Raw genomic sequence first — 56,692 nt, forward strand, 5'->3', positions numbered from 1 at the left:
GATGCCTTCAACCTGTCCTACGAGGATGTGGGCAGCCAGGTGGCGGCGGCGCTGCAGGCCGAGAAGCTGATCATCTTCACCGAGCACCCGGGCGTACTGGACGAGGACGGCCAGCTGATCCGCGAGCTCAACGTGCGCCAGGCCTGCGACCGCCTGTCGGCTGTGTCCGAAACCAGCTGGGACCAGGACCTGCTGCGGGCCGCCTGCGACGCCTGCGTCAAGGGCGTCCGGCGCTCCCACATCATCAGCTATACCCAGGACGGTGCTCTGTTGGAGGAACTCTTCACCCGCGACGGCTCCGGCACCCTGGTCAGTGACGACAACTACGAGCAGATTCGCCGGGCCCGGGTGGAGGACATCGGCGGCATCGTGGAGCTGATCCAGCCGCTGGAGGAGCAGGGCATCCTGGTACGCCGATCCCGGGAGCTGCTGGAGACCGAGATCGACTGTTTCGTGGTGGCTGAAAGGGACGGCACCGTGGTGGGTTGCGCCGCCCTCTATGCCTACCCCCAGGAAAAGGCCGGCGAGCTGTCCTGCTTTGCGGTGGATCCCAATTACCGGCGCGCCGGTCGCGGCGACGAGATTCTCGCCATGATCGAAGCCAGGGCCCGAGGCCTGGGGCTGGAGCAGCTGTTCGTGCTCACCACCCAGACCGAGCACTGGTTCCGCGAGCGGGGTTTCCAGACCTCCAGCGTGCAGGCCCTGCCAGGGCCCAAACTGGCCACCTACAATACCCAGCGCAACTCAAAGGTGTTCGTCAAACCGTTGGCCTAGGGCCACCAGGGCGGCGCTGCGGCGCTCGGCCGGCTGCTTCGCCAGGGCCCGCACCGCCCGGTGGAAACGGCCAAAATCGTGGTCATGGTCCCGCAGCAGCTGGCGGAATCCCGGTACGTACTGGTGGTATTGCCGAAATAGCGCAAGGTGGGCGTTGCTGAGCGCCTCCAGCGCCGCCCCGAAGGGACCCGGCACCGGCCAGCTCCGGGCCAGGGCCAGGTAGTCTTCCCTCAGCTGGTCCAGCAGCGCCTGTTTGCGGGCCCGCAGTTCAGCAACGGGCAAGTCGGCCTGCTGCTGATAGAGGGCCCTGAGTTTCGGCAGGGCCGATTCCACCAGAGCCAGGGTCTGTTCCCGGTACTCCAGTCGCGCCATTGCCTTGGCAAAGTCCTCGGGTTCGCCCCTGATTTGCAGCCACAGGCGCAAACCTTCCAGTTCCACAGCGGTGGCGTAGGACTCGTTAAAGGCGGTATCGCCCCCCACATAGACCACCTGGTGGCTGAGCTCATGGATGATCAGTGCCGCCATGCGGTCGGGCGGCAGTGTCGTGAAGCCGGTGTGCAGCGGATCGTCGAACCAGCCCAGGGTAGAGTAGGCCGACACGCCGGCCAGCAGGGTGTCGTAACCGAGGGCTTCGAACCGGCGCTGCTCGGCCCGGGCAAGCTGGAGGTCGAAGTAGCCCCGGTAGGACTGGCAGCCCACCACCGGGTAGCACCACTGGTGGGGCTGGAGGGAAAACTCCGGCACCGCCACCAGATTCACCACCACATGGGGGCGCTCCAGCGCCACGAACTCCCGGAAGCTGCCCGCCACCGGCAGCGCCAGGTGCTCCCGGGCGAATTCCCGCACCTCGACGGCGGTGATCAGGGCCTGTCTCAGCTCGTCATCGGTGGCCGGATCCCTTACCACGGCAGGGATCGGCCGGGCGTCCATCAGAAGGGTCATCTGGCCGCCGGCGGCCTGGGTATAATAACGGATACCAGAGCACCCCGAGACGGTGATAATCAGTAGCGAAATAAGGTAGATCTGACTAAGCTGTTTCATGATTATGTGTACCAGAGCACATTTTTTTGACCCGGTGTCCCGGGACAGCGTAACCAATCAACCAGCCGGGACACTAGCGGGCACGGGGTAAACCCGCCTGTTTCCGACAAGGACGCCGGCACCACCAGAATCAGGTAGTAAATGGATCCCAAGGAACGTCGAGCCAGTCTGCGCCAGCCCATCAAGCTTGCGGCGCAGCTCGTCATGGCAGCAGATCAGGCCTGGCCCTGCCAGATCGCCGATTTTTGCGCCGAAGGCCTGTTCTTGCGCTATTCCGCCGACACCGCACGCAAGCTCGAGCAAAGGCTGGCCCGCACCGGCCAGGACGAGTTCCAGGTGCGGTTCCGCAGCCCGGATGGCCGCACACGCCATGAGCTGGACGTGCGTATTGCGCGGCGTCTGGACAACGCCATGGGGGTGATGTTCACCCGTTCCAATCCGGCCGCGGTTAACGCCATGCTGATCCAGTGTGGTGCCGACCGGGGACAGGAGCGATCCGCCCTGAAGGCCCCCAGCGACCGGGTCCAGTTCGTGCTGCACCAGTGCGCAAAGACCGTGGTCCAGCACATCGAACCGCTGATGGATGCCTGTTTCACCCGCATGGTGGCGGATCTGCAGGAGGCCGCCCAGCGGGCCGGCAGTGACCAGCAGGCCAACGATCTGATGGATACCGCGGGCCAGGTACCTGCCCGGCAGCGGGCGATCTGGAACCAGATGATTCAGGCCCTGGAGTCGCCACTCAAGCCGGCCCGCAAGGGCGCCCCCGGTGCCGAGCTGTCGCTGGTGGACAAGGGCGAGTTTGAAGACTGGCTCACCATCAAGGTGATGGTGACCAAGGCCGATACCCTCTACCGTCACGACCTGCTGCAGCTGAAAATGCGCTTCGACAAGCTGGCGGTCAGCAACGCCACCGGCCACCAGAACCCATTGGGCCCGGCGCTGGTCTGCGAGGCCTTCCACCTGGGCCTGCAGCAGCTCAAGGCCGGCCGCCAGGCCGAAAAGATCTGCCTGCGGGCGTTTGAGGTCACGGTACTGCAGGAACTGGGCTCCCTTTACAACGCACTGAACGAGATCCTGATCCGCCATGGTGTGCTGCCGGACCTGGACCTGAGCAAATACCTTAGCGAAAAGACCCCCAGCCCCGAGACCCCGAAAGCCAACAGCCGCAATGGCAAAGCAGCTGCCGGCCCCAGCGCCGGCGGGCGCAGTGGCGGGCCGCAAAGCGCCACCGCCGCGCCGGCTGACGACCCTTTCTCCCCGGCACCGGAGCCGGCCCCGGCCCGGCGGGCCCAGGGCCTGGCGGCGGGGCAGGCCAGCGCCAGTACCTCGGCCGGTTTCCGCAATTATTCCCGGGCCGCGCAGTCGGCGTTTGCCACTGTCCGCAATCTGATCGGTACCCTGTCCGCCAGCCGCCTGGCGGCTGGTGACAAAGAGCCCGTGGTGTTCAGCCCCCACGCCCGCCCGCTTTCAGCCGGTGAATTCCAGCGCGAGCTGCAGCAGTTGCAGGTCCAGGTGCCTGAGGCCGGCGCTGAGCCTGCGCCCCTGCGGGAACGGGTTGTGGAAAAGGTCAAGGCCGGTGGCGAGGTGGCGCTGGACGAAGAACAACAGGGCACCCTGGATGTGGTGGACCGTTTCTTCCGCAGCGTGGTGGAAAGCCCCAAGCTCAGTGAATCCGCCCAGCAGCAACTCCGCCAGCTGGAAGTGCCGGTGCTCAAGGTGGTACTGCGGGACCGGGCCTTCTTCGATGACCAGAGCAGCCCGGTGCGCGGTGTGATGAACCGCCTCGCCCAGCTTGGCGTCAAGGGCGGTCGCACCAATCCGGTGATCCAGCGCCGGATCGACGAACTGGTGCAGCGCATCACCACCGAGTTCGAACAGGACACCCGGGTTTTCGAAACCGCGGTGACGGAGCTGGACAGCCTGATCGATCGTCAGAACCTGGTTTACCGGCGCAATGTGGAGCGGGTCACCGCCGCCGCCGAGGGCTCGCAGAAAGTGGCCGAGTCCAAGACCGCGGTGGCCGAGGCCCTGGACCAGCGCCTGGCCGGTCGCAAGGTGCCCCGGGTGGTGGTCAGCCTGCTCAACGGCGGCTGGCGCGACCTGCTGTCGCTGACCTGGATCCGCCAGGGTCCGGAGAGCCCGCTGTGGCAGGACTACCTGTCGGTGGTCGATTCTCTGCTGGCGCTGGGTGACGACCCCACGTCCGCCATCAATCTGCCGGAACTGCTGCGGGTCATCCAGGACGGCCTGGCCTCCATCTCCAGCAATCACATGCCATCCTCCCAGATCCGCGATGAACTCAAGCAGTTTCTGGTGCGCAAACCGGATGCGCAGGTGGATTTGGTGGACATACCGGCGCCGCCCAAGCCGGAGGTCGCCGAGCAGAAGGAGAGCAAGCAGGCGGAGCGGGAACGCAGGAGTCTGCAGCGCTGGATCAACCGGGCCCAGAAACTGCGCACCGGGGACTGGATGTGTGATCAGGAGAAGCCGGACCAGCCCCAGTACATCCGGGTGGTCTGGATTGCCCGCGGCTTCAGCCGTTTCGTGTTCGTCAACCACCAGGGCATGCGGGTGGTGGAGCTGGAACTGGAGGCTTTGGCCCGCCAGATGCAGAAGGGCCTGATCGTGCAGGACACCCAGTACGACCGACCGCTGGTGGATGAGAGCATCGACCGCATGGTGAAGAAGGTCTACGACCAGCTGTCCTGGGCCTCCACCCACGACGAACTCACCGGCCTGCTGGCGCGGCGTGAATTCGAGCGCATGCTGGAGCAGCAGCTGGCCCGGCACGAGGATGAACGCTTCCTGGTGCGGCTGGACCTGCGTCAGTTCCGCCTGCTCAATGACACCGCCGGCTACAGCGCCGGCGACGACACCCTCAAACAGGTGGCCGGGATCCTGCAGGCGGAAGTGGGTGAGGGCATGCCGCTGGCCCGGCTCGGGGGTAATGAATTCGGCTTCCTGGTGCCCGCCGAGGAGGGCGAAGCGGTCACCGAACGCATCATCAAGGCCGTGGAGGCGCTGAAACCCACCTTCGCCGGCAAACAGTACCAGTTGTCCGCCAGTGCCGGCGTGGCGGCCGCGCTGCCGGCCCTGGCGACCGCCGAACGCTGGCTGCGGGCCGCGGAGGAGGCCTGCAAGCTGGCCAAGAAGCGGGGCAACGGCCAGCTCTCCTATTACAGTCTGGATGCCCAGGGTCATGCCCTGCAGGAGCAGATTGCCGCCAAGGTGGCCGGGCTGGGTAATCTGGATGAAGAGCGCATGTTGCTGCGCTGCCAGAAGATCATTCCGCTGCATCCTGACGCCGCCATGACCACCCAGTACGAAGTGTTGATCAGCATGTACGACGACAGCGGCAACCTGATTACCGCGGCTGAATTCGTGCGCATGGCCGAGCGCTACAATCGGATGCAGGCGGTGGACCGCTGGGTGGTGGGCCATATGCTGGACTGGCTGCGGGAATCCTCACCGGGCCAGGCCCATGTCGGCGGTATCTGTATAAACCTGTCGGGTTATTCCCTCAACGACGAATCCCTGCTGGAGTTCATCTACGACAAGCTCAGCCAGAAGGACGCCCCCATCGAGCGGCTCTGGTTCGAGATCACCGAGGCCGCCGCCATCAACAACCTGCAGGGGGTGGCCGAATTCATCGAGGAGATGAAGGAGCTGGGCTGCCGCTTCTGTCTGGGCAACTTCGGCAGCGGCCCCACCTCCTACCAGTACATGCGCAGCCTGCCGGTGGATCTGGTCAAGCTGGACGGCGCCTTTGTGCAGCAGGTGGCCAAGAGCGAAACCGATCACGCCATGGTGCGCTCCATGGTGGAAATGGCACACTACATGAAGCGTGAGGTGATCGCGTCCCAGGTGGAATCCCGGGAGGCGCTGGAAGCCTTGCGCCTGCTCGGGGTGGATTACGCCCAGGGCTATGTCATCGAGAAGCCGCGGTTGCTCAGCAGCCTGACCTGATCCACGCTGACCACTGGTAGCCTATGTCCCGACGCCATCCCATCATTGCCGTGACCGGCTCTTCCGGAGCCGGCACCACCACCACCGGACGCAGTTTCAGCCGCATCTTTGCCAGCGAGGGAATCCAGGCCGCCATGGTCAGTGGCGACAGCTTCCATCGCTACAACCGGGAGCAGATGACCCGCCTGGCGGCCAAGGGCCAGTTCGGCGAGCGCAACCATTTTGCCCTGGCCGCCAACCACATCGACAAGCTGGAAGCCCTGTTCTACGACTACGGCCACACCGGCAGCGGCCAGTTCCGCCGCTATGTCCACGACGAAGACAAGGACCTGATCGATGCCGGTCACAAGCCCGGCACCTTCACCTCCTGGGCAGCGCTGCCCTCGGACACCGACCTGCTGTTCTATGAGGGCCTGCACGGAGGTGTCACCAGTGAGTCCTACAACATCGCCCAGTACGTGGACCTGCTGATCGGTGTGGTGCCCATCGTCAACCTGGAGTGGATCCAGAAGATCAACCGGGATACCCACCAGCGCGGCTACTCCCAGGACGCGGTGGTGAAGACCATCATCAACCGCATGGACGACTACGTGCACGATATCGTGCCGCAGTTCTCCCAGACCCACGTCAACTTCCAGCGCATCCCGCTGGTGGACACCTCCAACCCCTTTGTGGTGCGGGACGTGCCCACCGAGGACGAGAGCCTGGTGGTGATCCGTTTCCGGGAGCTCTCTTCGGTGGATTTTCCCTACCTCTTGCGGATGATCGACGGCAGCCGGGTTTCACGCTACGACACCTTGGTGATTCCGGGTACCAAGCTCTCCCTGGCCATGGACCTGATCATGAGGCCCATGGTCCTCGACCTCATGGCCCACAAACCCTTCGCCTAGAAAGCCCCTGTGGCGGCCAGGGCCGGCGTTGCGCGGTGCTCGCAAACTCGCCTACCAGTGAGGTATGTCTCCTTTGCTGCGCTCCGTGCGCCTTGGCCCTGACCACCACAGGGGCTTTCTTTATCTCCTTACTCTCTTTCTAGGCGGTTAGGCGGTTAGGCGGTCAGGCGGTCAGGCGGCCAGTCCGGTAGTCCTGCAGGGCCTGCTCGATTTCCTCGCGGGTGTTCATCACGAAGGGGCCGTACTGGACGATGGGCTCGCCGATGGGCTTGCCGGCGATCAGCAGCAGGCGGGCGCCCCCGGCGCCGGCCCGCAGCTCGACCCGGTCTCCCTCCCCAAGCTCACTGGCGGCGCTGCGCTGCAGTGGCTGGTCCGCCAGGCTGGCCTCGCCCTCGTACAGGTACACCAGGCCACAGAGTTCGGCGGCCACCGGCAGCGTGATTTCCGCGTCCGGTGCCAGGTGGATGTCGGCGTAGAGCGGGCGGGTGGCACCACCCAGCTCCGCACCGAGGTGCTCCACACCGGCCAGGGTCAGCCGGCCGGCAATCAGCTTGATGGTGGCGCCGGGCTGCGGGATGACCGGAATGGCGTCCGGCTGGATGTCGCGATAGCCGGCATCGGTCATCTTGTCCCGGGCGGGCAGGTTGAGCCAGAGCTGGAAACCCCGCATGACGCCGGCCTCCTGCTGGGGCATCTCCGAGTGGATGATGCCGCGGCCGGCGGTCATCCACTGTACGCCGCCGTTCTTGAGGTTGCCCCGGTTGCCCAGGTGATCCTCGTGCAGCATGTGGCCTTCGATCATGTAGGTCACCGTCTCGAAGCCACGGTGCGGGTGGGACGGAAACCCCGCGATGTAATCGGCTGCCCGGTCGGAGCCGAATTCGTCCAGCATCAGGAAGGGGTCCAGGCGGACCGCCTGGGTCTGGCCGATGGAACGCTTGATGCGGACGCCGGCGCCGTCGGAGGTCTCGACGGCGGCGATGGTGCGCTTCAGCTTACGTGTGGTCATGTCTCAACTCCTTCTGGCAACCGGTTCAGGCAGTCAGGGCTTCGATGCTGTTGGTGGCCCTGTCCAGGGCCTCATGCTTGCGATCATCGCCCATGTTGAGGCCTTCGGCGTAGACAAAGTGTAGGTCGGTGATGCCGAGGAAGCCCAGGAAGGTCCGGATGAACGGGGTCTGGGTGTCCATGGCGGTGCCCTCGTAGAGTCCGCCCCTGGCGGCCAGCACGTACACTGGCCGGTCCTTCAGCAGGCCAACCGGGCCCTTGTCGGTGTAGCGGAAGCTGACCCCGGCGCGGGCAATGTGGTCGAAGTAGGCCTTCAGTGCCGAGGGAACGCCGAAATTGTACATGGGCACACCCAGCACGATGGCGTCGGCCTGCTGCACTTCCGCCAGCAGGGTGTCGGCGTAGTCCAGTACGGCTTTCTGTTCGGCGGTGCGGTCCTCCGGCTTGGACAGGAGCGCGGCGAAGCGGTCCGCATCCAGGTGGGGTACCGGATCGGCGGCCAGGTCCCGGCGGGTGACGGTGGCGTCCGGATGCTGCGCCTTGAGGCTGGCCAGGGTCTTGCTCACCAGCTGGCTGGACTGGCCGTTCTGACCAAAAATACTGGCGGTAATAACGAGGATATTTTTCATGGTGGTGTTCTCCAAAGCCTGTGAATTCAGGGTATGGAGACATTTAACGCCCACCGACGCCAGGATGAAAACGGAGAATTCTGGAGGGAGAGATCAAAAAAACTGAACGACCGGCAGGTGGGGGTGCCTGCCGGCCTTCAAGGGCTTATTCCACGTTGCGGGAATAGAAGATTTCCAGCATTTCGCGCTTGAGGCGTTCCTCGATGGAGCTTGCTTCGGCCGGATCCAGTTCCTCGGCGTTGACGCCGAACACGTAGTTGTCCAGGTTGAAGTTCTTCAGCATCATCTTGGTGTGGAACATGTTTTCCTGATACACGTTGACGTCGATCATCTGGTACGCCGCCTGGGTGTCATCGGTCAGGTAGTTCTGGATCGAGTTGATGTCGTGGTCGATGTAGTGCTTGGTGCCGTCCACGTCCCGGGTGAAGCCGCGTACCCGATAGTCCACCGTCACCACATCGGAATCGAAGCTGTGGATCAGGTAGTTGAGGACTTTCAGGGGCGAGATCAGGCCGCAGGTGGACACGTCGATGTCCGCCCGGAAGGTGCTGATGCCCTCGTGCGGGTGGCTCTCCGGGTAGGTGTGGACGGTGACGTGGCTCTTGTCCAGGTGCGCCACGATGGCGTCCGGCAGCGGGCCCGGCGACTCTTCGTTGTCCGGTGAGCCGGTGGACAGCTCGTGCTCGGCGATCAGCATGGTCACCGACGCGCCGTGGGGCTCATAGTCCTGACGGGCGATGTTGAGGATGTTGGCGCCGATGATCTTGACGACATCCGACAGGATCTGGGTCAGGCGCTCGGCGTTGTACATCTCGTCGATGTAGTCGATGTAGGCACGACGCTGCTCTTCGGTCTGCGCGTAACAGATGTCGTAGATGTTGAAGCTCAACGATTTGGTCAGGTTGTTGAAACCGTGGAGTTGAAGTTTGGATTCCATGCTCAGACCCCCGCTCTGGAGATGAATGACGATGGCCGTGCCTGAGTCTGCACGCCATCGCGTAATTGCCACTGAGGCGGCCACCGGTGCCTGACCTGATTGATCACCTTTTGCGCAGACCGGCGGAAAGGTTGCGTATTATGCACACCCATACCCCCAATGAATAGGGCGTTGCCCCAGATTTTAGCAGGCCTGTCCGGCATCACCCCGAGCGCCGCCATGACGGCGCCGGCCCTGAATCAGGCGGGGTGGATTTCGTGGCTGTGAGTGATCTCGACGCCGGCCTTTTCCAGCATGATGGATGCCGAGCAGTATTTCTCCGCCGACAGGCTGACGGCCCGCTTGACCTGGCTTTCCTTCAGGTCATGGCCGGTGACAATAAAGTGCAGGTTGATGCGGGTGAACACCGCCGGTACCGCGTCGGCCCGCTCGGCCTGCAGCTCCGCCCGGCAGGCGGTGACCTCCTGGCGGGACTTGCGCAGGATGCTCATGACGTCAAAGGAGGCGCAGCCACCCAGGCCCATGAGTATCATCTCCATCGGCCGCGGTCCCAGGTTCTGGCCGCCGTGGTCCGGTGGGCCGTCCATCTGGACACTGTGGCCGGTGCCGCTGGTGGCCTTGAAACTGGCTTCGCCAGCCCATTCAATCGTTGCCTTCATCCGGGGAACTCCGTCGATTAACTAGCGCCGATGCTAGCATAATGGTGGTTTCGCCTGCACCGCGCCGTGGCGCGGCAAATGGTGGTTTATGTTCTATACTCTGTCGTGGTTGCCGAACTAAGGTCATCTTGTTATAAGTTGCGGCGCCAAAAAAAGAACACCGGTCCATCCTCGCGGTGAGCCGGGCATGAACCCGCAGGGATAGCCGGGTCAGCACAACAACAGCGGGAATCGCCAGTCTAAGGAGGCACAACACGCGTCATGGCTACCATCGTCAAGCCGGTTGAGCAGAAAACCAAGCATCTCGATTATTTCCTGTCGCAATGTCATCGTCGTCGCTACCCGGCCAAGAGCACCATCATCTACGCTGGCGATAAAAGCGACTCTCTCTTCTACATCGTCAAGGGTTCCGTCACCGTTATCATCGAGGATGACGACGGCCGCGAGATGATCATGGCCTACCTCAACGCCGGCGATTTCTTCGGTGAGATGGGTCTGTTCGACAACATGGACTCCCGCAGCGCCTGGGTAAAGGCCAAGACCGAGTGCGAAGTGGCGGAGATCAGCTACACCAAGTTCCGCGAGATCGCCCAGCAGGACCCCCGGGTGCTCTATTTCATCGGCGAGCAGATGGCCACCCGGCTACGCCAGACCACCCGCAAGGTGGGCGACCTGGCCTTCCTGGACGTGACCGGTCGGGTGGCCCGCACCCTGCTGGACCTGTGCAAGGAGCCGGACGCCATGACCCACCCGGACGGCATGCAGATCAAGATCACCCGCCAGGAAATCGGCCGCATCGTGGGCTGCTCCCGCGAGATGGTGGGGCGGGTCCTCAAGACCCTGGAGGATCAGGGTCTCGTGCAGGTGAAGGGCAAGACCATGGTGGTCTACGGCACCCGCTGACCCGGAAGCGCCCGCTGCGGCGAAGGGCGGTGTTGCGCGGGGCGTCAGGCTGACAAAGCCGGCGCCCTGGTTGCCATAGGCTGGCAGTCAAGGATGTACTGCCAGGTCTCCTCCCGGTTGGTTTCGTTGACCAGCTCGTGACGCCCTCCTTCGAACAGCCGCTCCCGCCCCGCAATGCCGGCGGCGCGTATGGCCGCCACGTGCCGGATCACACCCCGGCCCATTTCCCCCACCGGATCCGCGCTACCCGCCATCACGTGCACCGGCAGCTCCCGGCGCCAGCGTTTCGGATCAATGCCGAGCATGCCATCGAGAAAATCGTACCAGAGCCCGGTGGTACAGCCGAACCCGCAATGGGGGTCGGCCAGGTAGCGGTCCACTTGGTCGGGGTCACGGCTGAGCCAGTCGTGGCTGGTGCGGTTGGGCCGGAAGGTCCGATTGAAGGCGCCAAACGTCAGGCTGTCGATCAGGGGGCTGAGGTGGCGCCGGCCCTTGAGCATCCGGATGGCCGCCACCAGCAGCTTCGAGGCCCCGAGCCGGGCCCGGGGTATCCGGTTGGTGGCGCTCAGCAGCAGGCTGTCCAGGCACTCCCCGTGGCGCTGGGCATAGGCCTGGGCGATGAACGAGCCCATGCTGTGACCCATCAGGGCCAGCGGCAGGCCGGGCAGTTCCGCGCGAGCGTGACCAACCACCCGATGCAGGTCTGCCACTACCCGGGCCCAGCCGCCCCGGTCGGCGAAATGGCCGCGTTCCGATTCGTCACAGTACGGGCCATGGCCCCGATGGTCGGCGGCGTAGACCGCAATGCCCCTGGCATTGAGCCAGAGTGCCAGGTCCTGGTAGCGGGCGCCGTGTTCCGCCATGCCATGGGCGATCACCAGGATCGACTCCGGCTCCGCCGGCAGCCACTGGCGCAGGGCGATCCGATGGCCATCCTCGCTGGCCAGAAAGGTTTCCGTGTAAGGCATAAGACTCCCCGCGGATTTTTGCCGCCCAGTCTATCGCCAAACCCTTGAAAGGAATGAGATCCCTGTTCGGTTTCGGTGCCGCAAGCGGGTCCTAGTGGCTGGGCTGCAGCACCCAGCTGTTGCGGGTCAGGGCCTCGGCGCCGGTTTCGGTGACCCGCACGGTCTCACTGAAACCGATGCCCCAGTGACCGGGAATGCGCAGGCACAGGGGCAGGTGGAACACCATGTTGGGCTCGAACAGTGCCTGCTGGCCACGGGCGATGAAGCCGCTACCCTCCACCCAGGACGGCGGGAACTGGGCGCCCACGGTGTAGCCAAAAACACCGGAGAAGAAAACGTCATCCACCAGTGGCGCCAATGCCGCCTCACCGGCCCGGGCGGCCTGGTCAAAACTGTTGCCTGGCGTCATGGCGCCGGTTACGGCGTTGAAAACATAGTGGCCAATATCGGCTACCCGCCGCATCCGTTCGGGAGGCGACTCACTGCCGGCCACCAGGGTATGCATCAGTGGCGCGGTGTAGCGCTCGTAGGCCGCTCCCAGTTCGATGAACACCGGCTCCCCGGCGGCGATGGGAAAACGCCGGTGATTGGTGTGGATGATGCTGCTGCGCCGGCCCGCCACCACGATCGGCTGCATGCTCATGAATTCGGTGCCGGCCGCCAGCATGGCCGCTGACGCGGCAGCGGCCACGTCGTTGTCGGTAACCCCGGGCTGGACCGCGGCCCGGGCGGCGGCTATACCGGCCTCGGTAATGCGGGCGCTGCGCTCCAGGCAGGCGATCTCCAGGTCGGACTTGACCCGCTTGACCGGTGCCAGCAGACCCGAGGCGTCCAGCAGTTCCACCCGCCCCAGCTTCCGCTTGAGTCCCTCCACGATCCCGTGGCGCAGGCCGGCCCCCCAGGCGTCAATGCCGATACGGCTGCCCGCCGCCGCCAGGGCGTCCGCCAGTGGTGCGATCACCTCCTCCGGACCTTCCCAGCGGTAACCCAGTATCTCCTCGCAGCGGGCACAGGCCACCGCCGGCCCGGTTTCGATGGAGGGTACCTGCAGCACCCGGCGGCCGGGGCTGTAGACCAGTGCGGTGTGGACCGAGACCTCGAAGGTGTTGTAGCCGGTCAGGTAGTAGATATCGGCAGGCTGGGTGATCAGCAGGGCGTCCAGGCCGGAGGCCTCGAGCCTGCGGTCCAGGGCCTGGCCGCGACGGTCGAATTCGGCATCGGGAAAGCCGGCTTCACGGTTGCTCAGGACATTCCGCAGGCGGTCCTGGTAGGTGATGTGATCCACGTTGGGCGCTCCTGTTGGCGGGCCTCGGGCACGGGCTCACTGTCAGTGTAGACCCTGGGCGCAAGCTGTCCGGCCAGTTGCACGGAATATCAGCGGCGAAGGCACGGTAACGTTGGGAGACAGACCCTCAGGCAAGCCGCCGCCACACCAGCAACTGGTTGTTGGCGGGCATGGCGAGGGTCTCCATCAGGGCAAGGCCATGCTGGTCGCCCAGAGCCTCCAGGTCACCCCGATCGCGGATGCCCATGGCCGGGTCGCGGGCCCGCAATTGCTGGTCAAAGCCGGCGTTGCTGGCACTGGTGGCCCGGCCGTCCTGGTGAAAGGGGCCGTAGAGCAGGAACGGCTGGCGCGGCCCCAGCAGGGCGGCCACGCCGGCGAACATGGCGCAGACCTGGGGCCAGCTCATGATGTGGGCGGTGTTGGCGGAGAATACCGCATCGGCCCGGTCGATGGGCCAGGGCGTGGCGGCCACGTCCAGGGTCAGGGCGGGCCGGAGGTTGGCCAGCTCCGCCGCCCGCAGGCGCTCGGCGCTGGCGCCAAGGGCATCGGGCTGATCGCTGGGCTGCCATTGCAGATGGGGCAGGGCGGCGGCGAAGTGGACGGCGTGCTGGCCGGTGCCGGTGCCGATTTCCAGTACCAGGCCGGGGTCCGCCAGCCGCGGCCGCAGCGCCGCCAGGATCGGCGTCTTGTTGTTTTCGCAGGCCTGGGAAAAGGGCAGGGTCATGGCGTGGCCTCCTCCTTTACGGCGGGCTTCAGCGGTGCTCCCGGTAGAGCGTCTCCAGGGGCTTGAGTTGGGCCTGGTGCTTGTCGAGCCACCACTGCATATCCGCCGGCAGTTTCTTCGGGTCCGGCCAGGGTACCGGATACTGTGGCGGCTGGAACATGGGCGAAAACAGGGCCGCCGCGGTCAGGTCGGCGCGGCTGAAGCTGTCACCCACCAGGTAAGGGGATTTGCCGTAGGCCTCCGCCAGATCGGCCAGGGTCTTCTCCATGGTGACCTGGGCTTTGGCGGCGGTGCGGTCGTTGATCTTCATCCACTGGCGCATGCCTTCCTCCAGGCGGCTGAAGCCCAGACGCATGCCCCAGCGGTAGACCATCGGCTTCTGGGCGGCCAGCAGCGGTACCACCAGGTCGGGCTTTTTCAGCAGGTAGTGGTAGCAATAGCAGCGCACGGCGATGCCGGCCTGTTCGTCCAGTCGCTGCTCCCAGGCCAGGGCCTGCTCCCGGAGCTCCGGGTCGGCCGGGGTCAGCGGCTGGTCGGGGAAGGTTTCGTCCAGGTAGTCGATGATCGCGGCGGAGCCCTGCACGACCCGGCCGTCGTGGTCCAGCACAGGCACCGAGCTCTTGTCCGCCAGCTGCCGGATGGTCTTGATGTGGGTGCCCGGCAGCAGATTGACGGTCTCGTAGCTGATGCCCTTGTAATCCAGCGCCCAGCGGGCCTTCTCACAGTAATGGGAAATGGCGAACTGAAAGAGTTTTACACTCATGGTGGCCTCGGCTCGATTGGCGTCAGGCCCTGATTATTGGCCGCCGGCAGGGTCCGTGTAAATGCCGCCGGGGCTTTCTAGATGAGGCTGAGCTGCTCACCGCCGGGGCGGCGGAACAGGTCGGTGCGCAGCGGTTCGGCCTCGTGCAGGCCAAAGCCCAGCGCCCGGGCCTTGCGGGTGAAACGCTGGCGGATCAGATCGGCATAGGGGCCCTGGCCGGTCATGCGCTGGCCGAATTCGGCGTTGTAGGTCTTTCCGCCCCGCAGGTCCCGGATCCGGTTCATCACATGCTCCGCCCGTTGCGGGAAGTGGCGCTGCAGCCAGTCCTCGAACAGCTCGCTGACTTCATGGGGCAGGCGCAGCATGATCCAGCTGGCGCGGGTGGCGCCGGCGTCGTGGGCGGCTTCGAGGATGGCCTCCAGCTCATGGTCGTTCACAAACGGAATCACCGGGCCCAGGATGATGCCCACCGGCACGCCGGCGTCCCGCAGCTGTCGGATTATCTTCAGCCGCGTGGCCGGTGCCGCCGTGCGGGGCTCCATCCGGCGCTTCAGGTCGTTGTCCAGGGTGGTGAGGCTGACCCGCACCGAGCACAGGCCCTGAGCCGCCAGTTCCGCCAGCAGGTCCAGGTCCCGCAGGATCAGGGCGCCCTTGGTGATGATGGAGACCGGGTGACGGTACTCCGCCAGCACTTCCAGCAGGGCCCGGGTGATGCGCCGGTGCTTCTCGATGGGCTGGTAGGCATCGGTGTTGACCCCCAGGGCAATGGCACTGCAGCGGTAGCCGGGCTTGTCCAGGGCCTCCCGCAAACGCTGCGGGCCGTTGGGTTTGGCGATCAGCCGGGTCTCGAAATCCAGACCGGGGGACATGTCCCAGTAGGCGTGGGTGGGCCGGGCGAAACAGTAGACGCAGCCGTGCTCACAGCCCCTGTAGGGGTTGATGGACTGGTCAAAGGGCACATCCGGCGACTGGTTGCGACTGATGATGGTCTTCACCGCCTCGTCCACCACCTCGGTGGCCTGGCTGTCAGGGCAGGTGTCGTCGTCCGGATCCCGGTACCAGTCGTCGCTGTGCTCCCGGTCGGTGACGATGGGCTGGAAACGGTTGTGGGGGTTGACCCCGGTACCTCGGGTGCGGACGGACATGGCGGCTTCCTGGTCTGGGAATACTGTATATAAAAACAGTATTGTCATGGTAGTGATTTGCGCTCGCCCAGGCAAGGGCTGTCAAAACCCTGTAGCAATTCCCGGTCAGAATAGGGGGTTGTCCCAGCCGGAGCCCGCCATGACCGAACTCAAAGCCCTCACTCCCCACACCGCGATCCGCCGGCAGCAGGCCCGTCGGGATGGTGGTCAGCGCCGGCGGCTGCGGGCGTTCCTGCCGGAGCTGGTGACCCTGGAACGGGTGCTGGCGCAGGCGCCGGAGTCGGTGCAGACGCGGGTACTGGCGGAAGTGGAGGTGAAAGACCTGACCCTGCCCTTGTACCGGGTGGATCTGGGCAGTGAGGACCCGGCCGCGCCGGTGGTGTTGCTGGTGGGCGGCGTCCATGGGCTGGAGCGGATCGGCAGCCAGGTGGTGACCGCCTGGCTGGAAAGCCTGTTGGCCCGCCTGGGCTGGGACCGGCACCTGGCGCGCCTGCTGGAGCAGGTCCGCGTCACCGTGCTGCCCTTGCTCAACCCCGGCGGCATGTACCTGAACCAGCGCAGCAACCCCAACGGTGTCGACCTGATGCGCAACGCCCCGATCGCGGCCCAGGGCCACAGCACCTTTCTGCTGGGTGGCCAGCGGCTGTCCCCCAGACTGCCCTGGTACACCGGCCGGCCGGAACAGGGCATGGAGCCGGAGAGTCAGGCGCTGGCGGAAGTCATTGAGGAGATGCTGCCGGGACGGCCGCTCAGTCTGTCGCTCGACTGCCATTCCGGCTTTGGCTGGCAGGACCAGATCTGGTTCCCCTACGCCTACCGCCGCCGGCCCATGCGCCGGATCGAGACGGTGATGGCACTGAAGCTGACCTGGGAGCAGGCCTACCCCAACCACCCCTACGTGTTTGAACCCCAGTCCCGCCATTACCTCACCCACGGTGATCTCTGGGACCACTTCTACAAACAGGTCAATCGCAGCGGCGACGGCACCTTCATTCCGCTGACCCTGGAAATGGGATCCTGGCGCTGGATCCGCAAACGCCCCCGCCAGCTGCTGCGGCTCAACGGCCTGTTCAATCCGCTGGTCCCACACCGGCAGCGGCGGGTACTGCGCAGCCACCTGGCTTTAATGGACTTCCTGCTCAGCGCCGCCGCCAGCCATGAAAGCTGGTTGCCGGGGGAGCGCGAGGCGAGCATGCTCAGGGAAGCGGCCATCATGCACTGGTACCGGGAGAATCACTGATCATGCACTGGATTCTGCTGCGGGGTCTGACCCGTGAGCAGGCCCACTGGGGGGACCTGCCGGAGCGCCTGGCGGCGTCGCTGCCGGAGCATCGCTTCCATACCCTGGATCTGCCTGGCACCGGTAACCGATACCGGGATACCAGTCCCTGGACGATTGCCGGTATCCGCCAGCGAGTGGCGCAGGCAGCGGCGCACATTCCACCGCCCTACGGCCTGATCGCGCTTTCCATGGGTGGCATGGTGGCGCTGGACTGGGCCCAGGCGGAGCCCCGCGGGCGCATACAGTACCTGGTGTTGATCAACACCAGTGGCGGATTCAGCCCGCCCTGGCAGCGCTTCCGTCCGTCCGCGCTGCCCGCCGTTGTCCGCCTGCTGAGCCGGCGTGAACTGTTCGACCGGGAGGCCGGCATCCTGGCGCTGACATCCAACCGGCCGGTGGCCACGGAAACCGTTAAACGCTGGTACAGCATCCAGCGCCAGCGGCCGGTCAGCCGCCAGAACGCCCTGCGCCAGCTCACCGCCGCCGCCCGGTACCGGCCCAGGGCCCAGCGGCCCTTGCCGGATGCGCTGGTACTGGCCAGCCGTGGTGACCGCATTGTCGACTGGCGCTGCAGCCGGGCCCTGGAGCAGCGCTGGCAGTGGCGATTGCAGGTGCACCCACATGCCGGCCATGATCTGCCGCTGGATGCCCCGGACTGGGTGGTGGCGCAGATCGTGGCCTACCTGCGGGGGCAGGCGTAAGTTCTTGACGCCGAGACGCGGCGGCGGCAGTCTCTGGTTGTGGAATTGATTCGTTCCCTAACAAAAAGAGGCCGTCATGAAGATCTATGAAACCAAAACTGCCCCCAATCCCCGCCGCGTTCGCATGTTCATGGCGGAGAAAGGCCTGCTGGAGAAAGCCGAGTTTGTCCAGGTCGACCTGCTCAAGGGTGAGAACCTGACACCCGAGTACGCCGCCCGTAACCCGATGAAAAAAGTGCCGGTGATGGAGCTGGACGACGGTACCTGCATCAGCGAGACCATGGCCATCTGCCGCTACTTCGAGGAGAGTTACCCGGAGACTCCGCTGTTGGGCCGCTCGCCACTGGAGAAGGCCCAGATCGAACAGTGGCTGCGCTGGATCGAATTCTACTTCTTCATGCCCACCGGCATGTGCTTCCAGCACACCAGCGGTTACTTCAAGGACCGTATGAACCCCATCAAGGAGTGGGGCGAGGAATGCCGTACCACCGTCGAGAAATTCTTCCATTTCCTCGACAAGCAGCTGGCAGAGCGGGAATACATCTGCGGCGAGGCGTTCACCGCCGCCGACATCAATGCCTTTACCACCATCGACTTCAACAAGGTCAACAACATCCGTATCCAGCCCGAGCAGACCCATCTGCAGGCCTGGTATGACCGCATCAAGGCCCGGCCCTCGGCACGGGTGTGAAGGGAGCAAGCCATGATCGACGTATACAGCTCACCGACGCCCAACGGCCACAAGGTCACCGTGGCACTGGATGAAATGGGTGTGGAGTACAACCTGATCGGGGTGGACCTGTCCAAGCAGGAACAGAAAACCCCGGAATTCCTCAAGCTCAACCCCAACGGCCGCATTCCGGTGATCGTGGACAGGGAAAACGACGACTTCGTGGTGTTCGAATCCGGTGCCATCATGATCTACCTGGGGGAAAAATACGGCCAGTTCTATCCCGCCGACCCCAAGGTGCGCTCCCGTGTGCAGCAATGGCTGATGTTCCAGATGGGCGGGGTCGGGCCCATGATGGGCCAGGCCAACGTCTTCTACCGCTACTTTCCGGAGAAGATCCAGCCCGCCATCGAGCGTTACCAGAAGGAATGCCGGCGCCTGTTCGAGGTACTGGACGGCCGCCTGGCGGAATCGCCCTACCTGGCCGGTGATGAGTACACCATCGCCGATATGGCCAACTGGTGCTGGGTGCGCACCCACCGCTGGTCGGGGGTCGAGATCGACGGACTCGATCACCTCAAGCGCTGGCTCGACGAACTCGCCGAGCGCCCCGCCTGCCAGAGCGGCATCTCCAAACCCGGCAAAATCAAGGACGCCGCGGAGCTGGTCAGGCATGCCCAGACCATGGTGACTCGCTAGATGTTTGACCCTCGCCCGAGCTATGCTCGGGCTGTCCCTTGCTAGAAGAACAGCTCCTTCAGCTTGGCGCCGGGATCCGGCGCCCGCATGAAGGATTCGCCCACCAGGAAACCGTAGATACCCTGGTCGGTCATGGCGGTGACGTCCTCCCGGGTCAGGATGCCGCTTTCGGTGATGGTGAGGCGGTTGCCGGGGATGCGGCCATGCAGCTCGAACGTGGTGTCCAGCGACACTTCAAAGCTGTGCAGGTTGCGGTTGTTGATGCCGACCAGCGGTGTGGTCAGGGTGAGGGCGTCGTCCATTTCCTCGCCGTTGTGAACCTCCACCAGCACGTCCAGGCCGATCTCCCGGGCAATGCCTTCCAGTTCCTGCAGCTGGGTGCGGGTCAGGCAGGCGGCGATCAGCAGCACGCAGTCGGCGTTCAGGGCCCGGCTCTCGTAGATCTGGTAGGGCGCCACCATGAAGTCCTTGCGAATCACCGGCAGCTCACAGGCATTGCGGGCAGCGGTCAGGTAGTCCTCGTGGCCCTGGAAGAAGTCCTGGTCGGTGAGTACCGACAGGCAGGCGGCGCCGGCGTCGGCATAACGTTCGGCAATGGCCGCAGGCTCGAACGGATCCCGCAGTACGCCCTTGCTGGGGGAGGCCTTCTTGATTTCTGCGATGACCGCCGGGCGGCGTTGCTCGATCCGGCTCCGAAGGGCACCTTCAAAGCCCCGTGCCGGTGGCTGGTCGCCGGCTCGCGCCTTCAGGTCCGCCACGGTGGCGCTGCGCTTGCGGTGCTCGATTTCCTCCCACTTGCGGCTGACGATCTTGCGCAGGATGGTGGGGGTACGGTCGTTGTGTCGGTCGGTCATCGGGTCGCTCAGTCGAAACAGTGGGAGAAGTCGGCCAGCTCGGACATCTTGCCTGCCGCCAGACCGCTGCCCATGGCGTCCTGGGCCATGTCCACGCCGTGGGCCAGGGTGTCGGTCAGGCCGGCAATGTAGATGGCGGCGCCGGCGTTCAGGGCGACCAGGTCCCGGGCCTTCTCGGCCATGTCATCGTGGCCGCGGCCAAAGGCGGCGCGGATCAGCTTCAGCGAGTCCTCGGCGGTGTTTACGTCCAGGCCCACCAGCGACTGGCTCTTGATGCCCAGCTCCTCGGGGGTAATCTGGTATTCCCGGATTTCGCCGTCCCTGAGTTCCGCCACGTGGGTGGCGGCGGCGAGGCTGATCTCGTCCAGGCCGTCGTTGGAATGCACCACCATGATGTGCTCGCTGCCCAGCTTCTGCAGCACCTCCGCCATGGGCCGGCACAGGGCGCGGCTGAATACGCCGATGAGCTGGCGTTTGACGCCGGCGGGATTCGTCATTGGCCCGAGGATGTTGAAAATGGTGCGCATGCCCAGTTCCTTGCGGGGGCCGATGGCGTGTTTCATGGCGCCATGGTGTGCGGGCGCGAACATGAAGCCGACACCGATCTGCTCGACGCAGCGGGCGACGTGTTCGGGGGTCAGGTTCAGGTTGATGCCGGCCTGTTCCAGCAGGTCGGCGCTGCCGCTCTTGGAGGACACCGCGCGGTTGCCGTGCTTGGCGACAAAACCGCCGGCGGCGGCCACGACGAAGGCGGAGGCGGAAGAGACGTTGAACAGGTTGGCGCCGTCGCCGCCGGTCCCGACGATGTCGATCAGCGGCTCGGCCTTGATGCTGACACCGGTGACCAGTTCCCGCATGACTTCGGTGGCGCCGGTGATCTCGTCGATGGTCTCGCTCTTGAGGCGCAGGCCCATGAGAAAGGCGCCGATCTGGGCGTCGGTGGCTTCGCCTTTCATGACGATGCGCATGGCCTGCTTCATTTCGTCACGGGTGAGATCGAGGTTGCCGGCGATGCGGTTGAGCGCTTCTTTCATGTCCATGGGTGGCGGTCTCTTGATCCGGTGAATGCTTTTTGGGTTCCTGCTGAGTTGCTATAGCTTAGCAAGTTGCCCTGTTTCCTGCTTTTCTCGTGTTATTAGGCTTTTTTGGGTGCCGAGCTTGCTGGGTTCCGGAGCACCGGGGCCAGGTGGGGGCTGTTTCTCCACTCCGCCAGACGGTACTTCCCTGTACCGGCTGGCGGTCCGCGGCATCCATGCCGCTGTTCCGAAACAACCCCCATCCGGCCCCGCCATAGTTCTGAATAGCCTGACCGACCCTCCGCTGCAGTTTTTTGCATGATCCCGCGTGTTTGCAGGTCATCTATGAGGACGGTACGGGGGACTACCTTTCCGGACCGTCTGCAGCCAAGGATGGCTGCAGCCGAGCCCTACAGGGACGTATTTACGGGCGTGTCCGGAAAGGTAGTCCCCCGTGGCGGCCGGGCTCAGCTGGAAGCACCGTTCTTTTTCGGTTCAGAGCTTCAGAAAATTCCGCAGCAGCTCATGCCCCTGCTCGGTCATGATGGACTCCGGGTGGAACTGCACTCCCTCGATGGGCAGGGTCTTGTGTCTGACCCCCATGATTTCCTCCACCGAGCCATCCTCATTCCGGGTCCAGGCGGTGACTTCCAGGCAGTCCGGCAGCGTGTTCTTGTCGATCACCAGACTGTGGTAGCGAGTCGCCTGCAGCGGATTGTTGAGGCTGTGGAACAGGCCCTGATCCGAGTGATACACCGGCGACACCTTGCCATGCATCACTCGGCCGGCCCGTATGACATCGCCGCCGTAGACCTGGCCTATGGCCTGATGGCCCAGGCAGACCCCCAGGATTGGCAGCTTGCCGGCGAAATGCCGGATGGCTTCCAGGGAGATGCCCGCCTCGTTGGGGGTACAGGGGCCGGGGGAAATCACCAGCCGCTCCGGGTTCATCTTCTCGATGTCCGCCACCGAGATTTCATCGTTCCTCACCACCTGCACGTCCGCCCCCAGCTCCGCCAGGTACTGCACCACGTTGTATGTAAAGGAGTCGTAGTTATCGATCATCAGCAACATCGGTCGTCTCCCCGCCTCAGTGGTCGAAATCGTTCAGGGTCATGGCCACTGCGCGGAAAATCGCACGGCCCTTGTTCATGGTTTCTTTCCATTCCAGTTTGGGAACCGAATCCGCCACTACACCGGCACCGGCCTGGATGTGCAGGGTGTTGTCCTTGATCACCGCCGTGCGGATGGCGATGGCGGTGTCCATGTTGCCGTTGTACGACAGATAGCCCACTGCGCCCCCGTAGACGCCGCGCTTGACCGGCTCCAGTTCGTCGATGATCTCCATGGCGCGGATCTTGGGGGCGCCGCTCAGGGTGCCGGCGGGCAGGGTGGCCCGCAGCACGTCCATGCAGGACATGCCGGCCTTGAGGCGCCCGGTGACGTTGGAGACGATGTGCATGACGTGGGAGTATCGCTCCACCGCCATCTTTTCGGTCAGCCTTACGGTGCCGGTTTCGCAGACCCGGCCGGCATCGTTGCGGCCCAGGTCGATGAGCATCAGGTGCTCGGCGATTTCCTTGGGGTCCGCCACCAGCTCCGCTTCCATGGCGCGGTCCTCGGCATCGGTGGCGCCGCGCTTGCGGGTGCCGGCAATGGGGCGCACGGTGACTTCGTCATCCTCCACCCGGGCCAGGATCTCCGGCGACGAGCCCACCACCTGGAAGTCCCCCAGGTCGAGGAAATACATGTAGGGGGAGGGGTTGAGCACCCGCAGGGAGCGGTAGAGGTTCAACGGCGGTGCTTCGAACGGAATCGACATGCGCTGGGAGATCACCGTCTGCATGACATCGCCGTCCAGCACGTATTTCTTGATCCGGTCGACAGCGGCCTCGAACTTTTCCTGGCTGAAGCCGGACACGAAGTCGGTTTCGTCCACGGTGGTGCCCCGCAGGTGAGCGGGTGTGACCGGGGCGTCGGCCACCTGCCGGTGCAGGCGCGCCTCCAGCTCGTCGAGTTTCGTCTGCGCCGCCTCGTAGGCGCCGGGCTGGTCCGGGTCGACGTGGCTGATCAGGTGCAGGCGGCCCCGCAGGTTGTCGAACACCACCAGGTCGTCCGAGACCATCAGCAGGATGTCCGGGGTGCCGATTTGGTCCGGCGGGCAGGTGTCCGCCAAGCGCTTTTCGATGAAGCGCACGGTGTCGTAGCCGAAGTAACCCACCAAGCCGCCGTTGAAACGGGGCAGCTCCGGCAGATCCGGCGCGCGAAAACGGTCATGGTAGCTTTCGACAAAGCTCAGAGGGTCGTCGCTGGTGTGTTCTTCCACAACCTGGCCGTCACGGCTGACGGTGATCCGAGCGCCTTGGATCTGCAGCACCTCGCGGCAGGGCAGACCGATGATGGAATAGCGGCCCCATTTCTCACCGCCTTGAACGGACTCCAGCAGATAGGAGTAGGGGCCACTGGCCAGCTTGAGGTAGGTGCTAAGGGGAGTGTCCAGATCGGCCAGCACTTCCCGGTAGACGGGAATACGGTTAAAGCCGGCGTCGGCGAGCGCCGCGAATTGCTCGGGTGTCATAGCGTTGGTCCTGCATTCTGATCTGCGGTCCGAGGCGCCGGCACATGGGTGCCTGCGGTCGGGTGGGGCGCGGTGGTGTCCCTTCAGCGGGGCAGCCCAGGCCGCGTGGCTGGTGTCAGCCGGTGCGCCATCGCCACCATCGTGTGGCCCGGGTGATCAATACCCCGCGGGCGGCAGTCAGATTCAGTCCCTGCACGTAAGGCTCTCCCGAACGCGTTCGCAAGTGAAAGTAAGCAGGCATGAGATTACAAAAGCTCCGCCAGTGAATCAACCACAATATCGGCGCCCAGATCGTCCGCGGTGCCGCCGTAATTGTAGCCATAACGCACCGCCACCACCGGTATACCGGCGTTGCGGGCCGAGCGCACGTCGGTAATGGAGTCACCCACCATCAGGGTGCTGCCGATACCGCCCCCCAGGAATTCCATGGCATGGTGCAGCGGCGCCGGGTCCGGCTTACGTACCGGCAGGGTGTCGCCGCTGACGGCGATGTCGAACCAGTGGTCCAGCGCCATCATGGTGAGCAGCGGCCCGGTGAAGGCGTGGGGCTTGTTGGTGACCACGCCCAGTGAGCAGCCCCGGGCCCGGGCCTCGGCCAGAAAGGCCTCGACGCCCGGATAGACCCGGGCGCCGGCGCCGTTGAGATCGGTGTAGGCGGCATAGAACAGATCCAGCGCCTGCTTGAACGCCAGTTCCGATACCGCGGGGCCGTGTTCGTAATCGAATTGGCCGGCCAGCGCCCGCCGTACCAGGATGGCGGCGCCGTTGCCCACCCACTGACGCACCCGCTCTTCGCCCGCCACCGGTAGGACCAGGGCGCGCAGCATCTGGTCCACCGCCCCGGCCAGATCCGGGGCGCTGTCCACCAGGGTGCCGTCCAGATCCATCAGGATGGTGTCCGGCCAGCGTCCGTTGAACAGGGTTTCCAGTCGCAGTGATGGGGAGTGCTGCACGCCGGCTTACCTCACCTGGGCCAGCTCGGCACGCATCCGGTCAATGGTGGCGCGGTAGTCGTCGGTGTTGAAAATGGCGGAGCCGGCCACGAAGGTGTCAGCACCGGCCGCAGCGATCTCCCGGATGTTGTCCACCTTGACGCCGCCGTCGATCTCCAGCCGGACGTTGTGACCGCTGGCATCAATGCGCTTGCGGGCCTCCCGCAGCTTGTCCAGGGTGCCAGGAATGAAGGCCTGGCCGCCAAAGCCCGGATTGACCGACATCAGCAGGATCATGTCGAGCCGGTCCATGACATAGTCCAGGTGGTTGAGCGGTGTGGCCGGATTGAACACCAGCCCGGCCTTGCAGCCGCCGTCGCGAATCAACTGCAGCGAGCGGTCGACGTGGCGGCTGGCTTCGGGGTGAAAGGTGATGTAAGTGGCGCCGGCGTCGATGAACATGCGAATCAGGTCGTCCACCGGCGACACCATCAGGTGAACGTCGATGGGGGCGGTGACGCCGTGCTTGCGCAGGGCCTCGCACACCATCGGGCCGATGGTGAGGTTGGGGACGTAATGGTTGTCCATGACGTCAAAGTGCACAATGTCGGCACCGGCGGCCAGGACGTTGTCGACTTCCTCGCCGAGTCGGGCAAAATCGGCGGACAGGATGGACGGGGCGATCTGGAACGGATTCATGACGGCTCTCTTAAGCTGACGGCTCTCTTGGGCTGACGGCACTCTCAGGCTGACGGCTCTTTCACGCAGACAGCAGGCAAATGGGTAAGGCGCACTAGTCTAACAGTTTAACGGGCAGTTTGGACGTCTGCAGAAGACGGACACGAGGAGACTCTGGTGAGACAGTTCGGGATGATTTTATGCCTGGCCCTGGTGTGGCTGCAGCCGCTGCTGCTGGCGGCCCAGGAGCAGGAGCAGGAGCCGCCGGAGGCGGCCGGGGAAGGCCGGCCAGGGGCTCCGGCCCCAGCAGAGCGCGTTACAGTCAGTCTTGGCCTTGGCGCCGAAGCTCTGGCCGAGGCCTATCCGGACCAGGCCCGCTGGCTGGACACGGAGGCGGACGCACAGGTGCTGGTGATGTTCGAGAAAGAGCAAACCGCCAGCCCCCGGGGCGCTGTGCTGATTCTTGCGGACGAGGGCCAGGGCGCCAATACCGGTCTTGCCGGTGCCCTGCGCCAGCCCCTGACGCGGGCCGGCTGGGCCGCCATGGCGATGGGGCTGCCGGAGTTGCCGTTGCCGCTGGCCCGGGCCCGACGGCTGCAGGCGATCGCTCCCGGTCAGGGTGGTGACAAGGAAGCTGGCAAACAGGGTGAGGAGCCGTCGGCTGATGACACGGCCCCGACGGACCCGTCGGTGATGATCGATGTCATGGCCGGCGATAACCTGGAGAGCCTTGCCCAGCGCTATGACAGTCAGGTTTTGGCGGGTCTCGATGCCGGTCTCGCCGAATTGCAGGACCAGGGCTATGAGCGCCTGGTGCTGGTGGCTGTGGGCCATGGCGCGGAGCTGGCAGCGAAGAAGGCCCTGGCGGGTGACCGCGGTGTCCAGGCGCTGGTCTGGATCGCGCCGACCTTCGCGGCGGATGCCGAGCGAACCCTGGCGGCCCGGCTGGAAGCCTCGCCGCTGCGGGTTCTGGACCTGGTCAGCAGCCGGCGTGAGGACGACCGCGCCGCTGAACGGGCGGCCTTGATGCGGCGCCAGGGCGTGGCGGACTACAGCCAGCAGCCGGTGGCCATGGCTTCCCGTCCGGAGCGCCACAATGCCCATCAGTTGGCCAACCGTATCCTGGCCTGGCTGGGGCGCTGAGCAGTGCCCTGTCAGCGCTGGTTATGGCGTTTCTTGATCAGCTCCCAGGCCTTCTGATAGCGCAGCAGGCGTTCCTTGGCCAGAGCCAGATCGGCCTCCCCCAGGTCCCGCGCCAGCTTGTCCGGATGGCACTCCGACACCCGCCGACGGTAGGCCCGCTTGATCTTGTCGAACTCCTCCCGGGTGCTCACCCCCAGCAGTTTGCAGGCTTTCTCATAACTGTCGGGCACGGGCTGCAGTTCCGGCCTGGTGATCCAGACCTTGCGGGCATAGCTGTCGAGGATCTCGCCGAGCAGCCGCACCGGCACCCCGATCAGCGCCAGGGCGTCCTCGCAGCGGTAGCGCCGGGCCTTGCCAGGTTTGCCGTGCAGCTGGCAGGCATGGGCCAGGCAGAAAGCCACCCGCAGCGCCGGTGACGGCCAGAGCCGGGTCATCATCCGCAGCCGCAGGCCGGCGTAGCCGGATAGCTCCTCCACCTGCTTGCCACGACTGAAATGCTCGATCGCGCGCCGGCGTTGTCGGGGGCTGAGCCGGAGTGCCTTCATCAGGGCTTCGGCAAAACCGATGTCCGCCGGCGTTACCCGACCCTCGGCCTTGGCGATATGACCCAGGAAAAAGAACAGGCTGCGCCGGCACCAGCCCGGCAGCCGGGTACGGGCAATCAGTTCGTGGGCCTGGTGGCCACAGGCGTTGAGTTCTTCCAGCAGATCGTAGAATTCGTTCTCAAGGCGGATAGGCAACACCGTTTCGGGTCGGGTTCCGGCCATATTCAGAGCCCCTGCCGCAGGCGCTGGTCCAGGTCAGCCAGCCGTGCCGGAGTGCCTATGTCGAACCAGTGGCCGTCATGATACAGGCCCCGCACCTGGCCTTTGGCCATGGCGTCCCGCAGGATCGGCGCCAGCCGGTGCACTCCCGGCGCCAGGTCGTCGAACAGGCTGCGGTGCAGCAGGCTGATGCCGGAGAAAGTTTTCCGGTCCGCTCCCTCGGCCTCCATCCGGCCATCGTCGCGCAGCGCAAAGTCGCCGTCCGGATGGTGTTCGGGGTTGTCCACCAGCACCAGCAAGGCCAGGGTGCCGTCCTCGGGAGGGCTTAACCGGGTCAGCTCGAAATCGCACCAGACGTCGCTGTTGATCACCAGGAACCAGTCCTCGCCACTCTCGGTAAGCAGTGGCAGCGCCTGGCGGATGCCGCCGGCGGTTTCCAGCGGTTCGGACTCCGGCGAGTAGCGGATGCGCAGGCCCCATGCCCGGCCGTCCTGCAGGGCGTTTTCGATCTGCTGGCCCAGCCAGGCATGATTGACGACCACCTCGTTGAAGCCGGCCTTGCGCAGGTGCTCCAGGTGATAATGGATCAGGGGTTTGCCGCCGGCCTCCAGCAGGGGTTTGGGTATGGTCAGGGTGAGCGGGCGCATGCGGGTGCCCAGGCCGGCTGCCAGGATCATCGCACGCATGGTGTCAGGCCCTCCCCTGGGGTGTCGTGCCTGGTGAGAGGCCACTGGCGAGCGCCGGCGTCACCGTCTCCACCAGCCAGTCGTGGAAGTACCGCAGGGCGGGCTGGCGGGCGCTTGCGGTGACCAGGTAGGCGACGGTGCGGGGAATGTCCGCCAGGTACCGGGTCTTGCCGTCGCGGATGCTGAGGCGGGCAAAGATGCCGGCGGCCTTGAGGTGGCGCTGCATACCCATGAGTTCGAACCACTGCCGGAAGCTGGCGGCGTCGACGCGGTGCAGCCCGGCCTCTGCGCTACGCTGCCGGTAGTATTCCAGCCAGTCCTCGACCCTTGCTTCGGGCCAGCGGATGTAACAATCCTTGAGCAGGGATACCAGGTCGTAGGTAATGGCGCCATGGACCGCATCCTGGAAGTCGATCACCCCGGGGGCCTCGGCGTCCTGTCGCACCAGCAGGTTGCGCGAATGGTAATCCCGGTGCACCGGCACCTGGGGTTGCGCCAGCGCGCTCTCCCGCAGGAAAGCGAATGTGGTGTCCAGCATGGCCCGCTCCTGGTCGGACAGCGTCAGGCCCAGTTGCCGTTCGATCAGCCAGTCCGGGAACAGCGCCATCTCCCGGTCCAGCAGGGCGGCGTCGTAGGGCGGCAGGGGATAGTCCGCCGGCGGCGCGCTCTGCTGGATGCGGATCAGCTCATCCATGGCGTGGCGGTAGAGCTCATCGGCGCTGTCGTCATCGAGCCGGGCCAGCATCAGGTCGTCGCCGAAATCCTCCAGCAGCAGGTAGCCCTGGTCCAGATCCTCCGCCAGCACCCGGGGTACCGAAATGCCCTCGCGCTGCCAGGCCCGGGCGATGGCGACAAAGGGGCGGCAGTCCTCGTGGGCCGGCGGCGCGTCCATCACGACGGCGTCGGCACCCTGGTCCGGCGAGGCCCGGAAATAGCGCCGGAAGCTGGCGTCGCCTGCCACCGGCGTCAGGGTGGCGTGGGCAAAGCCGGGCTGCTGGCGAACCCAGTCGGTGACGGCGTTGAGTCGGGTATCCATGGGTATCTGCGGTCCAGTCTGCCAGTGGGGGCGGTGCGGCGGTGGATTCCGGCGCAAGGCTGTCCGGAAAGTTAGCAGATGCCCGGGAGCTGGACAATTGCGCCGGCGCCCGGGCGGTTTCCGTTAACAAGGTCCGGGCCGGCGTGTAAACTAGGCGGTCGAAAATACTGCCGCCCGGCGCCGTCCTACAGGAACCCGACCCAAGTGCCTATCCGCCCCTCCAGCCTGACTGACTGCCCGCCGCGCCACCGGTGCGCCGAGCGGCAGTGGCGATGGGTGGTGGCGCTGGCAGTGACTCTGTCAGCGGCGCCGGTGGCCGGCCAGCAGGCGCCGTCGGCGGCGGCCATGGACTGGCGGCCGCGGGCGGAGCTGCTGCCGGAGCTGCAGGCCCGCCTGCCCGCTTTCTGCGAGGGCGGCTATCTGCCCTCCCGGCAGGATGACATTGCGGGGGCGCCGGCCGGCGCGGAAGGCGAGCAGCCGCCGCTGTTTGCCAGTGGCCTATATGCCCGCTACCAGATCGACCAGTCGCTGTTCCTGGAGGGCGATGTGCGGGTGCGTCAGGGCGCCCTGTCGGTGACAGGTACCGAGGCGGTCTACGATCAGCAGGCCGGCCAGGTCGATCTCACCGGCCCGCTGGTCAGCCGGGGCGAAGGGGTGCTGCTGACCGGCGAGCAGGCCCGCTATGACGTGGAATCCGGTCGCCTCGACATCAATACCGCCACCTTCCTGCTGCACCAGGCCGAGATGCGCGGAACCGCGGACCGGCTGATCCGGCCGGCGCCGGACCGGGTCAGCATCCGCCAGGGCATGCTGACCACCTGTGCGCCGGACCAGAACGACTGGTCCCTGGTGGCCTCGGACATCGAGCTGGACCAGGCCGAGGGCTTCGGGACCGCCCGGAATGTGCGCCTGGAAATCAAGGATGTGTCGGTGTTCTACTGGCCCTACGCCAGCTTTCCCATCGACGAGCGCCGCAAGACCGGTTTCCTGTACCCGGCCTTCGGCACCTCCAATACCGGCAGCGGCGCCTTCGTGTCGGTTCCCTATTACCTGAACCTGGCGCCCCATTACGACGCAACCCTGAACCCGCAGTATATCCACGGTCGCGGCCTGTTCACCGAGCTCGAGGGCCGCTACCTGAGCCGCTTTGGCCAGTCCGACCTGCAGCTGGGCTACATCGGCGACGACCAGGCCTACGCCGACGAGGAGCCCGGCAACGACGCCGAGCGCTGGGCCCTGGACTTCAGCAGCCGGGCCCGCTTCGCCGAGCGCTGGCAGGGTTTCGCCGACTATTCGGTGGTGTCCGACAACGACTACCTCAGCGACCTCAACCGCACCCTGGACATCGCCCAGGAAACCCATCTGCTGCGCCAGGGGGGCGTTCGCTATGTGGGTGACAACCAGTTTTTCGAGACCTACCTGAACGGCTACCAGACCATCGCCGACCGCATCGCCGAACAAAACCGGCCCTACGACCAGCTGCCGGAAATTCTCTACGGTGCCCAGTACGACTGGGGGGTATGGCAGACCGGGCTGGAGTCCCAGTACACCTACTTCCACCGGGACAACGCCAACCTGACTGGCCTTGACCGGGCCAACGGCCAGCGCCTGCGACTGCTGCCGGAGCTGGCGCTGTCCATGCGCCAGGTCTGGGGCTACTCCCGGCCCTCGGTCACCCTGGACTACACCCGCTACGAGCTGGAGGACTACACTGCCGGTCAGCCCTCGTTCGACCGCACGGTGCCGGTGTTCGAGTGGGACAACGGGCTGTATTTCGACCGCCGGGGCGAACTCTTCGACCTGGCCTATAACCAGACCCTGGAGCCCCGGCTCTACTACGCCTGGGCCGATGCCGACCGCCAGGACGAGATCCCGGATTTCGACACCGCCCTCACGAGCTTCAGTTTCGATGAACTGTTCGAGCGCAACCGCTTCACCGGCGGCGACCGGGTCGGCGACACCAACCAGCTCACCGCCGCTGTCAGCACCCGCTTCAACGACCTGCGCACCGGCGCCGAGCGGGCGCTGTTCAGTATCGGCCAGGTCTACTACTACGATGACCGGGAGGTCTCCCTGGCGGGTCAGGGCGCGGCCACCCGCAGCGACTCCGCGCTCGCCGGCGAGGCCGTGCTGCGCCCGCTGGACACCCTCGACATCCGGGCCAGCGGGCTGTGGGATCCCCGTAACCATAAAACCCAGCAGGGCCGCAGCCAGCTGGTGTTCCATTCCGAGGATTACCGCTACCTGGCCACCCTGGGACACACCTACCGCAGGCAGGAATTCGAACAGGCGGATATTGGCGCGGTTTTTCCTGTCTCAGACCGTGTTAGTCTGATTGGCCGCTGGGTCTACGACGCCCGCACCGATCGCACCGCCGGCTCCCTGGCCGGCATCGAATACAACAACTGCTGCTGGAGCCTGCAGCTGGTGAGCCAGAATTACCTCACTGACGAAGGCACCCTGGACAACCGGATCCTGTTCCAGATCCAGCTCAAAGGGCTGGGTGGCAGCGGTGATGCGTCCGACCGGATTGCCGACGCAATCATCGGGTATGACGAGCGCGAACGACGCCGCTTCAATCCGGCCCTGAGATGACCGGAAGGCGGTACTGGCATGTTTCAACTGAGGTGTTTATGAAGGTAACCCTGCGTCACGGCACTCAAGCCGTTGTTTTCCTGCTGGCGCTTGTCATGGCGGCCACCGCCGGTGCGGAGCGCAAGCCCCTGGACTCGGTGATCGCCATTGTCGATGACGAGGTCATCCTGCAGTCCCAGCTGGACGCCAGGGTGCGCACGGTGGTGTCCCGTCTCAGCGCCCAGGGCACCCGCCTGCCGCCCCGGGAGGTGCTGGAGCAGCGGGTGCTGGAGCAACTGGTCACCGACACCATCCAGCTCCAGCGTGCCGAGCAGATGGGCATGCGCATCAGCGACAACGAACTCAACGACACCATGCAGAACATTGCCGCCCGCAATAACATGACGCTGTCCCAGTTCGAGGCCCAGCTCAAGCAGGAAGGCCTGACCTACCGCGAGGCCCGTGAGCAGATCCGTCGCGAGATGCTGATCAGCCGGGTGCAGCAGCGCAGTGTCGACAACCGGGTCCGGGTGACCCCGCGGGAGGTGCAGAACTTCATCGCCGCCTCGGCCGGAACCAGCAACTCCGGCGTGGAGTACAAGCTGGCCCATATTCTGGTGGCGGTGGATGACTTCAACGACATCGAGGAAGTGGAGGCCGCCAAGAACGAGGCCGAGAGCCTGCGTCGGGAGATTCTCGCCGGCCGCGACTTCCAGGAGGTGGCGGTGGCCGAGTCCGACGCCAGCAATGCCCTGGAAGGGGGTGTCATGGGCTGGCGGCCGGAGAGCCAGCTGCCCTCCCTGGTGGAGGACGTGGCCCCTGAGCTGGCGGTGGGTGAGCCGTCCCGGGTGCTGCGCAGTGGCAGCGGTTTCCATATCGTCACGGTGCTGGACCGTCGCGGCGGCGACCAGACCATGGTGGAGCAGTCCAAGGTCCGCCATATCCTGATCCGGCCCACCGAGACTGTCTCCGACACCCGCGCCGAGGAGCGCATCAACGAACTGTACGACCAGCTCCAGGCCGGCGCCGATTTTGCCGAGCTGGCCCGGGAGTATTCCGACGATCCGGTGTCCGGCTCCGATGGCGGCAACCTGGGCTGGGTCAGTCGCGGCCAGATGGTGCCGGCATTCGAGACCGCCATGCTGGAAGCCGATGTGGGTGAACTCAAGGGGCCTTTCCGGTCCCGCTTTGGCTGGCACATTTTGCAGGTTGAGGAGCGCCGGCAGAAGGACATCGGCGGCGAACTGAAAGAAGCCGAGGCCCGCCAGGCGCTGTACCGCCGCAAGTACGAGGTGGAGCTGCAGAACTGGCTGCGGGAAATCCGCGACGAAGCCTATGTCGAATTCAAGACCGAGGACGGGGACGAGGAGAACTCATGACCTCAGTGGTCACCCTGGCGCTGACCGCCGGCGAGCCCGCCGGCATCGGCCCTGAGCTTTGCCTGCAGCTGGCCGCCGATGCCCGGGAGGTGGGTGTGGTGGTGGTTGCCAGTGCGGACCTGATGGCGGCCCGGGCCCGTCAGATGGGCCTGGCGGTTGAGCTGGTGCCCTGGCAGCCGGGCCAGGTGGCGGAAACCGCCGCCGGCCGGCTCTCGGTCTACCACGTCGATGGCCTGGCCAGTGACCAGCCGGGCCGCCCGGATCCGGGCAACAGCGCCTATGTGCTGGCCACGCTGGAAACCGCCACCCGCGGCTGCCTTGATGGCCGCTTCGACGGCATGGTCACGGCTCCGGTCCACAAGGGCGTGATCAACGACGCCGGCATTGCCTTCAGCGGCCACACCGAATTCCTGCAGCAGCTTTGCGGGGTGGAGCGGGTGGTCATGATGCTGGCCACCGACGAGCTCCGGGTGGCGCTGGTGACCACCCACCTGCCGCTGAAGGACGTCGCCGCCGCCATCACGCCGGAGCGCCTGGGCCAGGTGGCCCGTATCCTGGATGCGGACCTGCGGACCTTCTTCGGCATTGCCCGGCCCCGGGTGCTGGTGGCGGGCCTGAACCCCCATGCCGGCGAGGGCGGCCACCTGGGCCGGGAGGAGATCGAGGTGATCGAGCCCACCCTGTCTAGGTTGCGCGCCGAGGGCCTGACCCTGACCGGTCCGCTGCCGGCGGATACCCTGTTCACGCCGCACTGGCTGGACCAGGCCGACGCAGTACTGGCGATGTATCACGACCAGGGGTTGCCGGTGCTCAAGTACCAGGGCTTCGGGCGGGCGGTCAATATCACCCTCGGGCTGCCCATCGTGCGCACCTCGGTGGATCACGGTACTGCCCTGGACCTGGCCGGCACTGGCCGCGCCGACAGGGGCAGCCTGGACACCGCCATCCGGGTTGGTGCTCGGATGGCCCGCAGCCATCGGGAGGCCCGCCCATGAGCCGGCCAGCGGGACACCAGGCCCGGAAGCGCTTCGGCCAGAATTTCCTGCAGGACCCGGGCGTGATCGAACGTATCGTGCGGGCCATCAACCCCAAGCCCGGCGAGGCCATGGTGGAGATCGGGCCCGGCCTGGGCGCACTGACCGAGGAAATCCTCGCGGACAATCCCCGGTTGCAGGTGGTGGAGCTGGACCGGGACCTGGTGCCGGTGCTGCGCACCAAATTCTTCAACTACCCGGATTTTCGCATCCACGAGGCGGACGCCCTGAACTTCGACTTCCGGCAGCTGGCATCCGACCAGCCGCTGCGGATCGTGGGCAATCTGCCCTACAACATCTCCACGCCGCTGATCTTCCACCTGCTGTCACAGGCGGACGCCATCAGGGACATGCACTTCATGCTGCAGAAGGAAGTGGTCCTGCGCATGGCGGCGGTACCGGGGGACAACAACTACGGCCGGCTCGGTATCATGACCCAGTACTTCTGCCGGGTGCAGCCGCTGTTCGAGGTGGGCCCGGGTGCGTTCCGGCCGTCGCCCAAAGTGGATTCGGCCATTGTCCGGCTGGTACCTCATCAGACCCTGCCGCACCCGGCCCGTGATCTGCCGACCCTGCAGATGGTGGTGCGCACCGCCTTCAACGCCCGCCGCAAGACCCTGCGCAAGGCGCTGGCCGGGCTGGTCACGGTGGCGGATCTGCAGCAGCTGGGCATCGATGACGGCCTCAGGCCGGAGAACCTGTCCCTGGCCCAGTACGTGGCCATTGCCGACCACCTGGTGGAGCAGGGTACTACGGGCCCAAACCAGAATGAGGGGGAGCATGACTGATTACGCCATTGGTGACATCCAGGGCTGTTACCAGCCGCTGCGCAAACTGCTTGAGCAGGTTGACTTCTCACCGTCCCGGGACCGGCTCTGGGTGGCAGGTGATCTGATCAACCGGGGCCCGGAGTCCCTGCAGTCCCTGCGCTACATCGAGAGCCTGGAAGCCTCCGCGGTGGTGGTGCTGGGCAACCACGACCTGCACCTGCTGGCGGTGATCCTGGGCGGCCACAAGCTGCGGAACAAGGACACCCTGGACGACATCCTGGCGGCGCCGGACCGTGACCGGCTGGTGGAGTGGCTGCGCCAGCAGAAACTCTGCGTCTATGACCCGGACCGCAACTACTTCATGAGCCATGCCGGCCTGCCCCACATCTGGTCAGTGGACGATGCCCTCGGCTATGCCAAGGAGCTTGCCACCATCATTCGTGGCCCCGATGCCGGCATCTACTTCACCAACATGTACGGCAACCAGCCGGAGCGCTGGGACCGCAGCCTCACCAGCATGGACCGGTGGCGGATGATCACCAACTATTTCACCCGCATGCGGTTCATCGCCGAGGACGGCACCCTGGAGCTGTCCGCCAAGGAGTCCGCCGAGGAGGCGCCGGAGGGCTTTGCACCCTGGTTCAGTTATCCAAGACAGGATGACGTTCGTATCATCTTTGGCCATTGGGCCGCGCTGGAAGGCCGCACCGGGGATTCCCGCTATATCGGCCTGGACACCGGCTGCGTCTGGGGTGGCGCCCTTACCCTGATGAACCTGGACACCGGAGAGAAAACCCGCTGTGAGTGCTAGCCCGGGCCTGACCTTACGCTGGCCGCTGCTGCTGGGTGCCGCCTTCGCGCTCACCTCGGTGATGGCGGGGGCCTTTGGCGCCCATGGCCTGCGGGCGCTGGTGAGTGAGCGCAGTCTTGAAATCTTCCAGACCGGCGCCACCTATCAGATGTACCATGCTCTGGCCCTTTGCGGGCTGTCGCTGCTCTCCGGTTTTCATCTGTCCCGTCGACTGCTGGCGCTGGCGGCCGGTTTCATGACCGCGGGCATCCTGTTGTTCAGTGGCAGCCTGTATCTGCTGGTACTCACCGCGACCCCGGCCCTGGGTGCGGTGACGCCTGTTGGCGGGGTCTGTTTCATGATTGGCTGGGGCCTGCTGGTGGCCAGCGCCTGGCAGCGGCCCGGGTCTGTTTAGGAGTTCTGACGATGATGGAAATCCAGCTCAACGGTGAGCCCCTGGAGGTTCCGGCCAATGCCACCATTGCCGATCTGCTGGATCAGCTGTCCATCCGTGGCCGGCGTCTGGCGGTGGAGGTCAACGAAGACATAGTGCCCCGCAGCAGCCACAGCGAGTATACCCTCAGCCCCGGCGATCGCGTCGAGGTGGTGCATGCCATCGGGGGTGGCTAGCGCGTTGCAGAGCAACAACCAGCGCCCGATCCACTCCATGCTTACAACAAAAGGTGCAGTATGAGCGACGACAGCAAGCGGCCCCTGCCGGAAGACAAACCCCTGATCATTGATGGTCGCCAGTACAACTCCCGTCTGCTGGTGGGTACCGGTAAATACCGGGACCTGACCGAAACCGGCCACGCCATAGAGACCAGCGGTGCCGAGATCGTGACTGTCGCGGTCCGGCGCACCAACATCGGCCAGAACCCGGACGAGCCCAACCTGCTGGATGTGGTGTCGCCGGAGCGCTACACCATCCTGCCCAACACCGCCGGCTGCTACACCGCCAAGGACGCGGTCCGTACCTGCAAACTGGCCCGGGAACTGCTGGACGGCCACGACCTGGTTAAGCTGGAAGTGCTGGGGGAGGAAAAGACCCTCTACCCCAACATGACCGAGACCCTGGTGGCGGCGGAAGAGCTGGTCAGGGACGGCTTCAAGGTGATGGTCTACTGCTCCGACGACCCGCTGCTGGCCAAGCGCCTGGAGGAGATCGGCTGCATCGCCATCATGCCGCTGGGCGCCCCCATCGGGTCCGGCCTGGGCATCCAGAACCGCTACAACATCCGCCTCATCGTTGAGAACGCCAGGGTGCCTGTATTGGTGGATGCGGGCGTGGGCACCGCCTCCGACGCCACCATCGCCATGGAGCTGGGCTGTGATGGGGTGCTGATGAACACCGCCATCGCCCTGGCCCAGGACCCCATCCGCATGGCCAAGGCGATGCGGCTGGCGGTGGAGGCTGGCCGCGATGCCTACCTCTCCGGCCGGATGCCGAAAAAGCTGTACGCCAGTGCGTCCTCGCCCCTGGACGGTACCTTCTTCTGACCGCCGCTTTCCGATGCCTGTACCCCGGCCCGGCCGGGGTTAGCGGAGTTCCTGCCGTATGAGCCAGACCGAGCCCAGCCGTCGCGACCTTATCCTCCAGGCCCTCGTGGGCCTGCTGGAAACCGATCCCGGTGCCCGTATCACCACCGCCGGTCTGGCCCGCCAGGTGGGCGTCACCGAGGCGGCGCTGTACCGGCATTTTCCCAGCAAGCGCAAGATGTTCGAGCATCTGATCGAGTTTGCCGAGGAGGCGGTCTTCTCCCGCTGCCAGGTGATCCTGCAGGAGCAGGACGATGCCCGCGCCCGCTTGCGGCAACTGGTGCATCTGGTGCTGGTGTTCGCCGAGCGCAATCCGGGCCTGTGCCGGGTGCTGACCGGGGATGCCCTGATGGGTGAGGACGAGGGCCTGCGCCGGCGCGCCTCCCAGTTCTTCGAGCGCCTGGAGACCCAGATTCGCCAGGTTCTCAAGGAGGGCGACATCCGCCAGGGCCTGACACCCCGCACCAGCGCTACCCGGGCCTCGGACTGGGTGATGGTGTACGTGGAAGGCCGCATCCAGCGGTTTGTGCGGTCGTCGTTCGAGCGGGTGCCCAGTGCGGAGTTTGATGAAAGCTGGGGGCTTGTGGCTGAGGGGGTTTGGGGCTGACTGATGGTGCCTGACTCCAAACCTTCCAGGCCCAGGTATTTTCCTAACTAGCGGACTTCAGCAACGACCGAAGCTCATCATAAATCCCGGGCGCACTGATCAGCAGATCCTGCCCCCAAAGGTCGGCGGGCTTGCCCCCCGGCACCTCCGTGAAATGCCCGGCGCTGGCCCCCGCCTCGAGGGCAATCAGGCGGCCGGCGGCGAAGTCCCAGGGGCTGACCGACTCGTAGTAGGCGTCCAGCCGGCCGCAGGCCACCCAGCAGATGTCCAGTGCCGCGGAACCCACCCGGCGCAGGTCGCGGCAGTGGTGGATCATCACCTCGAGCCTTTTTATCAGCGGCGCCAGCTTGTCCTTGGTATAGGGAAAACCGGTGGCGAACAGCGAGTCCCTCGGTTTGGTGGCGCCGCTGTGCTGGATGCTCCGGCCATTGAGGGTGGCGCCTTCGCCACGAACGGCGCGGAAGGTTTCGCCGACAAAGGGCGCATGCACCACCCCCACCTGTACATGACCGCCCTCGGCGTAGGCAATGGAGACCGCCACCTGATGCTGGCCGTAGGCGTAGTTCACGGTGCCGTCGATGGGGTCGATGATCCACAGCGGGCTGTCCAGGTCGGCAGCCTGGCTCTTGTCGGGCCGGGACTCTTCCGACAGGATGCGATGGTCCGGATAGCGCTCGCGGATGGCGTCGGTGATCAGTTTGTCCGCCATCAGATCGGCGTGGGTGACCAGCTCGGTCTGGTCCTTGTAGTCGGTGCGAAGGGGATTGTGTTCCCGCTCGTGTTTGATCAGGTCGCCGGCTTCCCGGGCGAGTTGTTCGGCGAAGTCAGCGATTTCGTGCACGCAGGGCTCCTTGCAGAATTCACAAAAGACAGGCGGTAAACCCGGGGGCCGGGTTCACCGCCACGACGGCTTTTACCGCTTCTACAGCTTTTTCAGCCAGCTCTCCAGTTTGTCCATGGCCAGCTTCAGGCGGGGGCAGGCCTGGTCGATGAAGCCGTCGTCGAGGGCCTGGTCGCCGTAGTCTTGGGCCGCCAGCCTCAGCGCCTCGGCGCCGTCGAAATCCACGAACGCCAGGCGGGCGCTGAGCTGGTCCGGCACGAACCCGAAGTCACTGGCCGGCAGGATGGCAACGCCAATGTCCTCCAGCAAGGATTTGCACAGCGCCGGGCTGGTCTTGATGTCCCGTTTTGCCAGGGCGTCCCGGTAGGCGGAGAAGTCCGGGAACAGGTAGAAGGCGCCCTCCGGCTTCTGGGTGGCCACCTCCATTTCCGTCAGGCGCCGGTGCAGGTATTCCCCCACCACCTTCAGGACCCGACGGGACTGCTTGAGGTATTCGTCCAGGTCGTCACCGCCGTTGAAGGCGGCAATGGCGGCGTGCTGGATGGGGGCACTGGTGGCGGTGTAGGTCTCCGATGCGATGATGGCCATGGCATCCTGCAACGGCCGCAGTTCCCGGGGGAAGATGAAGGTACCCAGGCGCCAGCCACCGGCGCCGGCCCACTTGGACAGACCGGTGCTGATGATGGTGCCCTCCGGGTAGTAGCGGGCGATGGACTTGTGCCGGCCCTCGAAGTGCACTTCGCCGTAGATTTCGTCCGACAACAGGATCAGCCGGTACTTGCGGGCCACATTGGCGATGGCCAGCAACTGGTCGTCAGTGTAGGTGCAGCCGGTGGGGTTGGAGGGGTAGTTGAGGATCAGGATGCGCGGCCGTGACGGGTCGTCCCGGCAGACAATGTCCAGCTCCTCGGCAGTGAGCTGCCAGTTGTTCTCGGCGTGGGTGGGCAGCCAGTGCACCGAGCGGCCGATGATGCGGGCCTGGGGCGCGTACGAGACCCAGCTGGGGCGGGGGATCAGCAGGTCGCCGTAGTAGGCCAGCTGCATGATGAACAGCAGCTCCTTGGAGCCCGGGCCGATCAGCACGTCCTCCCAGCTGCACCGCATGCGCTCACTGCGGCCGATATAGCCGGCGATGGCTTCCCGCAGGGTTTTCAGGCCCTTGACCGGGAGGTAGTCCTTCTCATGGGCGTGGGTCTGTAACGCGGCCACCACCCGGTCCGGCACCGGAAACGGCGACTGGCCCAGGCCCAGCTTGATGATGTCACGGCCCTCAGCGCGGAGCTGGTTGCTCAGCTCGTTGATGCGCAGGGTGGCGGAAGGCTGGATGCCGCGCACGTTGAGGTTGATGGCGTAGTGGTGCTCGTTCTTGCTGTCCATGACTCCAGTCCGTGGTTGCGGGGCGATGCAGTCAGTATAGAAAACCCGACCACCCGATGGGCAGAACCCGGGTAGGGGATTGCCGAAGCCGCACCGGGTCAGATCTGGCAGGTCAGCCGGCTCAGCTCCTCGTTGAACACCCGGTTGTTCTCGCTGTAGTCCACCGGCACCTCCACCAGCTGGACGCCACCCTCGTTCATGGCTTTCAGCAGGGTCGGCTTCAGGTCGGCGGCGGAGCTGACTCGGTGCCCGGTGGCGCCATAGGACTCGGCGTAGCGGACGAAATCGGGATTGCCGTAGTCCAGGCCGAAACTCTCGAAGCCATCCTGGTTCTGTTTCCACTTGATCATGCCGTAGCCGTTGTCGTTGATGATCACGATCACGAGGTTGAGCTTCAGCCGCACCGCGGTCTCCAGCTCCTGGCTGTTCATCATGAAACCGCCGTCGCCACAGATGGCCATCACCTTCTGGTTCGGGTACAGCATGGCCGCGGCCATGGCGCTGGGCAAGCCGGCGCCCATGGAGGCGAGGGCGTTGTCCAGCAGCACTGTATTGTTGTCGTAGGCCTTGTAGTTGCGGGCAAACCAGATCTTGTACATGCCGTTGTCCAGGGCAATGATGCCGTCCTCCGGCACCACCTGGCGGATATCATGGACAATACGTTGGGGGATGATGGGGAAGCGGTCGTCGCTGATGCGCTCGGCCAGGTGTTCCTCCACCGATTCCTTGACCCGCATGAAGGTGGAGAAGTCGTGGTCGGAGCTCTGGCCGCAATTCTCCGCCAGCCAGTCAATGCTGTTGGCGATGTCGCCGATCACCTCGTGCTGGGGGAAATAGACCGGGTCCACGTCCGCCGGGCTGAAGTTGATATGAATGACCTTCTTGCCGCCCGGCTGCATGAAGAACGGCGGTTTCTCCACCACGTCATGACCCACGTTGATCACCAGGTCGGCATGGTCGATGGCGCAGTGCACGAAATCACCGGTGGAGAGCGCGGCGCTGCCCAGATAGAGCGGGTGGCGCTCATCCACCACGCCCTTGCCCATCTGGGTGGTGAAAAACGGAATACCGGTGGCATTGACCATGTGCACCAGGGCCTGGGAAACCCGTTTCCGGTTGGCGCCGGCGCCGATCATGATCAGCGGGTGCCGGGCCGAGAGAATCATGTCGCAGGCGGTTTGCAGGCTCTTGATGCTGGCGGAGGGCCTGCGGGCATCACTGGGCCGGAAGATGTGGGTGTCCCGCTCGGCTTCCTCGGCGGCAATGTCCTCGGGCAGTTCCAGGTGCACCGCGCCGGGTCGCTCCTCGGTGGCCAGCCGGACCGCCTCGCGCAGTTTCGCCGGAATGGTGTTGGCGTTGCTGATCTGCCGGGTGTATTTGGTCAGTGGCCGCATCAAATGAACGGTGTCGATGATCTGGAACAGGCCCTGCTTGGAGGACTTGATGGGCTTCTGGCCGGAGATCATCAGCATCGGCATGGCCCCCAGCGTGGCGTAGGCAGCCGCAGTCATCAGGTTGGTGGCGCCGGGGCCCAGGGTGGACAGGCAGACACCGACGCGGCCGGTAAGGCGGCCGTAGGTGGCGGCCATGAAGCCGGCGGCCTGCTCATGGCGGTTGATGATCAGCTCGATACTGGAGTTGCGGATGGATTCCAGCAGGTCCAGGTTCTCTTCGCCGGGCACGGCGAAAATGTACCGGACTCCCTCGTTCTCCAGCGCTTTGATAAAGATGTCGGAGCCTTTGAAGGCCTTCTCCTGATCGGATGAAGTCATGGGTTCTCCCTTTGCGACAATGAAACTATGGGCCAAACAGCGGGGTGACGACAAGTCGGCGCTTCCAGCCGGGCCTGGCTGGATCGGCAAAACTGTTAAACAGGTGCCGGTTGGGGATGGCCCTGGCCGCTATAGTGTGAGTTCGCGAATTCAGGCAATAACAACAAGACTGACGCGGAGACAGACATGGCAAGGTCAACAGCCGGGAGCCCGGTCGACAGGCCGGGCTCCGTTGTGGCGGCCCCGCCAGTGGGCCGGGTATTGATTGTCGACGATCATCCCTTCTTCACCGATGGTCTGGCGGCGATCCTGCGGCAGGAGAGCCTGGTGCTGCAGGTGGGCCGGGCGGACTCGGTGGCCGCCGGCATCCGGTATCTCAAAGCCCATCCCGACACCGGGCTGGTGCTCCTGGACCTGGGGCTGCCGGGGGAGGGCGGCATGGTGTTTTTCAGCGAGCTGGACGCGCTCGGACTGGCGGTGCCGGTGGTGGTCATCTCCAGCACCGAGGACGAGCGGGTCATTCGCGGCGCTCACCAGACCGGTGCCATGGGTTATATGTCCAAGGCCGCCGGCCGCGCCACCCTGGTACGGATGGTTCGCCAGGTCAGCCGCGGCGAGCGTTTCTTCCCGGAGCTGGCGCTGGCGGAGCCGACCTCCTGCTACCTGACGCCGCGCCAGCAGGAGGTCCTGCAACTGCTGGCGGAGGGCCTGCCCAACAAGCGTATCTGCCAGCATCTGGATCTGACTGATCACACCGTCAAGACCCACCTGAAGGCCATTTTCAGCCAGCTCGGTGTCCACTCCCGCACCGAATGTGTGGCCCGGGCCCGTCTTCTGGGGCTGATCTAGAGGGTCGCCGGCGCCGGTGTGACGGTTCGCTGTGCCGGCCCCACCGAAGTGACAGCCGGCAGTGTCACCCAGAAGCGGCAGCCGCGTTCCCTGCCCGCCGACACACCGCACTGGCCGGCCATCAACCCGGTGAGTTCCCGCACGATGGCAAGCCCCAGCCCCAGGCCACGGGTCTCAGCACCCTGGCCGGACACCCGGAAGAAGGGTTCGAAAACCCGGGCCCGGGTCTGGGCATCGATGCCGCAGCCGTTGTCTTCCACTTCGAAGCGGATCTGTCCGTCCTGCGCCAGGGCGCAGACCCGTATCCGGCTGGCGCCGCTGTGTTCCAGGCTGTTGAGTACCAGGTTCTGGAGCACGCGGTGGAGCAGTTGCGGGTCGGCACGGAATACCGGGCCGGCCACCGGCCCCACGGTGAATACCACACCCCGCTCCGCCGCCGCGTCCGCCACTGCGTTGGCCAGGTTCTGCAGCACCTGGTCGGCACTGAGGTCCGCCGGCGCCGGAATGACCATGTTCTCCTGCAGCCGGGACAGGTCCAGTACCGAGGCCAGCAGACCGTTGAAGTGCGCCAGCGAGGCTTTCAGCCGGGCCACCAGCGGAGCCTCGTCGGGCGGTAGCCGCTCCGGCCGGAGATTGTCCAGCAGCAGGCTGATCACCTGCAGGGGCTGACGCAGGTCATGGCTGGCGGCAGTGATCAGGTGGGTCTTGCGGAGGTTGTCCCGTTCGGCGGACAGTCGGCCCAGGGCCAGCAGCTGGCGGTCCAGATAGTGGGCGCGCTGGCGGTACTCGCTCAGCCATGCCCCCACCATGCCGATGATGCTGGCGGTGGCCAGGAAAAAGCCGTTCATGGCCACTTCCGGCAGCGGGGTGGCCACCGCGATTTCCATCGCCAGGTAGGCCACCAGAATCAGTAGCGAGGCCAGCGACACCGAGCGGAACGGCAGTCCCATCACCATGTAGCCGAACATCAGCATCAGCAGGATGCCGTCGTAGGGCATGGCCACGCCCTGAAGGCGGGCCAGGGCGATGATGATCACCACACTCAGACCACCAGCCAGGTAGGCGACGGTATAGCAGCGGCTGAAAAGCCGGGCCGATATGGGCTGGTAGGACAGCATCAGCACCATCAGGATCACCGGTGTGGTGAACAGGCCCCGCACCATCAGGGTCTGCCGTGCCAGCTCGGGCGGCAGCATCGCCAGGTCAAGGCCGGCGTAGCAGGCCAGCAGGGCGAGGGCGCTCAGACTCACGGGACGGCAGCGCGCCCGCAGGCCTTTATCCCGTTCGATCAGGAAGGCCCGTTCCAGCAACGGCGTGAAGCGCAACCGCCGAAATCCCGAAGCTTTCTGTTCTCTGAGCTCTGAAATGTTCATGCGCCCCGTCCCGGCCACTGCCATCCGCACAGTGTAGAGCCCGGGGCCGGAGACAACCGGCAATGGGCCACATTTTCGAGCTTATTCCGGTGCCGCGGTGGTTCCGGGCCGATCGCCCGCCGCCAGCCCCCGCAGCCGGGCCCAGGTTCGGGCCTGCTCGGTCCGGAAGTGCTGCTCCAGCAGGGTCGAGCGCTGTGCCGCCAGGTCCTGATGGGCCAGGCCGGACGCCTCCAGTCGGGCCATCTCCATGCTGAACGCCTGGTACTGGTCATCGAAGGTGGCCCGTTCCTCCAGGTAGCCCACAATCTGACCCACCTGCTCCTCCGCCAGACCCAGTGCCCGCAGGCGTTCGCCGGCGTCGGCCGGGGAGGCGGCAGCGGCAATGGCCTGCTGGTGCCGGTCATGCCGCTCGCTGTCTTCGTGCAGGCGCTGTTCGGTTCGGCGTATGACCGGTGGCAGCTGCTGGCGGTGCCATTCCATCAGGGTGTCCCGGGCGGCTGGGGTCAGGTCGTCGCGCTGCTGCAGTGCCAGGCTGGCCAGGGTGTAGTCGCCGTAGGCTTCCTCCAGCCCGAAGAAGGCATCGTGGGCCCGCGGGCTGAAGACGCTGCGGCGCAGGGCCTTGAGCTCGCCCAGGGCTTGCTGGAACATGCCCAGCTGATAGGCCGGGTCCCGGGCCCGGGCCGGATCCAGCGGCCGATCACCCAGGGCCACGGCTTGCTGTTTGTAGCGCAGGTAATCGTCCAGCAGTGCCAGGGCCTGGTCGGCGGCGGCCGGCGGCAGGTGGTCCCGGGCCAGGCGCTCGATTTCAGCCAGTGCCCGCTCCGGGCTGACCTCCCCCACGGTGTTGAGGAAATAGTCGAAGAAATCCCGGGTGGCGGTGTCCAGAATCAGTTCACCAGCGGCGTTTGCCGCCAGGCGGCCGTCGATATCGGTGCCGTGAAGGGAATCGGCAAAGGGCTCCGGGCCCAGGCTGGGGGGTGTTTTGTAGGTCGGCGCCTCGGTTTCGCTATGGGTGGCAGGCAGGGCGGCGGACCGGGTCTGGATCGGTTCGGCGTTCGCGGCTCCGGCGCTGGCGGCTGTGGCGTTGCTGACCGGCGGCTCGGGGGTGGCCGGTGGCGCCGGCTGGCGCAGCCAGACACCGGTGAGTGTGGCGGCAAGTACCGTCACGGCGAGGCCGGTCAGCCAGGTTGGTTTGGTCATGGGCGAGGCTCCCCAACAGGAAACACCCCGGCAACCTGAGGCTGCCGGGGTGCGGATCAGGTTACAGACCGCGGTTTTTCAGACGGTTGGCGTGGCTGCGGTAGAGCGATACCGGGTCGGTCCACCAGGAGCGGGCGCCGAACAGGTGGTTGATGGCATCCACGTGGTTCATGTCGTAGTGGGTGCCGATGACCCGTCCCATCATGGTGGAGCAGACCCCCACCAGTCCATCGTTGGGCTCGTTGCCGAAGGCCAGCGAGGTGACCCCCAGGAAGGGGTCGGTGACATCGGTCCAGTTGGTCCAGACCGAGCGGCCGGTCCAGGAGAAGAACTTGATCCGCTGGCCGCCGATCCAGACGTCCTCGTTGGTGCCGGCGCAGGACCAGCGGTTGACGCCTTTCCAGCCCAGGGCATTGTTGAGACTGGTGGTGCCGCGGCTGGTGAGGGTTTCGAGGGCCGCCACGCCGTCCTGGGGATTGCTGGAGCCGGACAGCGCGTTGACGATGTCCCCCAGGGCATTGGCGATGGCGTTGGCGCCGCCCTCGACGTAGCTGCCCGGCGGAATCAGGCCGCGGGCGACATCGGCCACTTTGGAGCCTTTGTTGACGCCGTTGATGGAGGTCACGGAAGCGATCCGGTGGGGAATCAGCGAGGCAGTCACACGCGCCGTGGGGGCACCCTGGCTGTGGGCCATGATATTGACCTTGGCCGCCGGCAGCCCGTTGATGTAGTTGGCAAGCTGCTGGCCGCGCTGTTCGCTGGAGTTGACGAAAGAAACACTGGCGGAATACACCCGTGCGCCGCTGCGTTCCAGGTTCCAGGGCACGGTGTGGAAATAGTTGATCAGACCGCCAATGGTGTTGAAGCCGGTGACGCCGTGCACCAGCACAATGGGATGACGGGTCTGGGTGTAGCTGGCGTGGCTCAGCGTGGGCGCGGCCAGAATGGCACAGCCCAGCATCACCGCCACGGTGATGAGGTTACGCATGGTGGACTCCTGTTGTTTTTGTGGGTGGCCGCCTGCGGGCGGCCGGATGTCGTCGATGCGTGGGGGAGTATTGGTCAATGGCCGGCGATGCGGAATCGCCCATTTGGGGGAGATGGTGGGCCGCGCCTCTGCCGGAGCTTCAGGCGGCGGCCACTGACTGGGTGAAGCGATACTCTGGCGAGGCCTTGGCGCGGGTTTTGGCGTAGGACGCGGTATCGGCCAGCTGGTCGGCGGTGCGGCGGTCGCCCGGGCCGACCCGGACCAGGCCGGCGGAGAGGCTGACCAGGGGAAAGCGGCCATGATGGCCGTCCCGGCCGGTGCTTTCGACAAAGCCTGCCGCCTGCATGTCAGCGGGGTAGCAGGCCTGGGCGCTAAGGGCGAAACCGTGCTGGATCCGTTCGCAGACGGCGGCGGGATCCTCATTGCGGGTGATGACCACGAAATCGTCACCGCCGATATGGCCGACAAAGTCGCTGCGGGCCGGGAACTCGCTGACCAGGGCTTCCGCCAGGTTGAGGATGACCCGGTCACCGGTACGGTAGCCCAGGACATCGTTGAGAGGCTTGAAGTTGTTGATATCGAAATAGATCAGCGTAAAGCCGCCGGCCAGATTGACCTGGGCTTCCAGCGCCTGCTGGATGGGCACGTTGCCGGGCAGCAGTGTCAGCGGGTTGGCATACCGGGCCTTCTCGATCTTCTGGGCGGTGATCTGCTGCAGCAGCGAGCGGGTGGCTCCCAGGCCGAGATAGCGGCCCTCTTCGGTGATGATGAAGTGCTGCTTGAGGTAGTGCAGATCCTCCTCGATCAGGCGCTGGCTGATGTCCTCCAGCGACATGGTGTGCTCCACCACCAGGGCGTCACTGCTGAGCAGGTGCAGTACCTCCCGCTTTTCGTTGAGGGCGCGGCCGTAGGGGGTGCTGAAGGTCTCCAGGATGCGCCATTTGTGCAGCAGACCCAGGGGCCGGCCGGCCTCCACTACTGGCAGGGCGAACAGGTGGGGCTCCCGGTGCAGGCGCTGCCAGGCCTCGTTCAGGGTTGCGTCCGGTGCAATGGCGGCCACTGGCTCGCACAGGCTCAGGGCAGCCTCCTGCGTTAACCGCTGAGGTGCCCGCCAAGGCGCAGGCAACAATGCTTCCAGGCTGGCGGTGGGGATGGCTTTGGGGCGGCCGAACAGGAAACCCTGCACCAGGGTAATGCCCAGTTCACTGATCAGCTTGAGCTCCGCCGCGGTCTCCACGCCTTCGGCAATCAGCCGGCAACCCAGCCGTTCGGACAGGTCCACCACCGAGCGCACAAACTCCCTCTTGACCAGATCGTCCTGGATGTCCCGCACGAAATGCCGGTCGATCTTGACGAAATCCGGCTTGAGTTCGGACCAGAGCTTGAGCCCCGAGTAGCCGCTGCCCAGGTCGTCGATGGCGATGATGAAGCCCCGGGACTTGAGCCACTGCAGGGATTTCTGCAGGCCCGCCAGGTCCGTGGTGGGGTAGCGTTCGGACAGTTCGATGACGATGTCCGACGGCGACAGCCGATTGGCGGTGAGCAGCGCCACCAGCCGGGCGGTCTCGAAGCGCGGCGGCAGTAGCATGTCCGGGCTGACATTGACAAAGAGCTTCTGGGGCACGCCGTGGCCGGCCCAGGTGCTCGCAGCCGTGCGCAGGCAGAGAGTTTCCAGTTCCCGGGTCAGGTTGCAGCGCTCGGCGGTCTCGAACAGCATCGGTGCGGCATGGAGGGGGCTGTCCGACGGTCCGCGGCTCAGAGCCTCATAGCCGTAGACCACGCCCTCCGCGGTGTCCACGATGGGTTGCAGAAGTGTGGTGATGCGCTCCTGGCTGATGAGACTCTGGAGTTCGAAACCAAGGCCATCCTGCATAATGTGCTCTCCCCCCGGCCACTGCTCGGGCTGCCGCCGACTGCTTGCCTGGACCAATTTGCCTACCTGTCCGGTTGATACCTCCGAGTCACCTCCATTTGAGCTCCGGATTGGTTGTTGATGCGACGGAGCCTGGAACAGGTCCCGTCGTCTGCGTCCTTGTGCGTGGGCTGACAGCATGACCGGTGATTGTGACAGCTGTGTTGCGGGGCGTCAGTTGAAGCGGTGGGGCTCCAGTTCGATGTGCTCGATGCGACGTCCCAGCATGATGATACGGCCCAGGTAGCGCTCCTCGCCGGTGGCGGTGAAATCGAACAGGAAGCGTCGCCAGACCCGCAGGTGACCGTCCTGGTCGCGTTTGAACCAGAGCCCTCTCAGGTAGACCGCGTCATCCAGCAGCATCACGTCCATCCGCTGGCAGTGCTGGTGGGCGGCGCTGACCACGAAGTCCTTGATGGCCTTGGCCCGCCACCAGTACCAGGCGGCAAAGCCGAGCAGGAAAATCCAGAACAGGGTGCCCAGGGTCACAGTCGATCCATTGCGGAGGAAGTTCGGCCCAAGCCTACAATGAAGCGCCGGCCGGCGCGAGTCCGGCCGTTGCTCAGGCTCTCTGGCTGGTTGCTGTGATCGGAGCCGGTAGGGCGGGCTGGCGACCCAACATGGTGAGGAAATGGCTGGCCAGCAGGTGGGCCTGGTCAACGTTCTGGGATAAGGTTTCGGATTCCTGGCGGGCCTGTTCGCTGCTGGTAACGGAGCGGTCCCCGAGCGCCAACAGGTTGCGAGCCTGTCTTTCCACCTGGAGACTCAGGGCGGACTGCTCCTCCGTTGCGCCCGCCACCTCCTGGCTGCACTCGGCCACCACCGCGATATCGGCGAGGGTAGCGTCCAGCGCTGCAGCGGTCTCGGCGGTCACCTGGCGGGTATGCTCGGAGGTGGCGACAGCCGCGTCGATCTGTTTTACCACCTCGGCCGTGTCATCCTGAAGGCTTGCCACAATGTTGGTGATTTCCTGGGTGGAGTCATGGGTGCGGCGGGCGAGGGCACGAACCTCGTCTGCCACCACGGCAAAGCCGCGGCCATGCTCGCCGGCCCGGGCGGCCTCGATGGCGGCGTTCAGGGCCAGCAGGTTGGTCTGCTCGGCAATGCCGGATATGACTTCCACCACGACCCCAATGGCCTCGTTCTTGGCGGCCCGGTCGCGAATGCGGGTGTTGGCGTCCCGCAATTGTGTCGCCAGTGCCTCGATGCCCCCCGAGGTCTCGGTCATGCGTTGCCGGCACTGGGATGCGGAGGCACGAATGGTGTTGGCTGCATCGTGGGTTCGTGTCGTCAGCTCGCTGACGCGCTCGACGCTCTGTCCGAGTTCCGCGAAGGCCTGTGTTATGGCCTGCAGATCGTCCTGCTGGTGGCGGATACTGCTAACCGAGCTTGCCACGCATTCCAGTGTTCGGCTCTTGCTGTTTTGCATGGAGCCGGCATTGCTGTGCATGCGGGCGGAAATGGCCCGGAGTATGGAGTCTTTCTTCTGGCTCTCGAAAGCGAGCCAGGCGGTCTGGTCCCGGCGTCCCGTGTAGATGAAGGGCATGGCCGGATCGGTGTGCTGTCGCAGGTTGTTGACCAGCCTGACCAACGGGTTAATCAGGCGGAGAGCGGCCGCACAGCCTGCGAGCCCAACCAGCACAAGGGCGGCCAGCGCGGTCAGCGTCTGTATCGACCAGGTTATCGCCAGACTGGTACCGACAACACCAGTGAAGATCATTGCCAGCGCTGTTCCCAATGTCCTTTGCCGGACCTCAAGGCGCCGCGCTCGGCTGCCACTGCGCCAGGCCCGATAGACCTTATCGGCTCGTGCGATCTGGTCTCGCTCGGGGCAGGTACGCACGGATTGGTACTCCACTACGGTTCCGTTCTGATAGATGGGGGTGACAAAGGCATCGACCCAGTAGTAATCGCCGTTTTTGCAGCGGTTCTTGACCAGTCCCTTCCAGGACTCCCCGCGCTTGAGCGTTGCCCAAAGGTCCGCGAAGGCTGCTTCCGGCATGTCGGGGTGGCGAATAAGGTTGTGGTATTCGCCGATCAGTTCATCCCTTGAGAACCCTGACACCTTCAGAAAGTCCTCGTTAACCGCGGTGATGCGGCTGTCCAGGTCGGTGGTTGTTATCAGGTGAAGCTCAGAGGGGTAAGTGACTTCCTTGTCAGTGACGGGCAGGTTGCGGCGCATGAGGATCCCTTCAGGCGATTGACGTTCCATGGACTATGGCCTGCGGCAGGATGTGCGGATGTCCACATACTGCAGAGATTCCCCCGGATTTGGCATTTTCCGAGACTTTCGAAGGATTTCATCAGTTTGCAGTATCCGGCTAGGTTACCGGGTGCGAGGAGCTAACATGAATCAATCGAGTGGAGTATCCCTTACCGGGAGCATGGTCATGTCTACGCCAATGATGGCTGAATCCGATTTCAGATATTTTGTCGACCGCCTGCCCAAGGCGGTCATGATGGCATCCCGCGGGCAACGTATTACTTACGTCAACCGCGCCTTTGCGCGCATCACGGGCTATCAGCCTGAAGAAGTGCTGGGTCAGAAGCCTTCCTTGCTCAGTTCCGGTCTGCATAGTGCCAGCTTCTATAGCGATCTCTGGCAGCGACTGAATCGGAACGGCCGTTGGGAGGGCCTGATCTGGAACCGTCGCAAGGATGGTAATGTCTATCCGCAATGGCTGACGATCTATCAGGTCGAAGGTGACTCGGACCTTTTCTACGCCGGTGTCTTCATGGACGTGGGGGAAGTGACCCGGGCCAGCGAACCCCTTGCCAGCATGGCGTATTACGATCCCCTGACCGAGCTTCCCAACCGTACTCTGTTTACCGAATTCCTGGATTCCAGGGTACGCCAGCGGCCGGAGCCGGGGAAGACCTTCGCGGTAATGTTCATCGACCTGGACTACTTCAAGGAGATCAACGATCTCCATGGCCATGCGGTGGGTGACAAGGTGCTTCGCCAGGCCGCCCAGTGCATTCGCTCGGTGGTGCGTCAGAGTGACATAGTGGCGCGCCTGTCCGGCGATGAGTTCGCCGCCATCGTGGAGCTGGGAGAAAACGGTGAACAGCTCGAGCAGATATGCCAGCGTATGGTCAGTGCCTTCCGTGCCCCGGTGATTGCTGACGGTCGAGAGCACTTCCTGTCTGTCTCCATCGGCACCGCGCTCTTCCCCCGCGACGGCACCACAGGGCCACAGCTGCTGGAGAAATCGGACAAGGCCATGTACGCCGCAAAAACCGCGGGCAGGGCCTGCTTCCGGGCTTTCGATTCGGCGTTGTCTGAGGTTGTGCTGCGCCACCAGCGACTCTCCGAAGCCCTGTTGGTGTCGCTGAAAACGGCGCCTCAGGAATTTTCCGTGGTGTATCAGCCGCAGTTCTCGGTCAAGCGGGGGGATCTTGTTGGTCTGGAGGCGCTGATCCGCTGGCAGCATCCGGAGTTCGGTGCTGTCTCGCCAGGGGAATTCGTCCCTCTGGCGGAGGTCCGCGGGCTGATGCATCCGCTGACTGAACGCCTGGTTGCCCTGATCCGTCATGACCTGGCCGGGGCGGACCAATGCCTGCAGCCGGACCGGCGGCTCGCCATCAACCTGTCGGCCCGGCACATCGCCGATGAAAGGCTTGGCCCGATGCTGGAGCCGCTGTTCAACGACCTTGAGCGGCTGGGTTGGCGGCCTGAGCTGGAAATCACTGAAACCCACCTGATGCACCTGTCCCGGCACTGCCTCGACCAGCTCAGGCAGTTCGGCCAGCAGGGCGTACGGGTGGCCATCGACGATTTCGGCACCGGCTATTCGTCTCTTGCCTACCTGCACAACCTACCCATTCACGTGTTGAAAATCGACCGTCAGTTCATCAGTCGCCTGGGTGGCAGTGACAGCGACGACCAGATCGTCAGCGCCATTCTCGCCATTGCCGCCGCACTGGGGCTCGAGACCGTGGCGGAGGGCCTCGAAACGGAGGCCCAGCGACGCGTGCTGCAGTCGCTGCACTGTGACCGTGTACAGGGCTTCCTGCTGGCAAGGCCCGGGCCCTGGGATCAGATCATCAGCACCTACCTTGATCTAAGTCAAAGCCCGCTGGACTACCTCGCCTGATCCCATGACATTGCAATATCCGGCTTTCGGGCGCGGCCGCGTTCGGATATACAGCTTCAGTCAACAAGGAGATCATGTTGTCTGATGCGCTGAGTGGTTGCCGCGAGCTCGCGGCCTATGCACGACTCATTGACGGCGATGCCCGAGCCTGGATTACCGCCTTGCGGATATTCGGTCACTGCCCGTCGCTGACGCTGGCGGTGAGCTCGCCCCGGCGGATGATGGGATCGCTGTCGTCGCTGGCGGTGGATTCCGGCCAGATCTGTCACATTGTGGCCCGTCAGGCTTTCCGGCTAAGCGGCATCAAGAGTGACCGCACCGGCCTGCTGATGGTGCGCTCGGGTCGGATTCGAATCGATGCGGGCGGCTGTCTGCAGGCGCGGGCCGGTGATCTGGTGGTGCTCGGTCCGGCGCTGAAAATGGTGATGACAGCGCCGGCCACGGCCGACGCCATGATCGTGCAGTGGCCCGCCGACCAGGCATTGGTGCCGGCCGCCGGTCTGTACCGGACCGCCTGGGCCGAGCCCCTGTTGGCGGGATACCTGTCGCGATCGCGTTTCTTCCGCGACCATTGCGATGCCATCGAGGTGACCGAGCACTTTCTCCAGCGTCTGCAACGAGCCCTGCAAGATCCGGCTCGGGCGCCGGTCCCTGCACCGCCGGCTCCTGAGGACGAGCGGGTTCGGCGGGCGGTGCGATTCCTCCACAGCCACCCACGTTGGCGCTTTGACCTGCCTACCCTGGCCAGCGTTGCGGCCGCCAGCGAGCGCAATCTCTACTACCTGATGAAGGCCCAGACCGGCATGACACCCTACCGTTTCTATCAACGGTGCCGGCTGATCCGTTTACGCCAGAGTCTGCTGCGCTGTCACTGCGACAACCCCAGTATCGCCTGGCATGCGATGGATGAGGGATTCAGTCACCTGGGCCGGTTTGCCTCCCTTTATCGCGAGCATTTCGGTGAGCTGCCGAGCGACACCCTGGTTTGGCGCGCCCGTCTGCGGAACCAGTGTGAGGTCCTGACTGCCGGCTCGGTGCAACGGCTGACCGCCGCCTGAGCAAAAAAAGCCCGGCGGGATGACCGGCCGGGCGTCGGGGATCACGGCGATCAATGCGCCGGGGCGCTGCTGCTGTCGCCGGAAGACTCCCTGATTTGCTCGTGCTGGCGTGCCATCAGGATGTAGAAGGCCGGCAGTACGAAGACGGTGAACAACGTGCCGATGCCCAGTCCGGCCACGATGGTCAGACCGATGGCGAAGCGGCTCTCGGCGCCAGGCCCCACGGCGATCAGCAGGGGCACCATGGCGAAGATCAATGCCAGCGAGGTCATGATGATGGGCCGCAATCGGATGGCGGCGGCCTCGATCACCGCGTCCCGTTTGTTGAGGCCGCGGTCCTTCTGGAGCTGATTGGCAAACTCCACGATCAGGATACCGTTCTTCGACACCACCCCGATCAGCGTGATCAGGCCCACCTGGGTATAGATGTTCATGGTGGCAAAGCCCAGTACGATGAACGCCATGGCGCCTGCCACCGACAGCGGCACCGACACCAGAATGATGAAGGGATCCCGCCAGCTCTCGAACTGGGCCGCCAGCACCAGGTAGATCACCAGCAGCGACAGGAAGAAGGTGATCATCAGGGCGCTGCCCTGGGTCGCCAGCTGCCGGGTCTGGCCGGTGTAGTCGTAGCTGAAGCCCTGGGGCAGGGTCTCGGCGGCGGTCTTCTCCATGAACGCCATGGCGTCGCCGGCGGTGACCCCCGGTTTCGGCACGCCCTCCAGGGTCAGGGAGTTGAGCTGGTTGAACTGGGTGCGCTGGGAGGGCTCCACGTCCTTCTCGAAGCTGATCACGCTGCCCAGGGGCACCAGCTCGCCGCTGTCGGAGCGGATGTAGTAGTCGTTCAGCATCTGCTCGTCGAGCCGGAACTGCTGATCCACCTGGGGAATCACCTGGTAGGAGCGACCCTCCATGTTGAAGCGGTTGATGTAGCCGCCACCGAGCATGCTGCTCATGGTCTGGGCCACGTCCTGCATGGAGAGACCCAGGTCGGCGACGCGGTCCCGATCCACGTTGACGCGGATTACCGGCCGGTCGAACTCGATGGACTTCTGCAGGAACATGAAGTTGCCGCTGCCCATGGCCTTGCCCAGCAGCTCGTCGGCGGCGCTGTTGAGCTGTTCGTAGTCCTGGCCGGTGGTGATCACGAACTGGAATGGCAGGCCGCCCCCGGAACCAGGCAGGGAGGGCCGCGGAAACACCGCGGTCTGCAGGCCGGTAACCTTCTTGAGTTCTTCCTGGAGCATGGGCTGGACCTCGAACTGGGTGATCTCCCGCTGGCTCCAGGGCGCCATCTTGAAACCGCCAAAGACGGCGTTGGGACCGGTGATGCCAACGATCTGGAAATCCTCGTTGTAGCCGGGCAGGGTCGACATCCGTTCCTGGATCTCGTTGCCGTGCTCCACCAGGTAGTCCAGGGTGGAGGTCTGCGGGCCCAGGCCCTGGTAGAACAGAATGCCCTGGTCTTCGGTGGGCGCCAGCTCGTTCTGGCTCATGGTCACCATGAAGTAAATGGATGCCAGCAACACCACCGCGAAGAACACCACCACCGAGGTGGTCTGCATCAGGCTGGCCAGGGCCCGCTTGTAGCCGTTGGCCAGGCCCGTGAAGGTGCGTTCCACCCGGTTTTCGAACCAGCCGGGGTTGCCGTGGGGCTTGAGCACCTTGCCGGACAGCATGGGGGAGAGGGTCAGCGCCACGACGCCGGAAATCACCACAGTGCCGGCGAGTGTGAAGGCAAACTCGGTGAACAGTGAGCCCACCAGGCCGCCCATGAATCCGATCGGGGCGTACACCGCCACCAGGGTGGTGGTCATGGCGATGATGGGCACCGCCATTTCCCGGGCGCCATTGATGGCGGCGTCGAAGCGGGACTCACCGGCCTCGATGTGACGATGGACGTTCTCCACCATGATGATGGCGTCGTCCACCACCAGGCCGATGGCCAGCACCATCGACAACAGGGTGAGCAGGTTCAGGGAGAAACCCATAATCAGCATGAGGAAGGCTCCGCCGATCAGGGACAGGGGCACCGCCACCGAGGGCACGATGGCGGCGCGGACCGAACCCAGGCAGAGAAACACCACCACCAGCACGATGATCAGGGCTTCCAGCAGGGTCTTGATGACCTCGTTGATGGAATCCTCGATGAAGTCGGAGGCGTCGTAGGCCAGCTTGACGCTGAGTCCGGACGGCAACTGCTGCTCGATGCCGGGCAGCTCATCCTTCACCAGGCCCGCCACGGTCAGCGGGTTGGCGCCGGGAGACAGCTCGATGGCCACGTAGGTGGCGGGCTGGCCCTTGTAGAGAGCGAGCTGGTCGTAGGTCTGCGAGCCCAGCTCCACCCGGGCGATGTCCCGCAGCCGCACCAGGGTACCGTTGTCCTGTTTGACCACCAGGTCCTGGAACTGCTCCGGGTCCCCCACGTCGGTGTTGCTGGTCATGCTGATTTCGACGAATTCGCCCTTGGTGTTGCCCACCGCAGCCTGGTAGTTGTTGCTGAGCAGCACGCCTACCACTTCCTGAGGGGTCAGATCCACCGCCGACAGCCGCTCCGGATTCAGCCATACCCGCAGGGCGAACTGGCGGCCCAGCAGGTTGGCCTTGCCGACACCGTTGAGGGCCTGCAGTTTGGGCTGCACCACGCGGGTGAGATAGTCGGTGATCTGGGGTACGTCCAGCTCGGTGCTGTAGAAGGCGATGTACATCAGGGCGGTGGAGTCGCCGGTGGTGGAGGTGATCACCGGATCCTGGGCCGCTTCCGGCAGCACGTTGCGCTGGCTGGCCACCTTGGCCTGGATCTCCGCCAGCGCTGCGTTGGCGTCGTAGTTCAGCTCCATCTTGGCGGTGATGGTGGAGGTACCCTGGGAGCTGGTGGAGGTCAGGTAATCGATACCGCTGGCCTCGGCAATGGCCTGCTGCAGCGGTGTCGTAATGAAGCCCTTGATCAGGTCGGAGCTGGCACCGGGATAGGCCGTGGTCACGGTGACCGTGGTGCTTTCCAGCTCCGGATACTGACGGATTTCCATCTCCAGGGCGGCGCGGGCGCCGAGCAGGAGTATGAGCAGGCTGACCACCGTCGCCAGCACGGGCCGGTGGATGAAGACGTCGGTGAATCGCATTACTCAGACGCCTCCGCACCGGTGTTCTCACCCGACTGCTGGCCGGTCTGCGCGTCCTCCGGCTCCTGGATCTCCACCCGCTGGCCGGCCCGCAGTCTCAACAGACCTTTGGCCACCACCTGCTCGCCGGCTTCCAGGCCGTTCAATACGGCCACGCGGCCGTCACGGGTATCGCCGGTGGTCACGGTGCGGCGCTCAACCACCTGCTCGCCGTCATCGTTGTCGGTGATCACGAACACGAAGTCACCGTAGGTGTTGTAGGAAATGGCGGTGCGCGGCACGGTGACCACATCCCTGGGTTGGGGCTGGCGGGTCATGATGGTGGCGAACATGCCCGGCTTGAGCACCTGCTCGGCGTTGTCCAGGGTGGCGCGTACCCGAACCGTGCGGGTTTCCGGGTTGACCGAGGAGTTGATGGCGGTGACCCGGCCGCTGAAGGTCTGGTCCGGCACCGCAGCCACGGTCACGACGACTTCGTAGCCGGTGTCCAGCTTGGCCAGTTCGCGCTCCGACAGGGTGTAGTCCACGTAGATCGGATCCAGCATGTTGATCTCGACGATGGCGGAGCCGGTGGCCAGGTATTCACCCTGGTCCACCATGCGCAGGCCAAGGTTGCCCGGGAAGGGCGCCCGGATGATTTTCTTGCTGAGCTGGGCCTCGGCCTCATTGACCCGGGCCC

Annotated in this window: 51 protein-coding genes (1 of these 51 cut by a window edge); 21 read left to right on the forward strand and 30 right to left on the reverse strand. The window is 65.0% G+C overall.

Going from position 1 to position 56,692, the window contains the following annotated elements; translation table 11 throughout:
* Positions 1-774 (forward strand): amino-acid N-acetyltransferase (gene argA, locus R3280_RS02805; RefSeq protein ID WP_318997061.1); only part of this gene is annotated, 774 nt, incomplete at its 5' end.
* Here argA and R3280_RS02810 read toward each other — a convergent pair.
* Positions 745-1,815, reverse strand: a complete 1,071-nt coding sequence (locus R3280_RS02810) for an aminopeptidase (RefSeq protein WP_318997062.1) — start codon at positions 1,813-1,815, stop codon at positions 745-747. The two genes, argA and R3280_RS02810, sit on opposite strands and share 30 nt — an antisense overlap.
* A 141-nt stretch (positions 1,816-1,956) precedes the next feature.
* On the opposite strand from R3280_RS02810, the gene R3280_RS02815 reads away from it, so the two are divergent.
* Positions 1,957-5,781, forward strand: coding sequence for a DUF1631 family protein (locus tag R3280_RS02815; RefSeq protein WP_318997063.1), 3,825 nt, complete (start codon positions 1,957-1,959; stop codon positions 5,779-5,781).
* A 23-nt stretch (positions 5,782-5,804) separates the two neighbouring features.
* The gene (locus R3280_RS02820) at positions 5,805-6,671 is read left to right on the forward strand and encodes a phosphoribulokinase (protein WP_318997064.1); all 867 of its coding nucleotides are present in this window, start codon (positions 5,805-5,807) and stop codon (positions 6,669-6,671) included.
* 163 nt (positions 6,672-6,834) lie between these two features.
* Here the strand turns inward: R3280_RS02820 and R3280_RS02825 are convergent, their stop codons facing one another.
* The 4 genes from R3280_RS02825 to R3280_RS02840 form a co-directional block, all read right to left on the reverse strand.
* The gene (locus tag R3280_RS02825) at positions 6,835-7,680 is read right to left on the reverse strand and encodes a pirin family protein (protein ID WP_318997065.1); all 846 of its coding nucleotides are present in this window, start codon (positions 7,678-7,680) and stop codon (positions 6,835-6,837) included.
* Between the two features lie 25 nt (positions 7,681-7,705).
* Positions 7,706-8,308, reverse strand: coding sequence for an FMN-dependent NADH-azoreductase (locus tag R3280_RS02830; RefSeq protein ID WP_318997066.1), 603 nt, complete (start codon positions 8,306-8,308; stop codon positions 7,706-7,708).
* Between the two features lie 145 nt (positions 8,309-8,453).
* Complete coding sequence (gene speD, locus R3280_RS02835) at positions 8,454-9,245, reverse strand: adenosylmethionine decarboxylase (RefSeq protein ID WP_318997067.1); 792 nt, start codon at positions 9,243-9,245, stop codon at positions 8,454-8,456.
* A gap of 239 nt (positions 9,246-9,484) precedes the next feature.
* On the reverse strand, positions 9,485-9,904 hold the full coding sequence (locus R3280_RS02840; protein WP_318997068.1) for an OsmC family protein: 420 nt from the start codon (positions 9,902-9,904) through the stop codon (positions 9,485-9,487).
* Positions 9,905-10,165: 261 nt separating this feature from the next.
* Between R3280_RS02840 and crp the strand changes: the two genes are divergently transcribed.
* Positions 10,166-10,807, forward strand: coding sequence for a cAMP-activated global transcriptional regulator CRP (gene crp / locus R3280_RS02845; RefSeq protein ID WP_166266540.1), 642 nt, complete (start codon positions 10,166-10,168; stop codon positions 10,805-10,807).
* Positions 10,808-10,851: 44 nt separating this feature from the next.
* Here crp and R3280_RS02850 read toward each other — a convergent pair whose 3' ends face one another.
* The 5 genes from R3280_RS02850 to R3280_RS02870 all read right to left on the reverse strand — a co-directional run bounded on the left by R3280_RS02850 (position 10,852) and on the right by R3280_RS02870 (position 15,692).
* Positions 10,852-11,775: an alpha/beta fold hydrolase gene (locus R3280_RS02850; RefSeq protein ID WP_318997069.1), complete on the reverse strand. Its 924-nt coding sequence runs from the start codon at positions 11,773-11,775 to the stop codon at positions 10,852-10,854.
* A gap of 91 nt (positions 11,776-11,866) precedes the next feature.
* Positions 11,867-13,060: a Xaa-Pro peptidase family protein gene (locus R3280_RS02855; RefSeq protein ID WP_318997070.1), complete on the reverse strand. Its 1,194-nt coding sequence runs from the start codon at positions 13,058-13,060 to the stop codon at positions 11,867-11,869.
* A gap of 127 nt (positions 13,061-13,187) precedes the next feature.
* Complete coding sequence (locus R3280_RS02860) at positions 13,188-13,784, reverse strand: DUF938 domain-containing protein (RefSeq protein WP_318997071.1); 597 nt, start codon at positions 13,782-13,784, stop codon at positions 13,188-13,190.
* A 28-nt stretch (positions 13,785-13,812) separates the two neighbouring features.
* Entirely contained in the window at positions 13,813-14,547 is a 735-nt protein-coding gene (locus R3280_RS02865; protein ID WP_318997072.1) for a glutathione S-transferase family protein, read from the reverse strand.
* Positions 14,548-14,624: 77 nt separating this feature from the next.
* Positions 14,625-15,692 (reverse strand): PA0069 family radical SAM protein, encoded by a 1,068-nt coding sequence (locus R3280_RS02870; protein ID WP_318997073.1) that lies wholly within the window; start codon positions 15,690-15,692, stop codon positions 14,625-14,627.
* 139 nt (positions 15,693-15,831) lie between these two features.
* On the opposite strand from R3280_RS02870, the gene R3280_RS02875 reads away from it, so the two are divergent.
* The 4 genes from R3280_RS02875 (at position 15,832) to R3280_RS02890 (ending at position 19,044) form a co-directional block, all read left to right on the forward strand.
* Positions 15,832-16,932: a M14 family zinc carboxypeptidase gene (locus R3280_RS02875; RefSeq protein WP_318997074.1), complete on the forward strand. Its 1,101-nt coding sequence runs from the start codon at positions 15,832-15,834 to the stop codon at positions 16,930-16,932.
* Between the two features lie 2 nt (positions 16,933-16,934).
* Complete coding sequence (locus R3280_RS02880) at positions 16,935-17,675, forward strand: alpha/beta hydrolase (protein WP_318997075.1); 741 nt, start codon at positions 16,935-16,937, stop codon at positions 17,673-17,675.
* Positions 17,676-17,751: 76 nt separating this feature from the next.
* The gene (locus tag R3280_RS02885) at positions 17,752-18,366 is read left to right on the forward strand and encodes a glutathione S-transferase family protein (RefSeq protein WP_318997076.1); all 615 of its coding nucleotides are present in this window, start codon (positions 17,752-17,754) and stop codon (positions 18,364-18,366) included.
* A gap of 12 nt (positions 18,367-18,378) precedes the next feature.
* Complete coding sequence (locus tag R3280_RS02890) at positions 18,379-19,044, forward strand: glutathione S-transferase family protein (protein ID WP_318997077.1); 666 nt, start codon at positions 18,379-18,381, stop codon at positions 19,042-19,044.
* A gap of 41 nt (positions 19,045-19,085) precedes the next feature.
* Here R3280_RS02890 and trpC read toward each other — a convergent pair whose 3' ends face one another.
* The 6 genes from trpC to rpe all read right to left on the reverse strand — a co-directional run bounded on the left by trpC (position 19,086) and on the right by rpe (position 25,123).
* Positions 19,086-19,898 carry an indole-3-glycerol phosphate synthase TrpC gene (trpC, locus tag R3280_RS02895; RefSeq protein ID WP_318997078.1) on the reverse strand — a complete coding sequence of 271 codons (813 nt, stop codon included), beginning with the start codon at positions 19,896-19,898 and terminating at the stop codon, positions 19,086-19,088.
* Between the two features lie 8 nt (positions 19,899-19,906).
* On the reverse strand, positions 19,907-20,938 hold the full coding sequence (trpD, locus tag R3280_RS02900) for an anthranilate phosphoribosyltransferase (RefSeq protein ID WP_318997079.1): 1,032 nt from the start codon (positions 20,936-20,938) through the stop codon (positions 19,907-19,909).
* A 471-nt stretch (positions 20,939-21,409) separates the two neighbouring features.
* Positions 21,410-21,988 (reverse strand): aminodeoxychorismate/anthranilate synthase component II, encoded by a 579-nt coding sequence (locus tag R3280_RS02905; RefSeq protein WP_318997080.1) that lies wholly within the window; start codon positions 21,986-21,988, stop codon positions 21,410-21,412.
* Positions 21,989-22,004: 16 nt separating this feature from the next.
* Complete coding sequence (gene trpE, locus R3280_RS02910; RefSeq protein WP_318997081.1) at positions 22,005-23,492, reverse strand: anthranilate synthase component I; 1,488 nt, start codon at positions 23,490-23,492, stop codon at positions 22,005-22,007.
* A 245-nt stretch (positions 23,493-23,737) separates the two neighbouring features.
* Positions 23,738-24,445 carry a phosphoglycolate phosphatase gene (locus R3280_RS02915; RefSeq protein ID WP_318997082.1) on the reverse strand — a complete coding sequence of 236 codons (708 nt, stop codon included), beginning with the start codon at positions 24,443-24,445 and terminating at the stop codon, positions 23,738-23,740.
* A 6-nt stretch (positions 24,446-24,451) separates the two neighbouring features.
* Positions 24,452-25,123 (reverse strand): ribulose-phosphate 3-epimerase, encoded by a 672-nt coding sequence (gene rpe / locus R3280_RS02920; protein WP_318997083.1) that lies wholly within the window; start codon positions 25,121-25,123, stop codon positions 24,452-24,454.
* Positions 25,124-25,279: 156 nt separating this feature from the next.
* Between rpe and R3280_RS02925 the strand changes: the two genes are divergently transcribed.
* On the forward strand, positions 25,280-26,245 hold the full coding sequence (locus R3280_RS02925) for a DUF3530 family protein (protein WP_318997084.1): 966 nt from the start codon (positions 25,280-25,282) through the stop codon (positions 26,243-26,245).
* 11 nt (positions 26,246-26,256) lie between these two features.
* Here the strand turns inward: R3280_RS02925 and R3280_RS02930 are convergent, their stop codons facing one another.
* From R3280_RS02930 to R3280_RS02940, 3 genes are read right to left on the reverse strand one after another with little or no spacing between them, the layout of a single operon-like run.
* Positions 26,257-27,012, reverse strand: coding sequence for a DnaJ domain-containing protein (locus tag R3280_RS02930; RefSeq protein WP_318997085.1), 756 nt, complete (start codon positions 27,010-27,012; stop codon positions 26,257-26,259).
* 2 nt (positions 27,013-27,014) lie between these two features.
* A complete protein-coding gene (murU, locus tag R3280_RS02935) occupies positions 27,015-27,695 on the reverse strand; it encodes an N-acetylmuramate alpha-1-phosphate uridylyltransferase MurU (RefSeq protein ID WP_318997086.1) in 681 nt (226 codons plus the stop codon).
* A gap of 4 nt (positions 27,696-27,699) precedes the next feature.
* Positions 27,700-28,731 carry an aminoglycoside phosphotransferase family protein gene (locus R3280_RS02940; protein ID WP_318997087.1) on the reverse strand — a complete coding sequence of 344 codons (1,032 nt, stop codon included), beginning with the start codon at positions 28,729-28,731 and terminating at the stop codon, positions 27,700-27,702.
* A 345-nt stretch (positions 28,732-29,076) separates the two neighbouring features.
* On the opposite strand from R3280_RS02940, the gene R3280_RS02945 reads away from it, so the two are divergent.
* The 9 genes from R3280_RS02945 (at position 29,077) to slmA (ending at position 37,424) form a co-directional block, all read left to right on the forward strand.
* Positions 29,077-31,326, forward strand: coding sequence for an LPS-assembly protein LptD (locus R3280_RS02945; RefSeq protein WP_318997108.1), 2,250 nt, complete (start codon positions 29,077-29,079; stop codon positions 31,324-31,326).
* Between the two features lie 38 nt (positions 31,327-31,364).
* Entirely contained in the window at positions 31,365-32,684 is a 1,320-nt protein-coding gene (locus R3280_RS02950) for a peptidylprolyl isomerase (protein ID WP_318997088.1), read from the forward strand.
* Entirely contained in the window at positions 32,681-33,679 is a 999-nt protein-coding gene (gene pdxA / locus R3280_RS02955) for a 4-hydroxythreonine-4-phosphate dehydrogenase PdxA (protein WP_318997089.1), read from the forward strand. Before R3280_RS02950 ends, pdxA begins: the two co-directional genes overlap by 4 nt.
* Positions 33,676-34,506: a 16S rRNA (adenine(1518)-N(6)/adenine(1519)-N(6))-dimethyltransferase RsmA gene (gene rsmA, locus R3280_RS02960; RefSeq protein ID WP_318997090.1), complete on the forward strand. Its 831-nt coding sequence runs from the start codon at positions 33,676-33,678 to the stop codon at positions 34,504-34,506. Before pdxA ends, rsmA begins: the two co-directional genes overlap by 4 nt.
* On the forward strand, positions 34,499-35,299 hold the full coding sequence (locus tag R3280_RS02965; RefSeq protein WP_318997091.1) for a symmetrical bis(5'-nucleosyl)-tetraphosphatase: 801 nt from the start codon (positions 34,499-34,501) through the stop codon (positions 35,297-35,299). The genes rsmA and R3280_RS02965 overlap by 8 nt, the downstream gene beginning before the upstream one ends.
* Before the next feature lie 61 nt (positions 35,300-35,360).
* Entirely contained in the window at positions 35,361-35,693 is a 333-nt protein-coding gene (locus R3280_RS02970) for a DUF423 domain-containing protein (protein ID WP_318997109.1), read from the forward strand.
* 14 nt (positions 35,694-35,707) lie between these two features.
* Positions 35,708-35,908, forward strand: coding sequence for a sulfur carrier protein ThiS (gene thiS, locus R3280_RS02975; RefSeq protein WP_318997110.1), 201 nt, complete (start codon positions 35,708-35,710; stop codon positions 35,906-35,908).
* Between the two features lie 60 nt (positions 35,909-35,968).
* Entirely contained in the window at positions 35,969-36,778 is an 810-nt protein-coding gene (locus tag R3280_RS02980; protein ID WP_318997092.1) for a thiazole synthase, read from the forward strand.
* A 58-nt stretch (positions 36,779-36,836) separates the two neighbouring features.
* Complete coding sequence (gene slmA, locus R3280_RS02985) at positions 36,837-37,424, forward strand: nucleoid occlusion factor SlmA (protein WP_318997093.1); 588 nt, start codon at positions 36,837-36,839, stop codon at positions 37,422-37,424.
* 43 nt (positions 37,425-37,467) lie between these two features.
* On the opposite strand, the gene R3280_RS02990 is transcribed toward slmA, so the two are convergent.
* The 3 genes from R3280_RS02990 to R3280_RS03000 form a co-directional block, all read right to left on the reverse strand.
* The gene (locus R3280_RS02990) at positions 37,468-38,265 is read right to left on the reverse strand and encodes an inositol monophosphatase family protein (protein WP_318997094.1); all 798 of its coding nucleotides are present in this window, start codon (positions 38,263-38,265) and stop codon (positions 37,468-37,470) included.
* 81 nt (positions 38,266-38,346) lie between these two features.
* Positions 38,347-39,642, reverse strand: coding sequence for a pyridoxal phosphate-dependent aminotransferase (locus R3280_RS02995; RefSeq protein ID WP_318997095.1), 1,296 nt, complete (start codon positions 39,640-39,642; stop codon positions 38,347-38,349).
* A gap of 98 nt (positions 39,643-39,740) precedes the next feature.
* Positions 39,741-41,414 carry an acetolactate synthase large subunit gene (locus R3280_RS03000; protein WP_318997096.1) on the reverse strand — a complete coding sequence of 558 codons (1,674 nt, stop codon included), beginning with the start codon at positions 41,412-41,414 and terminating at the stop codon, positions 39,741-39,743.
* Between the two features lie 186 nt (positions 41,415-41,600).
* On the opposite strand from R3280_RS03000, the gene R3280_RS03005 reads away from it, so the two are divergent.
* On the forward strand, positions 41,601-42,263 hold the full coding sequence (locus tag R3280_RS03005; protein WP_318997097.1) for a response regulator transcription factor: 663 nt from the start codon (positions 41,601-41,603) through the stop codon (positions 42,261-42,263).
* Here R3280_RS03005 and R3280_RS03010 read toward each other — a convergent pair.
* From R3280_RS03010 to R3280_RS03035, 6 genes are all read right to left on the reverse strand, one after another.
* Positions 42,260-43,636, reverse strand: coding sequence for a HAMP domain-containing sensor histidine kinase (locus tag R3280_RS03010; protein WP_318997098.1), 1,377 nt, complete (start codon positions 43,634-43,636; stop codon positions 42,260-42,262). The genes R3280_RS03005 and R3280_RS03010 overlap by 4 nt on opposite strands.
* 81 nt (positions 43,637-43,717) lie before the next feature.
* Positions 43,718-44,836, reverse strand: coding sequence for a lipase secretion chaperone (locus R3280_RS03015; RefSeq protein WP_318997099.1), 1,119 nt, complete (start codon positions 44,834-44,836; stop codon positions 43,718-43,720).
* A 61-nt stretch (positions 44,837-44,897) separates the two neighbouring features.
* Positions 44,898-45,824, reverse strand: coding sequence for an esterase/lipase family protein (locus tag R3280_RS03020; RefSeq protein WP_413468734.1), 927 nt, complete (start codon positions 45,822-45,824; stop codon positions 44,898-44,900).
* Positions 45,825-45,963: 139 nt separating this feature from the next.
* Complete coding sequence (locus R3280_RS03025) at positions 45,964-47,697, reverse strand: GGDEF domain-containing protein (RefSeq protein ID WP_318997100.1); 1,734 nt, start codon at positions 47,695-47,697, stop codon at positions 45,964-45,966.
* A gap of 213 nt (positions 47,698-47,910) precedes the next feature.
* Positions 47,911-48,225: a DUF3301 domain-containing protein gene (locus R3280_RS03030; protein ID WP_318997101.1), complete on the reverse strand. Its 315-nt coding sequence runs from the start codon at positions 48,223-48,225 to the stop codon at positions 47,911-47,913.
* Between the two features lie 73 nt (positions 48,226-48,298).
* Positions 48,299-49,948 carry a PAS domain-containing methyl-accepting chemotaxis protein gene (locus tag R3280_RS03035; RefSeq protein ID WP_318997102.1) on the reverse strand — a complete coding sequence of 550 codons (1,650 nt, stop codon included), beginning with the start codon at positions 49,946-49,948 and terminating at the stop codon, positions 48,299-48,301.
* A 178-nt stretch (positions 49,949-50,126) separates the two neighbouring features.
* Here R3280_RS03035 and R3280_RS03040 point away from each other — a divergent pair, with 178 nt between their 5' ends.
* Together R3280_RS03040 and R3280_RS03045 are read left to right on the forward strand one after the other, a co-directional pair.
* Positions 50,127-51,833 (forward strand): putative bifunctional diguanylate cyclase/phosphodiesterase, encoded by a 1,707-nt coding sequence (locus R3280_RS03040; RefSeq protein ID WP_318997103.1) that lies wholly within the window; start codon positions 50,127-50,129, stop codon positions 51,831-51,833.
* A 74-nt stretch (positions 51,834-51,907) separates the two neighbouring features.
* Positions 51,908-52,891, forward strand: a complete 984-nt coding sequence (locus R3280_RS03045) for an AraC family transcriptional regulator (RefSeq protein ID WP_318997104.1) — start codon at positions 51,908-51,910, stop codon at positions 52,889-52,891.
* A 50-nt stretch (positions 52,892-52,941) separates the two neighbouring features.
* On the opposite strand, the gene R3280_RS03050 is transcribed toward R3280_RS03045, so the two are convergent.
* Together R3280_RS03050 and R3280_RS03055 are read right to left on the reverse strand one after the other, a co-directional pair.
* Positions 52,942-56,013 (reverse strand): efflux RND transporter permease subunit, encoded by a 3,072-nt coding sequence (locus R3280_RS03050; protein WP_318997105.1) that lies wholly within the window; start codon positions 56,011-56,013, stop codon positions 52,942-52,944.
* Positions 56,013-56,692: the 3' portion of an efflux RND transporter periplasmic adaptor subunit gene (locus R3280_RS03055; protein ID WP_318997106.1), read on the reverse strand. It continues 454 nt past the right edge of the window; 680 of the gene's 1,134 nt are visible here — the last part of the coding sequence; its start codon lies off the right edge, out of view; its stop codon occupies positions 56,013-56,015. The genes R3280_RS03050 and R3280_RS03055 overlap by 1 nt, the downstream gene beginning before the upstream one ends.

Source organism: Marinobacter sp. (assembly GCF_033722195.1).
In the GTDB taxonomy this organism is placed as follows: domain Bacteria; phylum Pseudomonadota; class Gammaproteobacteria; order Pseudomonadales; family Oleiphilaceae; genus Marinobacter.

Excerpts from the sequence above, each read along its gene's own strand:
- R3280_RS02810 (WP_318997062.1), bottom strand. The coding sequence starts at position 1,815 with ATGAAACAGCTTAGTCAGATCTACCTTATTTCGCTACTGATTATCACC.
- R3280_RS02815 (WP_318997063.1), top strand. The coding sequence starts at position 1,957 with ATGGATCCCAAGGAACGTCGAGCCAGTCTGCGCCAGCCCATCAAGCTT.
- R3280_RS02820 (WP_318997064.1), top strand. The coding sequence starts at position 5,805 with ATGTCCCGACGCCATCCCATCATTGCCGTGACCGGCTCTTCCGGAGCC.
- R3280_RS02825 (WP_318997065.1), bottom strand. The coding sequence starts at position 7,680 with ATGACCACACGTAAGCTGAAGCGCACCATCGCCGCCGTCGAGACCTCC.
- R3280_RS02830 (WP_318997066.1), bottom strand. The coding sequence starts at position 8,308 with ATGAAAAATATCCTCGTTATTACCGCCAGTATTTTTGGTCAGAACGGC.
- speD (WP_318997067.1), bottom strand. The coding sequence starts at position 9,245 with ATGGAATCCAAACTTCAACTCCACGGTTTCAACAACCTGACCAAATCG.
- R3280_RS02840 (WP_318997068.1), bottom strand. The coding sequence starts at position 9,904 with ATGAAGGCAACGATTGAATGGGCTGGCGAAGCCAGTTTCAAGGCCACC.
- crp (WP_166266540.1), top strand. The coding sequence starts at position 10,166 with ATGGCTACCATCGTCAAGCCGGTTGAGCAGAAAACCAAGCATCTCGAT.
- R3280_RS02850 (WP_318997069.1), bottom strand. The coding sequence starts at position 11,775 with ATGCCTTACACGGAAACCTTTCTGGCCAGCGAGGATGGCCATCGGATC.
- R3280_RS02860 (WP_318997071.1), bottom strand. The coding sequence starts at position 13,784 with ATGACCCTGCCCTTTTCCCAGGCCTGCGAAAACAACAAGACGCCGATC.
- R3280_RS02865 (WP_318997072.1), bottom strand. The coding sequence starts at position 14,547 with ATGAGTGTAAAACTCTTTCAGTTCGCCATTTCCCATTACTGTGAGAAG.
- R3280_RS02870 (WP_318997073.1), bottom strand. The coding sequence starts at position 15,692 with ATGTCCGTCCGCACCCGAGGTACCGGGGTCAACCCCCACAACCGTTTC.
- R3280_RS02875 (WP_318997074.1), top strand. The coding sequence starts at position 15,832 with ATGACCGAACTCAAAGCCCTCACTCCCCACACCGCGATCCGCCGGCAG.
- R3280_RS02880 (WP_318997075.1), top strand. The coding sequence starts at position 16,935 with ATGCACTGGATTCTGCTGCGGGGTCTGACCCGTGAGCAGGCCCACTGG.
- R3280_RS02885 (WP_318997076.1), top strand. The coding sequence starts at position 17,752 with ATGAAGATCTATGAAACCAAAACTGCCCCCAATCCCCGCCGCGTTCGC.
- R3280_RS02890 (WP_318997077.1), top strand. The coding sequence starts at position 18,379 with ATGATCGACGTATACAGCTCACCGACGCCCAACGGCCACAAGGTCACC.
- trpC (WP_318997078.1), bottom strand. The coding sequence starts at position 19,898 with ATGACCGACCGACACAACGACCGTACCCCCACCATCCTGCGCAAGATC.
- trpD (WP_318997079.1), bottom strand. The coding sequence starts at position 20,938 with ATGGACATGAAAGAAGCGCTCAACCGCATCGCCGGCAACCTCGATCTC.
- R3280_RS02905 (WP_318997080.1), bottom strand. The coding sequence starts at position 21,988 with ATGTTGCTGATGATCGATAACTACGACTCCTTTACATACAACGTGGTG.
- trpE (WP_318997081.1), bottom strand. The coding sequence starts at position 23,492 with ATGACACCCGAGCAATTCGCGGCGCTCGCCGACGCCGGCTTTAACCGT.
- rpe (WP_318997083.1), bottom strand. The coding sequence starts at position 25,123 with ATGAATCCGTTCCAGATCGCCCCGTCCATCCTGTCCGCCGATTTTGCC.
- R3280_RS02930 (WP_318997085.1), bottom strand. The coding sequence starts at position 27,012 with ATGGCCGGAACCCGACCCGAAACGGTGTTGCCTATCCGCCTTGAGAAC.
- murU (WP_318997086.1), bottom strand. The coding sequence starts at position 27,695 with ATGCGTGCGATGATCCTGGCAGCCGGCCTGGGCACCCGCATGCGCCCG.
- R3280_RS02940 (WP_318997087.1), bottom strand. The coding sequence starts at position 28,731 with ATGGATACCCGACTCAACGCCGTCACCGACTGGGTTCGCCAGCAGCCC.
- R3280_RS02945 (WP_318997108.1), top strand. The coding sequence starts at position 29,077 with ATGGACTGGCGGCCGCGGGCGGAGCTGCTGCCGGAGCTGCAGGCCCGC.
- R3280_RS02950 (WP_318997088.1), top strand. The coding sequence starts at position 31,365 with ATGAAGGTAACCCTGCGTCACGGCACTCAAGCCGTTGTTTTCCTGCTG.
- pdxA (WP_318997089.1), top strand. The coding sequence starts at position 32,681 with ATGACCTCAGTGGTCACCCTGGCGCTGACCGCCGGCGAGCCCGCCGGC.
- rsmA (WP_318997090.1), top strand. The coding sequence starts at position 33,676 with ATGAGCCGGCCAGCGGGACACCAGGCCCGGAAGCGCTTCGGCCAGAAT.
- R3280_RS02965 (WP_318997091.1), top strand. The coding sequence starts at position 34,499 with ATGACTGATTACGCCATTGGTGACATCCAGGGCTGTTACCAGCCGCTG.
- R3280_RS02970 (WP_318997109.1), top strand. The coding sequence starts at position 35,361 with ATGGCGGGGGCCTTTGGCGCCCATGGCCTGCGGGCGCTGGTGAGTGAG.
- thiS (WP_318997110.1), top strand. The coding sequence starts at position 35,708 with ATGGAAATCCAGCTCAACGGTGAGCCCCTGGAGGTTCCGGCCAATGCC.
- R3280_RS02980 (WP_318997092.1), top strand. The coding sequence starts at position 35,969 with ATGAGCGACGACAGCAAGCGGCCCCTGCCGGAAGACAAACCCCTGATC.
- slmA (WP_318997093.1), top strand. The coding sequence starts at position 36,837 with ATGAGCCAGACCGAGCCCAGCCGTCGCGACCTTATCCTCCAGGCCCTC.
- R3280_RS02995 (WP_318997095.1), bottom strand. The coding sequence starts at position 39,642 with ATGGACAGCAAGAACGAGCACCACTACGCCATCAACCTCAACGTGCGC.
- R3280_RS03000 (WP_318997096.1), bottom strand. The coding sequence starts at position 41,414 with ATGACTTCATCCGATCAGGAGAAGGCCTTCAAAGGCTCCGACATCTTT.
- R3280_RS03005 (WP_318997097.1), top strand. The coding sequence starts at position 41,601 with ATGGCAAGGTCAACAGCCGGGAGCCCGGTCGACAGGCCGGGCTCCGTT.
- R3280_RS03010 (WP_318997098.1), bottom strand. The coding sequence starts at position 43,636 with ATGAACATTTCAGAGCTCAGAGAACAGAAAGCTTCGGGATTTCGGCGG.
- R3280_RS03015 (WP_318997099.1), bottom strand. The coding sequence starts at position 44,836 with ATGACCAAACCAACCTGGCTGACCGGCCTCGCCGTGACGGTACTTGCC.
- R3280_RS03020 (WP_413468734.1), bottom strand. The coding sequence starts at position 45,824 with ATGCGTAACCTCATCACCGTGGCGGTGATGCTGGGCTGTGCCATTCTG.
- R3280_RS03025 (WP_318997100.1), bottom strand. The coding sequence starts at position 47,697 with ATGCAGGATGGCCTTGGTTTCGAACTCCAGAGTCTCATCAGCCAGGAG.
- R3280_RS03035 (WP_318997102.1), bottom strand. The coding sequence starts at position 49,948 with ATGGAACGTCAATCGCCTGAAGGGATCCTCATGCGCCGCAACCTGCCC.
- R3280_RS03040 (WP_318997103.1), top strand. The coding sequence starts at position 50,127 with ATGTCTACGCCAATGATGGCTGAATCCGATTTCAGATATTTTGTCGAC.
- R3280_RS03045 (WP_318997104.1), top strand. The coding sequence starts at position 51,908 with ATGTTGTCTGATGCGCTGAGTGGTTGCCGCGAGCTCGCGGCCTATGCA.
- R3280_RS03050 (WP_318997105.1), bottom strand. The coding sequence starts at position 56,013 with ATGCGATTCACCGACGTCTTCATCCACCGGCCCGTGCTGGCGACGGTG.